This window comes from Nocardia sp. NPDC052566 (assembly GCF_044547285.1).
GTDB lineage: Bacteria > Actinomycetota > Actinomycetes > Mycobacteriales > Mycobacteriaceae > Nocardia.
The window spans coordinates 133,782-191,452 of the sequence record NZ_JBIUAF010000005.1; the positions used below are offsets into that span (position 1 = coordinate 133,782).

At 65.8% G+C, this 57,671-nt stretch carries 51 protein-coding genes, 1 tRNA gene and 1 pseudogene (2 of these 53 cut by a window edge); 33 read left to right on the top strand and 20 right to left on the bottom strand.

Annotated features, from left to right (window positions below; translation table 11 throughout):
• Positions 1–613: the 5' portion of a PucR family transcriptional regulator gene (locus ACIG5A_RS25550; protein WP_397244242.1), read on the bottom strand. The gene continues 584 nt to the left of window position 1, outside the view; the window shows 613 of its 1,197 coding nt (coding positions 1–613); it begins with the start codon at positions 611–613; its stop codon lies off the left edge, out of view.
• Between the two features lie 584 nt (positions 614–1,197).
• On the opposite strand from ACIG5A_RS25550, the gene ACIG5A_RS25555 reads away from it, so the two are divergent.
• From ACIG5A_RS25555 to ACIG5A_RS25595, 9 genes are all read left to right on the top strand, one after another.
• Positions 1,198–1,971: a TIGR03084 family metal-binding protein gene (locus tag ACIG5A_RS25555; protein ID WP_397244244.1), complete on the top strand. Its 774-nt coding sequence runs from the start codon at positions 1,198–1,200 to the stop codon at positions 1,969–1,971.
• Between the two features lie 46 nt (positions 1,972–2,017).
• The gene (locus ACIG5A_RS25560; RefSeq protein ID WP_397244246.1) at positions 2,018–2,434 is read left to right on the top strand and encodes a DoxX family protein; all 417 of its coding nucleotides are present in this window, start codon (positions 2,018–2,020) and stop codon (positions 2,432–2,434) included.
• A 272-nt stretch (positions 2,435–2,706) separates the two neighbouring features.
• The gene (locus ACIG5A_RS25565; RefSeq protein ID WP_397244248.1) at positions 2,707–3,705 is read left to right on the top strand and encodes a C-terminal binding protein; all 999 of its coding nucleotides are present in this window, start codon (positions 2,707–2,709) and stop codon (positions 3,703–3,705) included.
• Positions 3,706–3,717: 12 nt separating this feature from the next.
• Entirely contained in the window at positions 3,718–4,890 is a 1,173-nt protein-coding gene (locus tag ACIG5A_RS25570; protein ID WP_397244250.1) for a KamA family radical SAM protein, read from the top strand.
• Positions 4,891–4,902: 12 nt separating this feature from the next.
• Positions 4,903–6,027, top strand: coding sequence for an iron-containing redox enzyme family protein (locus ACIG5A_RS25575; RefSeq protein WP_397244252.1), 1,125 nt, complete (start codon positions 4,903–4,905; stop codon positions 6,025–6,027).
• Positions 6,024–7,100, top strand: coding sequence for a pyridoxal phosphate-dependent aminotransferase (locus ACIG5A_RS25580; protein ID WP_397244254.1), 1,077 nt, complete (start codon positions 6,024–6,026; stop codon positions 7,098–7,100). Before ACIG5A_RS25575 ends, ACIG5A_RS25580 begins: the two co-directional genes overlap by 4 nt.
• A complete protein-coding gene (locus tag ACIG5A_RS25585) occupies positions 7,097–7,999 on the top strand; it encodes a DMT family transporter (protein WP_397244257.1) in 903 nt (300 codons plus the stop codon). Before ACIG5A_RS25580 ends, ACIG5A_RS25585 begins: the two co-directional genes overlap by 4 nt.
• Positions 8,000–8,049: 50 nt before the next feature.
• Positions 8,050–9,279: an acyl-CoA dehydrogenase family protein gene (locus tag ACIG5A_RS25590; RefSeq protein WP_397244259.1), complete on the top strand. Its 1,230-nt coding sequence runs from the start codon at positions 8,050–8,052 to the stop codon at positions 9,277–9,279.
• Complete coding sequence (locus ACIG5A_RS25595; protein WP_397244261.1) at positions 9,276–10,337, top strand: phosphotransferase family protein; 1,062 nt, start codon at positions 9,276–9,278, stop codon at positions 10,335–10,337. Before ACIG5A_RS25590 ends, ACIG5A_RS25595 begins: the two co-directional genes overlap by 4 nt.
• Positions 10,338–10,346: 9 nt before the next feature.
• Here the strand turns inward: ACIG5A_RS25595 and ACIG5A_RS25600 are convergent, their stop codons facing one another.
• Both ACIG5A_RS25600 and ACIG5A_RS25605 read right to left on the bottom strand, forming a co-directional pair.
• Positions 10,347–10,691: an Lsr2 family protein gene (locus ACIG5A_RS25600; protein ID WP_397244263.1), complete on the bottom strand. Its 345-nt coding sequence runs from the start codon at positions 10,689–10,691 to the stop codon at positions 10,347–10,349.
• A 113-nt stretch (positions 10,692–10,804) separates the two neighbouring features.
• Positions 10,805–11,719, bottom strand: a complete 915-nt coding sequence (locus ACIG5A_RS25605; protein WP_397244265.1) for a LysR family transcriptional regulator — start codon at positions 11,717–11,719, stop codon at positions 10,805–10,807.
• 66 nt (positions 11,720–11,785) lie between these two features.
• On the opposite strand from ACIG5A_RS25605, the gene ACIG5A_RS25610 reads away from it, so the two are divergent.
• The 6 genes from ACIG5A_RS25610 to ACIG5A_RS25635 all read left to right on the top strand — a co-directional run bounded on the left by ACIG5A_RS25610 (position 11,786) and on the right by ACIG5A_RS25635 (position 18,778).
• Positions 11,786–13,411: an APC family permease gene (locus tag ACIG5A_RS25610; RefSeq protein WP_397244267.1), complete on the top strand. Its 1,626-nt coding sequence runs from the start codon at positions 11,786–11,788 to the stop codon at positions 13,409–13,411.
• Entirely contained in the window at positions 13,408–14,532 is a 1,125-nt protein-coding gene (locus ACIG5A_RS25615) for a MalY/PatB family protein (RefSeq protein WP_397244269.1), read from the top strand. Before ACIG5A_RS25610 ends, ACIG5A_RS25615 begins: the two co-directional genes overlap by 4 nt.
• An 88-nt stretch (positions 14,533–14,620) precedes the next feature.
• A complete protein-coding gene (locus tag ACIG5A_RS25620) occupies positions 14,621–16,006 on the top strand; it encodes an extracellular solute-binding protein (RefSeq protein WP_397244271.1) in 1,386 nt (461 codons plus the stop codon).
• On the top strand, positions 15,999–16,922 hold the full coding sequence (locus tag ACIG5A_RS25625) for a carbohydrate ABC transporter permease (RefSeq protein ID WP_397244273.1): 924 nt from the start codon (positions 15,999–16,001) through the stop codon (positions 16,920–16,922). The genes ACIG5A_RS25620 and ACIG5A_RS25625 overlap by 8 nt, the downstream gene beginning before the upstream one ends.
• Positions 16,919–17,743, top strand: coding sequence for a carbohydrate ABC transporter permease (locus tag ACIG5A_RS25630; protein ID WP_397244276.1), 825 nt, complete (start codon positions 16,919–16,921; stop codon positions 17,741–17,743). Before ACIG5A_RS25625 ends, ACIG5A_RS25630 begins: the two co-directional genes overlap by 4 nt.
• Positions 17,744–18,778 (top strand): ABC transporter ATP-binding protein, encoded by a 1,035-nt coding sequence (locus tag ACIG5A_RS25635; RefSeq protein WP_397244278.1) that lies wholly within the window; start codon positions 17,744–17,746, stop codon positions 18,776–18,778. It begins immediately after the preceding gene.
• A gap of 190 nt (positions 18,779–18,968) precedes the next feature.
• On the opposite strand, the gene ACIG5A_RS25640 is transcribed toward ACIG5A_RS25635, so the two are convergent.
• The 5 genes from ACIG5A_RS25640 to ACIG5A_RS25660 all read right to left on the bottom strand — a co-directional run bounded on the left by ACIG5A_RS25640 (position 18,969) and on the right by ACIG5A_RS25660 (position 23,275).
• Entirely contained in the window at positions 18,969–20,225 is a 1,257-nt protein-coding gene (locus tag ACIG5A_RS25640; protein ID WP_397244280.1) for an oxygenase MpaB family protein, read from the bottom strand.
• A gap of 183 nt (positions 20,226–20,408) precedes the next feature.
• Complete coding sequence (locus tag ACIG5A_RS25645) at positions 20,409–20,813, bottom strand: hypothetical protein (RefSeq protein ID WP_397244282.1); 405 nt, start codon at positions 20,811–20,813, stop codon at positions 20,409–20,411.
• Between the two features lie 65 nt (positions 20,814–20,878).
• Positions 20,879–21,589, bottom strand: coding sequence for a hypothetical protein (locus ACIG5A_RS25650; protein ID WP_397244284.1), 711 nt, complete (start codon positions 21,587–21,589; stop codon positions 20,879–20,881).
• 260 nt (positions 21,590–21,849) lie between these two features.
• Entirely contained in the window at positions 21,850–22,257 is a 408-nt protein-coding gene (locus ACIG5A_RS25655; protein ID WP_397244286.1) for a phenolic acid decarboxylase, read from the bottom strand.
• A gap of 19 nt (positions 22,258–22,276) precedes the next feature.
• Positions 22,277–23,275 (bottom strand): amidohydrolase family protein, encoded by a 999-nt coding sequence (locus ACIG5A_RS25660; protein WP_397244288.1) that lies wholly within the window; start codon positions 23,273–23,275, stop codon positions 22,277–22,279.
• Between the two features lie 215 nt (positions 23,276–23,490).
• Between ACIG5A_RS25660 and ACIG5A_RS25665 the strand changes: the two genes are divergently transcribed.
• Complete coding sequence (locus ACIG5A_RS25665) at positions 23,491–23,943, top strand: protease inhibitor I42 family protein (RefSeq protein ID WP_397244290.1); 453 nt, start codon at positions 23,491–23,493, stop codon at positions 23,941–23,943.
• A gap of 225 nt (positions 23,944–24,168) precedes the next feature.
• On the opposite strand, the gene ACIG5A_RS25670 is transcribed toward ACIG5A_RS25665, so the two are convergent.
• The 5 genes from ACIG5A_RS25670 to ACIG5A_RS25690 all read right to left on the bottom strand — a co-directional run bounded on the left by ACIG5A_RS25670 (position 24,169) and on the right by ACIG5A_RS25690 (position 28,972).
• Positions 24,169–25,218 carry a helix-turn-helix domain-containing protein gene (locus ACIG5A_RS25670; RefSeq protein ID WP_397244292.1) on the bottom strand — a complete coding sequence of 350 codons (1,050 nt, stop codon included), beginning with the start codon at positions 25,216–25,218 and terminating at the stop codon, positions 24,169–24,171.
• Positions 25,219–25,323: 105 nt separating this feature from the next.
• The gene (locus ACIG5A_RS25675; RefSeq protein WP_397244294.1) at positions 25,324–26,277 is read right to left on the bottom strand and encodes an LLM class flavin-dependent oxidoreductase; all 954 of its coding nucleotides are present in this window, start codon (positions 26,275–26,277) and stop codon (positions 25,324–25,326) included.
• A gap of 54 nt (positions 26,278–26,331) precedes the next feature.
• A complete protein-coding gene (locus tag ACIG5A_RS25680; RefSeq protein ID WP_397244296.1) occupies positions 26,332–26,880 on the bottom strand; it encodes a DUF1062 domain-containing protein in 549 nt (182 codons plus the stop codon).
• 294 nt (positions 26,881–27,174) lie between these two features.
• Entirely contained in the window at positions 27,175–28,014 is an 840-nt protein-coding gene (locus ACIG5A_RS25685) for a S1/P1 nuclease (RefSeq protein WP_397245892.1), read from the bottom strand.
• Positions 28,015–28,240: 226 nt separating this feature from the next.
• Entirely contained in the window at positions 28,241–28,972 is a 732-nt protein-coding gene (locus ACIG5A_RS25690) for an IclR family transcriptional regulator (RefSeq protein ID WP_397244298.1), read from the bottom strand.
• Between the two features lie 405 nt (positions 28,973–29,377).
• Here ACIG5A_RS25690 and ACIG5A_RS25695 point away from each other — a divergent pair, with 405 nt between their 5' ends.
• The gene (locus tag ACIG5A_RS25695) at positions 29,378–30,526 is read left to right on the top strand and encodes an alpha/beta hydrolase family protein (RefSeq protein ID WP_397244300.1); all 1,149 of its coding nucleotides are present in this window, start codon (positions 29,378–29,380) and stop codon (positions 30,524–30,526) included.
• A gap of 109 nt (positions 30,527–30,635) precedes the next feature.
• Here ACIG5A_RS25695 and ACIG5A_RS25700 read toward each other — a convergent pair whose 3' ends face one another.
• Together ACIG5A_RS25700 and ACIG5A_RS25705 are read right to left on the bottom strand one after the other, a co-directional pair.
• Positions 30,636–30,959 carry a hypothetical protein gene (locus ACIG5A_RS25700; protein ID WP_397244302.1) on the bottom strand — a complete coding sequence of 108 codons (324 nt, stop codon included), beginning with the start codon at positions 30,957–30,959 and terminating at the stop codon, positions 30,636–30,638.
• 55 nt (positions 30,960–31,014) lie between these two features.
• Positions 31,015–31,479: a hypothetical protein gene (locus ACIG5A_RS25705; RefSeq protein ID WP_397244305.1), complete on the bottom strand. Its 465-nt coding sequence runs from the start codon at positions 31,477–31,479 to the stop codon at positions 31,015–31,017.
• A 36-nt stretch (positions 31,480–31,515) separates the two neighbouring features.
• Between ACIG5A_RS25705 and ACIG5A_RS25710 the strand changes: the two genes are divergently transcribed.
• Together ACIG5A_RS25710 and ACIG5A_RS25715 are read left to right on the top strand one after the other, a co-directional pair.
• Positions 31,516–33,297 (top strand): ABC transporter ATP-binding protein, encoded by a 1,782-nt coding sequence (locus tag ACIG5A_RS25710; protein ID WP_397244308.1) that lies wholly within the window; start codon positions 31,516–31,518, stop codon positions 33,295–33,297.
• Between the two features lie 117 nt (positions 33,298–33,414).
• Positions 33,415–33,801: a hypothetical protein gene (locus ACIG5A_RS25715; protein ID WP_397245894.1), complete on the top strand. Its 387-nt coding sequence runs from the start codon at positions 33,415–33,417 to the stop codon at positions 33,799–33,801.
• A gap of 70 nt (positions 33,802–33,871) precedes the next feature.
• On the opposite strand, the gene ACIG5A_RS25720 is transcribed toward ACIG5A_RS25715, so the two are convergent.
• Positions 33,872–34,660 (bottom strand): hypothetical protein, encoded by a 789-nt coding sequence (locus tag ACIG5A_RS25720; RefSeq protein ID WP_397244310.1) that lies wholly within the window; start codon positions 34,658–34,660, stop codon positions 33,872–33,874.
• Between the two features lie 226 nt (positions 34,661–34,886).
• Here ACIG5A_RS25720 and ACIG5A_RS25725 point away from each other — a divergent pair, with 226 nt between their 5' ends.
• The gene (locus ACIG5A_RS25725) at positions 34,887–35,918 is read left to right on the top strand and encodes an AraC family transcriptional regulator (RefSeq protein ID WP_397244312.1); all 1,032 of its coding nucleotides are present in this window, start codon (positions 34,887–34,889) and stop codon (positions 35,916–35,918) included.
• 95 nt (positions 35,919–36,013) lie between these two features.
• A tRNA-Pro gene (locus tag ACIG5A_RS25730) sits at positions 36,014–36,087 on the top strand.
• 83 nt (positions 36,088–36,170) lie between these two features.
• On the opposite strand, the gene xerC is transcribed toward ACIG5A_RS25730, so the two are convergent.
• Entirely contained in the window at positions 36,171–37,436 is a 1,266-nt protein-coding gene (xerC, locus tag ACIG5A_RS25735; RefSeq protein WP_397244314.1) for a tyrosine recombinase XerC, read from the bottom strand.
• Positions 37,437–37,548: 112 nt separating this feature from the next.
• On the opposite strand from xerC, the gene ACIG5A_RS25740 reads away from it, so the two are divergent.
• The 3 genes and pseudogenes from ACIG5A_RS25740 to ACIG5A_RS25750 form a co-directional block, all read left to right on the top strand.
• A complete protein-coding gene (locus tag ACIG5A_RS25740; RefSeq protein WP_397244316.1) occupies positions 37,549–37,764 on the top strand; it encodes a hypothetical protein in 216 nt (71 codons plus the stop codon).
• Positions 37,765–39,025: 1,261 nt separating this feature from the next.
• Positions 39,026–41,908: a dsDNA nuclease domain-containing protein gene (locus tag ACIG5A_RS25745; protein ID WP_397244318.1), complete on the top strand. Its 2,883-nt coding sequence runs from the start codon at positions 39,026–39,028 to the stop codon at positions 41,906–41,908.
• A gap of 544 nt (positions 41,909–42,452) precedes the next feature.
• A pseudogene (locus ACIG5A_RS25750) lies at positions 42,453–42,620 on the top strand (low affinity iron permease family protein); the annotation flags it as partial.
• A 35-nt stretch (positions 42,621–42,655) separates the two neighbouring features.
• On the opposite strand, the gene ACIG5A_RS25755 reads toward ACIG5A_RS25750, so the two are convergent.
• Positions 42,656–43,303, bottom strand: a complete 648-nt coding sequence (locus tag ACIG5A_RS25755; protein ID WP_397244320.1) for a TetR/AcrR family transcriptional regulator — start codon at positions 43,301–43,303, stop codon at positions 42,656–42,658.
• Positions 43,304–43,466: 163 nt separating this feature from the next.
• Between ACIG5A_RS25755 and ACIG5A_RS25760 the strand changes: the two genes are divergently transcribed.
• Positions 43,467–45,245 (top strand): acyl-CoA dehydrogenase, encoded by a 1,779-nt coding sequence (locus ACIG5A_RS25760; RefSeq protein ID WP_397244322.1) that lies wholly within the window; start codon positions 43,467–43,469, stop codon positions 45,243–45,245.
• A 103-nt stretch (positions 45,246–45,348) separates the two neighbouring features.
• Here the strand turns inward: ACIG5A_RS25760 and ACIG5A_RS25765 are convergent, their stop codons facing one another.
• The gene (locus ACIG5A_RS25765) at positions 45,349–46,488 is read right to left on the bottom strand and encodes a helix-turn-helix domain-containing protein (RefSeq protein WP_397244324.1); all 1,140 of its coding nucleotides are present in this window, start codon (positions 46,486–46,488) and stop codon (positions 45,349–45,351) included.
• Positions 46,489–46,634: 146 nt separating this feature from the next.
• On the opposite strand from ACIG5A_RS25765, the gene ACIG5A_RS25770 reads away from it, so the two are divergent.
• The 8 genes from ACIG5A_RS25770 to ACIG5A_RS25805 all read left to right on the top strand — a co-directional run bounded on the left by ACIG5A_RS25770 (position 46,635) and on the right by ACIG5A_RS25805 (position 56,516).
• Positions 46,635–48,041, top strand: a complete 1,407-nt coding sequence (locus ACIG5A_RS25770) for an amidase (RefSeq protein WP_397244326.1) — start codon at positions 46,635–46,637, stop codon at positions 48,039–48,041.
• Positions 48,038–49,390 carry an MFS transporter gene (locus tag ACIG5A_RS25775; RefSeq protein ID WP_397244328.1) on the top strand — a complete coding sequence of 451 codons (1,353 nt, stop codon included), beginning with the start codon at positions 48,038–48,040 and terminating at the stop codon, positions 49,388–49,390. Before ACIG5A_RS25770 ends, ACIG5A_RS25775 begins: the two co-directional genes overlap by 4 nt.
• A gap of 45 nt (positions 49,391–49,435) precedes the next feature.
• Positions 49,436–50,944: a class I adenylate-forming enzyme family protein gene (locus ACIG5A_RS25780; RefSeq protein WP_397244330.1), complete on the top strand. Its 1,509-nt coding sequence runs from the start codon at positions 49,436–49,438 to the stop codon at positions 50,942–50,944.
• Positions 50,945–51,364, top strand: a complete 420-nt coding sequence (locus ACIG5A_RS25785) for a hypothetical protein (protein ID WP_397244332.1) — start codon at positions 50,945–50,947, stop codon at positions 51,362–51,364. It begins immediately after the preceding gene.
• A 125-nt stretch (positions 51,365–51,489) separates the two neighbouring features.
• On the top strand, positions 51,490–52,278 hold the full coding sequence (locus ACIG5A_RS25790) for a class II aldolase/adducin family protein (protein ID WP_397244334.1): 789 nt from the start codon (positions 51,490–51,492) through the stop codon (positions 52,276–52,278).
• Positions 52,279–52,329: 51 nt separating this feature from the next.
• Positions 52,330–53,490 carry a serine hydrolase domain-containing protein gene (locus tag ACIG5A_RS25795; protein WP_397244336.1) on the top strand — a complete coding sequence of 387 codons (1,161 nt, stop codon included), beginning with the start codon at positions 52,330–52,332 and terminating at the stop codon, positions 53,488–53,490.
• Between the two features lie 347 nt (positions 53,491–53,837).
• Positions 53,838–55,199 carry an aldehyde dehydrogenase family protein gene (locus tag ACIG5A_RS25800; RefSeq protein WP_397244338.1) on the top strand — a complete coding sequence of 454 codons (1,362 nt, stop codon included), beginning with the start codon at positions 53,838–53,840 and terminating at the stop codon, positions 55,197–55,199.
• A 3-nt stretch (positions 55,200–55,202) separates the two neighbouring features.
• Positions 55,203–56,516 carry a M20 family metallopeptidase gene (locus ACIG5A_RS25805; protein ID WP_397244340.1) on the top strand — a complete coding sequence of 438 codons (1,314 nt, stop codon included), beginning with the start codon at positions 55,203–55,205 and terminating at the stop codon, positions 56,514–56,516.
• Between the two features lie 537 nt (positions 56,517–57,053).
• Here ACIG5A_RS25805 and ACIG5A_RS25810 read toward each other — a convergent pair.
• Positions 57,054–57,671 carry the 3' portion of an amidohydrolase family protein gene (locus tag ACIG5A_RS25810; RefSeq protein WP_397244342.1) on the bottom strand. Its footprint extends 435 nt past the window's final position, so only the last 618 of its 1,053 coding nucleotides appear in the window; its start codon lies off the right edge, out of view; it ends in the stop codon at positions 57,054–57,056.

Here is a 57,671-nt window from a genome sequence, read left to right on the forward strand (position 1 = left end):
GGCGGGCCCCACGCACGGCCACCACCAGGTACGCCGCGTGCGCGGGCAGATTCAGCTCACGTGCGGCCCGCGCCGCGAAGGTCGCGTCGTGCGCGCGCCCGGCCAGCAGGTCCTCGATCAGCCCGTGCCGACGGCGCTCGTCCCGGCGCACCTGTTCCAGCTCGGTATTGCGATAGGAGGTCACCAGCGCCGAGGACATCCCGTCGATCGTCGACCAGGTGGCCGCCCCGATCTCCCGGAAATCACCGGGCGCCAGATCCCCCGCCTTGTCGACCAGCGCCTCCCACACGATCTGCCCGCCCAGCCGGAACGTCCGCAGCATCACCTCCAGCGGCACACCCTGCGCCGCCCGATCCCGCCCGATCGCCGCCGCGACATCGTCGCGATCCGGCACGCTCACGTCCCCGGCGAGCAGATCCAGCACCCGCGTCAGATAACTCCGGCACCCATTCCGCAGGTCCTCCCTGCTGACCGGCGAATAGTCCGTCCACTCCGGAATATCGGTAAAGATCGCCGCCATCAACCGCCTGGTCAGCACCGGAATCTCGGACCGGCACCCCGCCGCCAACCGCTGCGTCCCCGCAGTAGGACCGATGTGCTTGGGTGCCGCCATGGCACTAGACGCTACGCCCGGCCTGTTTGCAGAGCTGGCGCTGGTCAGACCGTTGCGCGGACACCGCTGGTCTCCATCACCGCTTGACCACACAGGTCGGGGCGACGATGCCTCGGATGCGTGGATCCCGGCGCCGCTTCTGTACCGCGCAGGCCGAGCCATCGTTCGAACCTGAGGGCGACTCCCCCGGACCGGCCTCGCCCGCGCCCACTACTCCAAGCGCCAGCGTGCAGCCGTCCATCAGACTGTGCATCGGCGACCGGGGCAATTGGGCCGGAGCCGCCGCCGACCCCGCTCCGCGGTGCCGCTCGTGGGTTTTTGGTCCCTAGAAGGGGATCCGCAGCGGGAGGTGGCGGAACGGGCGCATGCGGCGACTCGAATCGGGCCTGCCGCAGCATCTTCCGGCCGCGATTGCCTTCGAGCGCAGTCGAATGGCCGTCAATTGCGGTGTGCCGCTCGGCCATTCGACTGCGCTCGGCGGAACGGAGAGCGCAGGCTGCTCGGGTAGCCTGGCTGGGGCATAGCGAACTGACCGGTTCCGACGGGTGATCCGGTTGTCGTCGACGCGGGTGAAGGTGATGGCGATGCTGGACTACGGCCTCGACTTGTCCGGTGTGGAGCGCGAACTCGCGCTGCCCGACTTGGTGGCTGAAGGGGATGAGCTCGACGCCCTGGTTGCGGCGGAGTCCGACTGGTCCGGACCTACGCCCGCGGTGGGGTGGACGATCGCGCATCAGATCGCTCATCTCGCGGCGGCCGATGCGAATGTCGTCATCGCTGTGCGGAACCCGGACGCGTTCGACGCTGTGCTGAAGGAGGCGGAGGCCGACGGTGGTCGGCACGCTGATCTCGAGGCCGCGGCAGGTGCGGCCGAACCGCGGTCGGTGCTGCTGGAGCGGTGGCGGGCCGGTCGCGCCGAAGTGGCGGCGGCGCTGGGTGAAATGCCACTGGAACAAGGGTTTCCGTGGTTCGGTTCGGAGGTGACGGCAACGCTCATGGTGCCGCTTCGGCTGATGGAGACGTGGGCGCACGGGCAGGACATCTTCGATACGCTGGGTGTCGCGCACCGCCCGACGGGTCGGCTCCGGCATGTGGCCGCGTTGGGCGTGGTCGGACGGGAGTTGTCCTTCTACGCTGCCCAATTACCCATTCCGGCAGAGCCGTTCCGCGTCGAGCTGACCGGTCCCGCGGGTGAAACCTGGGTATGGGGTCCTGACGATGCGCGGCAACGGATTCAGGGCAGTGCCCTCGACTTCTGCCTTCGGGTCACCCACCGCAAGTCCCGTGCCGAGACCGACCTCACCGCGGTCGGCGCGGACGCGGAGAAGTGGCTCGATATCGCCCGCGTCTTCCTCTGACGAACCCGGCCTGTCACATCTCGGCCGCGCGGGCGGTCATGGCGGTATGGCAATTGCGCACACCTGGCCCGGATGGGTCGCGACCGGTTTCCTCTGGTTCCTCGCCTTCGAGTTCCTGATGGGAGCGGTGACCAAATTCTGGCCAGGGCCTACGTTCTTCGGGCCCGCCTACTCGGTCAAGTTCCCGGACTGGGGTTGGCCCGCCTGGTTCCGATTCGTCGTCGGCGCGATCGAGGGCGTGTGCGCACTCCTGCTGGCGATCCCGTACCACGAGTCCCGATTCCTCGGCGCCGCGGTCCTGGTCCTCGTGCTGACCGGCGCAGTAGTCACGCACACCATCAACCACCACAGCCTCAAGGAGAGTTTCTCGGCCCCGGTGCACCTGGTCGTCGTAGGGATCGTCGCCCTCGCCACCTGGCCGGCCGACTGGATGGACGTGATCCAGCCCGGCCGATGGTCATAGCCGACCGTCACGGAATCGGGTGATGTAGCGCTGCGCTCGCGGTCGCGGTCCGCTCATGCCAAAGGAATTGGGGGCAGGACACTACTGTATTCGTCTGGCCGACACTCGGAAATTCCTGTGCAACAGGGGGAGTCGCAAATGTGCTACGGAAGAATAGGGGTGCCCATATCCGCCATTCATGTCAACGTCGTTGATCCCCAGTTGATTTGGCGGCATGATGTGGGTCACAAATCACCGCGAATGGCGTGCCGCATGGTGGCGTAGGGGAAAGTATGGCCTCGGCTGGCGAAAAAGTATTGGTGATCGACGCGCCCGGCGGCGGTTACGTCGAAGTTCCTGATATCGAGACCGAGGTGATCGGCGCGCACGGCGAGGTACGCCTGGAGATCATTTCCGACGGTGACCTCGAGCCGCTGTATGCCGCCGAGCCGGAATTGATCATCCTGTGGCATCGCGTCGCGCTCGATGCCGCGTTCTTCGACCGCATCAAGACATGCCGGGCCGTCATCTGCGCCAGCGTCGGGTACGACCACGTGGATATCGCGGCGGCGCGCCGCAACGACGTCGCGGTGTATTACGTCCCCGACTACGGCACCGAGGAGGTCGCCGACCACACCCTCGCCCTCGGCCTGTCGCTGGCCCGCAGGCTGCCCGCGCTGGACGGTCATGTCCGCGACGGCGGATGGGATTGGCGGGCCATCGGTCCCGCACGCAGGCTGCGCGACCGGGTGTGGGGCATCGTCGGACTGGGCCGGATCGGCACCGCGGTGGCGCTGCGCGCCCGCGCGCTCGGCATGCGGGTCGCCTTCTACGACCCGTACAACCATCCGGGTATCGAGAAGGGCCTCGGCTACCGCCGCGCCCACACCCTCACGGCGCTGCTCGCCGAGGCCGATATCGTCAGCCTGCATGTTCCCTTGACCCGGGAGACCCGGCACCTACTGGGTGACAATGAACTCGCCGCGATGAAAGACGATGCGGTACTGGTCAATACGGCCCGCGGTCCGGTCATCGACCTGGACGCGTTGCGCACGGCCTTGGCCGCGAGCCGTCCCGGCTACGTCGGACTGGACGTGGTCGACGGCGAACCGCGAATTCCGCAGTGGCTGAGCGCACATCCGCGCGCCCTGCTCACCCCGCACGCCGCCTTCTATTCGGTGGAATCGCTGACCGAGCTGCGCACCCGCGCGGCGGAGGCGGCGCGGCAACTGCTCACCGGGGCACAGCTCACCTCGGCGATCCCGGTGCCGGCAACGAATTTCGACGATTGAGAGAACACCGCGATGGCAACTCCGACACTGCTCTCCGAAGTGACGGCCGAGGATTGGTCCGATTGGCGGTGGCAACAGCGAAACGCCATTCGGAGCTCCCGGCAATTCCGCGCGCGGTTCCCGAACTGTGAACCGGCACTGCTGGATCGCATCGAACAGCACACGAAGTCCCGGCGATTCCAGGTGACACCGTATTACCTCGGCTTGGTCGGCACCGATCCGCACAACGGTAATCCGGATCCCGACGATCCCCTGTGGAAGCAGGTGGTGCCGCTGGAGACGGACGAGAATGCCGACCCCTACGGCTATGACGGAAGCACCGAGAACTGGGAGCTTCCGCACGAAATGGTCACGCCCATCGCGCAATACAAATATGACAACCGCGTGATCATCCGGTTCGGAAATGTCTGTCACGCCTACTGTCAGTTCTGTTACGAGGCGCTGCGCACCCTGGACAAGAAGTCGGACAAGGCGTCCTTCGATCGCACGCACTGGCAGGCGACCCTGGACTTTCTCACCGCCAACCCGCAGGTCGAGGAGATGATCCTCAGCGGGGGTGAGCCGCTGATGCACAGTGACGATCAGATCGATCAGGTGCTGCGTGAAGCGCACGCGGCAAGGCCCGACCTGATCATCCGAATCCACACCCGCGCACTGACTTTCAACCCCTACCGGATCGACGCCGACCTCGCCGGCGTGCTCGCGCGGCATCGGGTGAACGCCATCGGCCTGCACATCACCCACCCGCGCGAGCTGAGCGCGGCCTTCGACAAGGCGCTCGAGTTGCTGCGCGGCACCGTGCCGATCCTCTTCGCGAATGTCCCGCTGCTCGCGGGGGTGAACGATGATCCTGCCACCATGCGCGACCTGTGCATGGGACTGTATCGGCGCGGTGTGCACGCCGGGTACCTCTATCACTTCATGCCGCACAGCCCGGAGGCGGCGTGCTTCCGTGTCCCGATCCGTCGCGGCGTGGAGATCGTCCGATCGCTGCGCCGCCATATCTCCAATCCCGCTGTGCCCGAATATGTTCTGCCGCACGCCACCGGGAAGTTCACCGTTCCGCTCGACCTGTCGGCCGATGAGCGTCCCCGGCACACCGCCGACCCCCGGGGTAACCGGGTGCTGGAATTCGTCAACTGGCAGGGCGAACGCGTCCGCTATCCCGATCCGCTGCCCGAATGAGGAGTGATCCCGATGATCGACGACCTTGTGCTGCAACGTATTCCGCCGCGCGATCCGGTGCTGCGCGCGCCGGGGGACGCGCCGCCCGGATCGGTGGAGGATCTGCTCGGCCGCTGCCTGCGCGGTCCGGTCGCGCCGCCCGAACGGCCGGAGCAGCACACTCTGGTCGACGCGCTCGACACAGCGCTCGACCGCGCGCTCGCCGCCGATCCGGGTTCGGACGCGGCACTTCTCGATATCCATCGCAGCGCCTACGCGATCTACGAGGCGCTGCTCGGCCATCCCCTCGGCGCGGGCGCCAGGCACGAACGCAGCGGATGGTTCAACGCGTTCCGTTCGAGCTATGAGCAGCGCACCCTGGCCGCCGACTGCGCGGAGATCGCCGACCGGCTGCCCGCCCCCGACGAGGCGACCCGCCTTGACTTCGTCCGTGACTGGTTCCTCGCGGAAGCCAAGCACCGCAACGAAGTGGACCAGCAGGTGGAGGACTTCCTGGCCGAGCGCGCCACCCTCGATCAGCTGGCCAGGTTCATCCAGGCCGACGGATATCTCAACTACCGCTTCTTCGATGCGCTGGTGCTCGCCCAGCCGCATTTCATGGAGGTCGTCAAACACGAGATCAGCAAGCACATGTGGGACGAGTGCGGTGAGGGCGACGGAATGGCCGCGCACACACTGCAATTCACCCGCAGTCTGCAACGGCTCGGACTCGAGCTGCCCGCCGTGCCGCCGTGGGAGGACTGGCGTCCGTACGCCGGGCACAACCTGTACTTCCTGCTCGCGTGCAATCGTCGGCACTATTTCAAGGCGCTGGGCAGCCTCGCCATGCCGGAACTGTTCGATGTGGACCGCGACGCGGCCGTCGTGCGTGGACTGGAGCGGCACGGGTTCGATGCCCCACGCGATTTCGAGTTCTTCTACAACCACATGGAGGGCGATGCCGAGCACGGCCCCGAATGGCTGGAGGGCGTGGTGCTGCCCATCGTGGCGGCCGAACCGGACGCGGGCCTCGAGCTGATCACGGGCGGGGCGCTGCGGATGCTGGCCATGCGGCGCTACAACGAATATCTGGCGCGCAGCATCGGGCTCACCGACGACGACACCGAGTCCGCGTCGGCGCTCGGGGCGCACAGGTGACGGGAAACCCCTTCCCTTCACTGGAGATGACCGAGCGGGCCACCGGCCTGCGCGCGCGAGAACGGTTGAGCACCAACGAGAACGAGTTCGGTCCCGCGCCCTCGGTGCTGAGCGCGATCGCGGCCGCGGCGGGCACGGTGCACCGCTACCCGGACTGCGACCACTTCGTCCTGCGGCACCGCCTGGCCGATCGGCTCGGCGTCCCGCCGGATCACGTGCACATCGGGCCCGGTATCGACGGCCTGCTCGCCGCCGTGTGCCGCGGCCATCTCCGGCCGGGGCGCACGGCGATCACCAGCGCGGCGACCTATCCGACGTTCGCGTACTTCGCCGAATCCGCGGGCGCGAACCTGTACCGGGCCGCCTACCGCGGCGTGGCGGTGGATGTCGCGGGCATCGCCGAGCACGCGCGACGGACCGCCGCAGCCGTCGTATACGTCGCCGATCCGGACAATCCGACGGGTAATTGCCTGGGGCGCAGGACATTACTGGACTTCGCGGATGCGATGCCACCGGAGACGCTGTTGGTGGTCGACGGCGCGTATGCCGAATACCAGGCGGCGCCGCGGCGATTGCGAGCGGACGATGTCATCGATCGGCACATGCTGTGGTTGCGCACCTTTTCCAAGGCGTACGCGCTCGCGGGCCTGCGCGTGGGTTACGCGATCGGCCATCCGGATCTGCTCGAAGTCCTGCGGCGCGGCGCGGAACACTATGTCGTCGGCCGTCTTTCGGAAACAGCGGCGCTGGCCGCCCTCGACGATGACGACTATCTCGCCACAACGGTCGACCGCACCGCCGAGGGCCGGGCCGACTATACGGAGCGGCTCACCGAGCTCGGCTTCGAAGTGCTCACCGGCTCAGCGAATTTCCTCACCTTCCGCTGCCCGGACCGCGTCGACGCCGCGACGCTCGCCGACTCGCTGCGCGCCACCGGCGTTTTCGTTCGCCACCTCACGATCGCCCCACTACAGGACTGTATTCGGATCACCATCGGCCCAGCGCCACAGCGACATACGGTGCTCACCCAGATCGCCGAACTCAGCACCGGTTCGATCGCACTCCGGCCGTGACCGTATCGCCGAGCCGCGTCGACGCGCAGCCGACGGCGAGCGCGCTGGGATTCGGCCTGGCCGGGGTGATCGGTTTCAGCCTGACCCTGCCGTTCACCCGGTACGCCGTGCCCGCCTTCGGGCCGGAACTCGTCGGACCCGGTCGTTCCCTGCCTGCCGCGCTGTTCGCCGTCGCGCTGCTCGCGGTAGCACGCAGGCCGCTACTTCCGCCGCCGCGCATGCTCCCGTCGGTGGTGGTGGTCACCGTTGGTGCGGTGGTCGGCTTTCCGCTGCTGATCGCACACGCCCTGCGGTCGGTATCGGCCAGTCACGCGGCGGTCGTGATCGCGCTGCTGCCCGCGGGCACCGCGATCATGGCGGTGCTGCGGGCGCGCGAGCGACCACCCATGGTCTTCTGGTTGTGGTGTGCGGCAGGCACCGCACTGGTCGCCGGATACCTCGGGTTCGCGGCCGACAGCCGGTTCGGGATCGGCGATGTGGAGCTGCTCGCGGCAGTGCTGTTGTGCGCGTTGAGCTATGCCGAAGGCGGCGTGCTGTCCAGGCGGGTTCCCGGTTGGGTGATCACCTGCTGGTCACTGCTGGCCGGGGTGCCCGCGGTGCTCGTCATCGTGGTCGTCACCGGCGTACCGAGTCGAGCCGAATTGACCTGGGGCGCAGTCGCCGCGTTCGGCTATCTCGCCCTCGGCAGTTCGCTGCTCGCCTTCTGCTGCTGGTACCGCGCGCTGGCCGACGGCGGCATCGCCAAGGTCGGCCAGGTGCAGCTGCTGCAGCCGATCCTGACGATGATCTTCGCCGCGGTCCTGCTCGGCGAACGGCTCGATCCGGCCATGATCCCGGTGGGACTCGCGGTCGGCGTCACCGTGTTCATGGCGCAGCGCGCCCGACCCGCCGAGCGGTAGTTGGCCGAAGTTCGGTACAGCGACCCCGGCGTGTCTATAACGTCTGGGGTATGGATTTCGCGGCATCGGCGCGTGCGGCCGAATATCACGGCAAGGTGGCCGACTTCATCGGCAAGGAGATCGAGCCGGTCGAAGCGGAGTATCTGCGGACGCTGCGTGGGCTGGACGACCCGTGGGTGGTGCTGCCGATCGTCGAGGAGCTCAAGGCCAAGGCGCGGGCGCAGGGGCTGTGGAACTTCTTCCTGCCCAAGGCGTATTCCGAGGCGAGCGGGCACGGCGCGGGGCTCAGCAACGTGGAGTACGCGCCGCTGGCCGAGCTGATGGGACGCCACGCCATCGCACCGGAGGTGTTCAACTGCAATGCGCCCGATACCGGCAATGCCGAGGTGCTGGTGCACTACGGCAGCGAGGCCCAGCAGCGGCAGTGGCTGGATCCGTTGCTGGCGGGGGAGATTCGGTCCGCGTTCTGTATGACCGAGCCGGAGGTCGCCTCCTCCGACGCCACCAATATGGCCGCAACGGCCATCCCGGACGGCGATGACATCATCATCAACGGGCACAAGTGGTTCTCGACCGGTATCGGCCACCCGAACTGCCGGTTCGTCATCTTCATGGGCCTGTCCGATCCTGAGGCGCACCGGCATGCCAGGCATTCGATGGTCATCGTTCCGGTCGGCACGCCGGGCATGAAGGTCGAGCGGATGCTCGAGGTGTTCGGCTATCACGACGAGCCGTATGGGCACGGCGAGGTCACCTTCGACAATGTGCGGGTGCCGAGGGAGAACGTGATCGCCGGTCTCGGTAGGGGTTTCGAGATCGCGCAGGGCCGTCTCGGCCCCGGTCGCATCCACCACTGCATGCGCACCATCGGGCTCGCCGAACGGGCGCTGGAGATCGGTATCCGGCGGGCGATGGACCGCACCGCCTTCGGCAAGCCGCTGATCAATCTCGGCGGCAACCGGGAGCGTATCGCCCGCGCGCGCATCGCGATCAATCAGGCGCGGCTGCAGGTGCTCCAGACCGCATGGCTGCTCGACACCAAGGGCGCTCTCGGTGCGCTGTCGGAACTTTCGCAGATCAAGGCGTCGGTGCCGAGCATGGCCTACGAGGTGATCGACATGGCGATCCAGTTGCACGGCGCGGGCGGGCTGACCAACGACTTCCCGCTTGCCGGCGCGCTCGCCGGCGCACGGTCGCTGCGGTTCGCGGACGGTCCGGACGAGGTGCATCTCGGCGTCGTCTCGCGGATCGAACTCGCGCGATACCGGGTGGATTCGTGAAACCGGAGCTGATCGATACGCCGGGCGCGACACGCGACGAGGACGCCTTCGATGTCGCGGCCGTGCACGAATGGCTGTCCGGGCGGCTCGATGGGCTCGACGGTAAGCCGACGGTGCGCCAATTCGCCGGCGGCGCGTCCAATCTCACCTATCAGCTGTCCTATCCCGACCGAGAGCTCATCCTGCGCAGGCCGCCCGGCGGGCATCGCGCGGCCTCCGCGCACGATATGGGCCGCGAATACCGGGTGCAGAGCGCCCTGCGGCCGCTGTTCCCCTATGTGCCCGCGATGTCGGCGTTCTGCGACGACGAATCGGTAATCGGTGCGCCGTTCTACGTGATGGAGAAACTCGAGGGACTCATCCTGCGCCGCGATATCCCCGCGGAACTCGACCTCGACCCGATCGCGGTGCGCGCGTTGTGCATCGACGTGATCGACAAGCTGATCGAGCTGCATCGGGTCGATGTCGAGGCGGCCGGGCTGGCCGATCTCGGCAAGGGATCCGGGTATGTGCGCAGGCAGATCGACGGCTGGTCGGATCGATACCGCAAGGCGCGCACCGAGAATGTGCCCGATTTCGAAGGGGTGATGGGCTGGCTCGCGGCCAATCGCCCCGAGGATGCCGGAATCTGCCTGATCCACAACGACTATCGGTTCGACAATATCGTCCTCGGTGACGGCATGGCGGTGCTCGGCATCCTGGATTGGGAAATGGCCACCCTCGGTGATCCGCTGATGGAGTTGGGCGCCACGCTGACCTACTGGATACAGGCGGATGACGACGAGTTCATCCAGCAACTGCGCCGTCAACCGACCCATGTGCCCGGCATGCTCACCCGGGCCGAAATCATCGACTACTACTCGCGCGCAACGGGTTCGGCGGTGGACAACTGGACCTTCTACGAGGTGTACGGCATGTTCCGGCTGGCCGGAATAATCCAACAGCTGTACCGGCGGTTTCACGACGGCGGCACCCACAACCCGGTCTTCGCGGACTATTGGATGTTCGTCGGATATCTGGAAGAGCGATGCAAGCGGGCCATGCGCGGAGCCCGCTGATCGGGTCCGCTATTTCTTCGCCGAGTTGTACGCGGCGAGGACATCGGCGGAGATCCGGCCGCGCGCGGAGACCTTGTGGCCGTGCTTGCGTGCCCACTCGCGTATGGCGGTCGATTGCTCACGGTCAACTGTGGCGTGGAAGTTCTTGGTCCCGCTCTTGGGGCGGGACTTGATACGCCCCGTTTTCCGGGCGCTTTTCGTCCACGGCTCCAATGTGGCACGAAGCTTGCCGGCGTTCTTGGTCGACAGATCGATCTCGTAGGCCACGCCGTCGATGGAAAAAGTGACGGACTCGTCCGCTTTCGACGTCCCATCGAAATCATCGACCATGGTGACGGTTACTTTCTTGGCCATGATGAGTCCTTTGCCGCTGGAGTATTTTCTCGAATGCTAATGCCAGCGGCGGTCAGATTCAAATCTCACACCCGGGACGTCGATTTAGTCAGGCGAATGATATTTCATCATGGTCAACTTTTCAGGGCCCGGCTGATGTCGTCGAGCCGGGAAAGCAGGGCGGCGACACCCGTGCGGTGCATGGTGGCGGAGGAATAGAAGAATCGGATATCCATACGCCAGCTGGGCATTTGATACGGGAGGATGTGCAGTCGGCCCGCATCGACCGCGCGGCGCGCGCTGAACGCGGGCACGACGGCGATGTAGCCGCCGGTGGCGGCCAATTCGACCGCGGTCTCCGGCAATCCGATCGAGAGCACCGGCGCGCCGGGCCGACGTCCGGGATGATCGAACAGCTCGACCAGCGGTTGCGCCGCCGCACCCCACCGATAGACCACGACCGGCAGTTCGGCGAAGTCGGTGCGGGTGATCTTCGGCGCTCCGGCCAGTGGATGGTCCGGCGCGCAGACCGCGACGAGCTTCGACTGGCCGACACGGCGCGAGCGTACGCCCGCCGTAGACCCTTTCGGGAACGCGAATCCGGCGTGCACGGTGCCGTCGCGCAGCCGCGCGATCACCTCACCGCTGTGCGCGATCCGGCAGTGCACATGAACGCCGACGTCGGCGAGCGCCGCGAGCGCGGGCACGAAGACGGCGGTGCCCAAACTGGCGGGCGCGGCGATCACGAGCCGCTCGACATCGTTGTCGGTGACGACCAGGCCTGCCTCGTCCAGGAGCTCGAGGCACCGGTCCGCATAGGTGGCGAATCGCTCGCCCGCTGGTGTCAGCGTGGTGCCGCGCGCGCCTCGGACCAGCAGTTTCGCGCCGAGGCGGCGTTCGAGCGCCACCATCCTCGCGCTGACCGACGGTGTCGCGATGGCCAATTCGGCGGCCGCCTGGCCGAAACTGCCCAACCGGGCGACAGCGCTGAAAACCAGCAAATCCATCGTCTCGACGCGGCTGCCGACCGAACTGGGAGTGTTAGGCATGGGCTAATACCTCCGATAGGTGAAACGCGGCTACCGGTGTACTGGCGCGACCACGATAGTTCAGGAATGCAAAATACCTCCGCGGGCGGCGACAGTGCGGTCGCCGCCGTCGATCCGGAATCCGATCGGCGGTTGCACAGCGGTCTCGGGACCGTCTCGCTGGCCCTGATCACCTTTTCCAGCGTCATCGGGTCGGGCTGGCTGCTCGCTCCCTACAATGCCGCCAAGACAGCCGGGCCGGCGGCGCTGCTTTCCTGGGTCATCGCCGGTGTCGCCACCCTGTTGGTCTCGCTCGCATTCATCGACCTCGCCTTTCGATACCCGCTGACCGGCGGCAACGTGCGCTGGCCGAAACGGGCGAACGGCCCCCTGGTCGGCGCGATCGTCGGCTGGGCGGTTTTCCTGCAGGCCGTGTTCGCCGGTCCGAGCGAATCCGCGGCCGTCGTCCAATACGCGGGAAAGTGGTTGCCCGGTGTGGTGTCCGACCATCAATTGACGCTGGTCGGGCGGCTGCTCGGGGTGGCGCTGCTGTTCTTCTTCTGTACGTTGAACCTGTTCGGCGTGCGGTTGCTGGCCTCGATCAACAATGTGGTGACCGTCGTCAAATGCGTCATCCCGGCGCTGACCGTCATCCTGTTGCTGGCGAGCGGGTTCGACAGCACGAATTACCGCGTGGGCGGCGGCTTCGCGCCCTATGGGATCTCGGCGGCGCTGAGCGCCGTGGTCGGCGGTGGACTGGTGTACTCGTTCACCGGAATCAACGCCGCCGCGGTGCTTTCCGGTGAGGCGCGGAATCCGCGGCGGACCGTGCCCCGTGCGACGTTGATCGTGGCGGGCGGGTCGTTCCTGCTGTATCTGGGGCTGCAGGCCGCGGTGCTGTTCTCCACTCCGCAAGGCTTGTTGGGGACCGGCTGGCACGGGGTGAACCTCACCTCGCCGCTGGCCGATATCGCCGCACTGCTCGGCATGGGCTGGCTGTCGGTCACGCTGCTCGCCGACGCGGTGTTCTCGCCGTCGGGCAGCCTGCTCGTCGGCATCGGGGTGAAGGGACGCTACACCTACGGCGCCGCGCAAAACGGCCTGCTGCCGCGCTACTTCACCGCCGTCCATCAGCGCACCGGGATCCCTTACCGCGCACTGCTGTTGAACGTCAGCATCGGATCGGTCATCCTGCTGCTGCTCGGCAGCTGGAAGACCATCGCCAGCTCACTGAGCTTCTACTACGGGCTCTCCTACGCCGCGGTGTCGGTGGCGGTGACCGTGCTCGCCGCGCGCGATCCGTCGGCCGGCTGGCTCGGGAAGTGGTCGCTGCCGGTGGGATTGAGCTCCTTCGTGCTGTCCGGCCTGATTCTGTACTGGTCGGGGTGGGGCAAGATCCGGGTGGCGATGCCGCTGCTGCTGATCGGTGTGGTGGCGTATCTGGTGCAGCGACGGCTGCGCGCCGAGAACGCACCCGGGCGAACCTGGCTGGGCAGTTGGCTGGTGGGATTCATGGTGATGCTCGGCGTCGTCTCCTACCTCGGTTCGTTCCGCGGGCTGAATGTGCTTGCCGCCCCCTTCGATTCCTTACTGGTCGCCGCGGCCAGCGGGCTCACCTGGTGGGCCGCGCACCGGTCGGGCCTGCGCTTCCAGGCCGATCTCTCCGACAGTGAACCGCAACCATCGATGCAGAAAGTCAGCCAGCAAGCATGAACTTCTCTTGGACTCTCGAACAGGCACGGGCCCGCGGCAACAAGCGCTGGAACACCTATCGGGACGGGATCCTCGACCTGACCGTCGCGGAGATGGACCTGCCGACACCGCCGCCGGTACTCGCGGCCGTGCGGGACTCGGTCGACCGTCAGTCGTTCGGCTATCCGGTGGCGGACGAGGACAGCGGCATACCGGAAGTGGTCAGCGACTATCTGCTCGCCGAACACGGACTCGCGGTCACCCCCGGCGATGTCCGGTTGCTGCCCGAACTGATGCGCGGTATCAGCCAGGCGATCGTCCACCTCACCCCCGCGGGGACGCCGGTGGTGGTGCCGACACCGACCTACGGCCGCTTCTTCGACGCGATCGCGGTCGCCGGGCGCGCCGCCGTCGAGGTGCCGATGCAGGCTTGCGACGACGGCTACCGGCTCGACCTGGACCGGATCGATGCCGAACTGGCCGCGGGCGCACGCTGTGTGCTGCTGTGCCATCCGGGAAATCCGACCGGCCGCGTGTTCGGCGCGGCCGAGCTGGCCGCGCTCGCCGAGATCGCCGTCCGCTGGGGCGCCAGGGTCATCAGCGACGAGATCCACGCGCCGATCCGCTACGACGGCGTCGAATTCCGTTCGTACGCCTCGGTGAGCGAGAGCGCGCGCGAAACCGGCATCACTCTGTTCAGCGCGACCAAGGCATGGAACTTCCCCGGATTGCGTTGCGGGCTGGTCGCATTCACCAACGAGGCCGACCGCAAGATCTGGTCCGGCCTGCCGCGCGCGGCGGTCGGCGGTATGAGCCCGCTCGGCATGCGCGCCACCGTCGCCGCGCTGACCGCGGGCGGGCCATGGCTGACGAGCACGCTCGGTTTCCTCGACCGCAACCGTCAGACGCTGGCGCGGGAGCTGCCCCGCGAGATCTACCGGCCGTCGGAGGCGACCTACCTGGCCTGGGTGGATCTGCGTGGGGTTACGCAAGATCCGGTGCGACGCCTGGCCGAGCTGGGTGTCGCGGTGAGCGACGGCGCCGACCACGGCCGCGGCGGCGCCGGATTCGTCCGGCTGAATTTCGCCACGCAGCCCGGCGTACTCGCGGAGGCTTTGCACCGCATGGCCCAGGTTTGGTGAGTACCAAGGCAATTGGCCGGAAGTAGGTGCCGGGGGAGGCCTCGTGTGACACCGTCGGGAGGAGCACGATTTTCCTTCGGGAGGAACCATGGCACCGAACAGGCGGATGTTCGCGGCAATGGTCGGCGTCGCCCTCCTCGTGGCGGCGGCCCCGGCCTGCGGGTCCGACGGCGGCGCGAACTCGCTGGTGATCACGGCGAACGCGATCAACTCGGCGGGCGGTAAGAATGCCGCCGAGGCGAAGTGGATCGAAGACTGGGTGATCCCGAAGTTCGTGGAGCAGCAGCGGGCCAAGGGCGTCACCGTGCAGGTGAAGTTCCAGGCGACCGGGGTCGCGGACGAGGACTACAAGAGCCGGATCGCCAAGGACCTGAAGACCGGGACCGGCGCCGATGTGGTGTCGCTGGACGGCATCTGGGTCGGCGAGTTCGCCGAGGGGCGGCAGATCAAGCCCCTGGACGAACTCGTCGGGGCGGACAAGGCGAAGGCGTGGGACGGGTGGCGCCACATTCCGGAGCCGGTGCAGCGGTTGATGTCCTACGACGGCAAGCTGTACGGAGTACCGCAGGAGACCGACGGGCGGGTGCTGTTCTTCAACCGAAAGCTGTTCGCCCAGGCCGGATTACCGGCCGATTGGCAGCCGACCGGCTGGGACGGGCTGCTGGCGGCCGCGCGGAAGCTGAAGGCACTGCCGGGAGTGATTCCGGTGCAACTCAATGCGGGCACGAGCTTCGGGGAAGCCACGACCATGCAGGGGATTCTGCCGCTGCTGGTCGGGACCGGTAGCCCGATGTACCAGGGTGACAAGTGGATCGGGAACACCGCGAACTTCCGCAGGGTGCTGGAGTTCTACCGAACCCTGTACGGCGAGCAGCTCGGTGACGCGGAGTTGCAGCAAGACGCGAAGGGCAGGGAGAAGAGCCTGGAGAAGTTCGCCAAGGGGCAGGTGGGGATTCTGCTGGAGAGCGACTACCTGTGGCGCGGCGTGCTGAATCCCACGGGCGGCAGCTTCCCGATGGCCGAGCGCGACACCACGGTGGGGTGGGCCAAGATTCCGGCGGCCACACCCGGCGCGGGCGTGAACCGGCAGGACTTCGTGAGCATGTCCGGTGGCGGCGGGCGGGTGATCAACCCGAAGAGCAAGAACGTCGAACTAGCTTGGGAACTCTTGCAATTCATGAACTCCACGGAGGCGTTCAAGGAATTGTTCGCCGGTGGCGGGCCGCGGATCGCCGCGCGGCAGGACGTGAATGCCGAAGTGCTCGGCGGTGATCCGATGCTGACCTTCGTATCCGAGCAGATACTACCGATCACAGCGCTGCGGCCTGCGGAGTCGGAGTACACCATGGTGTCCAAGGCGATGCAGCAGGCGACGCTGGACGTGGTCACCGGCACCAGTCCGGCCGACGCCGCCGCGGCATACGGCAAGGCGGTGGAACAGGCGGTCGGCAAGGACCAGGTGGTCAATGACTGACCCGGCGACTCCTGTCATCGGTGCGGCGCGACCGGCCGGATCCGATTCCGGCACAGCGGGGTTGCGGCGCGGGACGGCGAGCGCGTTCGTCGCGCCCGCACTGCTGCTGATCGCGGTATTCCTGGTATTTCCGGCACTGTGGCTGCTGTGGATCGGGCTGACCGACCTCACCGTCTCCGGGCGCACCTCGGTGGATGTTTCCGTGGTGGGACTGGACAACTACGCCAAGGCGCTGGACGACCCGTTGTTCGGCAACAGCCTGTGGATCACGCTGCTGTTCGTCTTCGGCTCGGCGGTCATCGGGCAGAACTGCCTCGGCTTCGCGCTGGCGTGGACGCTGCGCGCCGCCGGTCGCCGAGTACGCACCCTGGTGGAAAGTGCGGTGCTGCTGGCCTGGATCCTGCCCTCCAGCGTGGTCGCGGTGCTGTGGATCGCGATGCTCGACCGCGACGAGGGCACCGTCAACCGGCTGCTGGACACCCCCGGTTACGCCTGGATGATCCGGTATCCGCTGGCCGTGCTCATCGTGTTCAACATCTGGCGCGGCACCGCCTTCTCGATGCTGCTGTACTCGGCGGCGGTGTCCACCGTGCCGCCCTCGCAGCTGGAGTCCGCGCGACTGGCCGGAGCGTCGGGACCACAAACGTTGCGCGACGTGGTTTTTCCACATCTGCGCGGGCATGTCCTGACCAATACCCTGCTGATCAGCCTGTGGACCTTCAACGACTTCACGCCCTACCTGCTGACCCGCGGTGAGCCGAACCATCGCAGCGAAACACTGCCGATCTTCCTGTACCGGCAGGGAATCGATGAGGGAGCGCTCGGATACGGCGCCGCCGCATCGGTGTTGATGCTGTTGATCAATCTGGTGCTCGCACTGTTCTACCTGCGGCTGCTGCGACGGAGGACCGCATGAGCCCTCGGCAGATCCTCGCCAGGATCGGTTTCTACACCTTCATCGCCGTGGTGACCGGATTCTTCGTGCTGCCGATGCTGTGGCTGGCGTCCGCCCCGTTCGACGCCCATCCCGGATATGCGCCGCGGGTACCGGAAAAGCCCACCCTGAAACACTTTTCAGCGCTGTTCGGCAACGACATGACGATGGGCTCGCTGTGGAACTCGGCGGTCCTGTCGGTGTCCTGCATGGTGCTGGTGGTCAGCGGCGCCGCGCTGGCGGCGTACGCGCTGTCGCGCGTGCGTATTCCGGGCCGGAATGCGTTGCTGTATCTGCTTCTACTGCTGTCGAGCGTGGTCACCGGTACCGCGGCGATGGTGCCGATCTTCCTCATGGTCTGGAAGATGGGACTGCTGGACCGGCAGCTCGGTGTGGTGCTCGTGCTGTCCGGCGGGTTGCTGCCCGCGGCCATCTTCATTCTGAAGGACTTCATGGATACGGTGCCGCGGTCCTATGAGGAATCGGCGCGGGTGTTCGGGGCCGGACCGCTGCGGATCCTGCGCGACATCGTGGTGCCGGTGGCCAGGCCCGGGTTGGCCACCGTCGCGGTGTGGACCGTGGTGAACGTGTGGGGCACCTATCTCGTGCCGTTCCTGCTCCTGCGCGATCAGGACAAGCAACCGGCCGCGGTGGTCGTGCGCACCTTCTACGACGAGGGCGGCGGGGCCATGCTCGGCCCGATCTCGGCATTCTCGCTGCTGTACTCGATACCGGTGGTGCTGATGTATCTGTTTGTCAACCGGCGCTACGGTTTCCGGTTCCACGGAGGGATCAAATCCTAGATGGCACAGGTCGAGTTGGTGGAGCTGACGAAGGTCTATCCCGGCGAGGTGAAAGCCTTGGACGCCTTGACCTTCACCATCCCGGACGGCGAATTCTTCGCGCTGCTAGGACCATCCGGCTGCGGTAAGACCACGTTGCTGCGCACCATCGCCGGGCTGGAGAGCCCGACCAGCGGACAGGTGCGGATCGGGGAGCAGGACGTCACGCGGCAGTCCCCGGGACGACGCGACGTGGCCATGGTGTTCCAGGACTACGCGCTGTTCCCGCATATGACGGTGGTGGACAACATCGCCTACCCGCTGAAGGTCCGCGGCGCCGACCGGCGCACCCGCGCGGCGAAGGCCGCCGAGACCGGCGAGCAGCTGTCGCTGCGCGGGCTGATGGCGCGGCGACCGGCCGAACTGTCCGGCGGACAGCAGCAGCGCGTGGCGCTCGCCCGGGCAATCGTCTGCCGCCCCAAGGTATTCCTGTTCGACGAGCCGCTGTCGAACCTCGACGCCCGGCTGCGACTGGAAGCACGCACCTTCCTGAAGAAGCTGCAGCACGAGCTCGGCGTGACAACGGTTTTCGTCACCCACGACCAGGCCGAGGCGCTGGCACTGGCCGACCGGATCGCGGTGATGTGGGACGGCCGGATCCGCCAACTCGGCACCGCCCGTGAGGTATTCCGCCGCCCAGCGGACACCGTCGTCGCCAACTTCATCGGTTCCACACCGATGAACCTCGTCCCCGGCAAGTTGCTCGGCCTCGATCCCTCGGTGATCTGGGGCGCCCGCCCCGAGTATTTGGGCTTCTCCGCGGCGGCCGTGGATGGCGCGTTGCGCGGCGTGGTGTCGACAGTGGAGCACCTCGGCGCGACGTCACTCGTCACGCTGGACATGGACGGCTTCGCCGTCGGCGTCGTGGTGCCGGAAATGGATGAACCCAGGGTCGGCACCGACGGCTGGGTGATCCAGCAACCCGGCCGAGTCCTCCTGTACGACGCCGAATCAGGACAACTGCTCCCCGAAGACATCCGAGACTTCCCGAAGTAGTTCAGGATCTGTGGGCCGCGTTGTAAAGGTGTTGTGGGCCAGGCTTTCAGATTTCTCCACGATGGTGTCGAGCTGATCGGCGTTCGCTGTCGCCGAGGAGTCGGCGTCGATGCCATTGCTCGGTTTTCGCAATTGTCCAGCGCCGTTCTGTGACGGCATGGACGGCGGGTACCTGAATGCTTGTGCCGTGTCAGGCGACATGGCGGAGGTACTTCGCCGAACTGCCGATCGCGCCGTTGGCCTTCGGGCCGATAAGGGTGGTCATGAAGTCCTGCTGGGCGCGGTATCCCATGCGCGCCTGACGTTCACGCAGTCCGGGGACGATCAGCGCCGCGCCGGTGCGCGCCACATTGATCGGGAACCGGAGGGCCGGATACCACGGCGGCATGGTGGCGGGCAGTCCGAGCTGGCGCATGCGACCGCGACCGAGGAACGCGGTGCTGATCGAAAGATGCTGTGCCCGGGCGATCTTCCGGCGGATCGGCGCGAATGTCGAATAGTGCCAGGTGAGTGGGTCCTCGGCCATGGGGCGGGCCAGCTGCGCGCTGGTCTCGTCGGGCACGGCGAGCGCGGCCAGGTAGTGGTAGAGCCTCTTGGTCGCGTCGAGGAAGCTGTTGGGCAGGTACTGCTCCTCGATGCCCATGAGCCAGCCGGTGTAGCGGGTCAGGTGCGCGATGGCGTCGAGTTCCCTGGGGGTGAAGACGATGCCCATCATCATGCCGGTCACCGCGGGGGCGAACAGGGCGCCGAGCATGGTCACGGCCATATCGGTCTGGTTGACCGGCACGCCCCACTCCTGCGCGCTCCACTCCGGTAGGTTGCCGACGTGCCTGCGCACGAAGGTGTGGATCAGGCGCACATGCAGGGTGGAGCGAAATCCCTTGCCGCCGGGACGCATTCCGTCCTCGGACATGACGTCGAGGGCCCATTGCAGTGTTTCGGCGAAGCGCTGTCCGCCGCCGGTCGCACCGCTCTTGCCGGTGTTGGTGAGCATCAGCGTGCGATTGATGCCCGAGGCCACGAAGCCACCGAGGAAGGGCACATCGCGTGCCATGTAGACGCCGTCGAGGCCGGTGCGCTGAAAGATCTGCTCGCCCAGGGTGATCCGATTCCAGTCGACCCACGACGGCGGGTTCTCGACCATGCGGAAGTAGTCACGCAGGGGTTGCGGTGCGTCCGGCATGCTGTCGATGCCGTGCGCGAGCGCCTGGTCGAACAGCGGCCGGACCTTGCCCATGCCCGCGCTGTACATCCATTCGATCAGCGCGTCCATCGGCGGATCACCGACGGTGAGCGCCATACCGATGTCCTGCCACTCCTGATCGGTCGGTGGCTTGATCCCGAGCAGCCTGATGACGGGTCCGAGGACCGGGATATCCGCCCGATCGACGGGGTGGCGAGCGGGAATGGCCGGACGGGCAGGATCCATGGACCGAGAGCGCGTCATCGAGCTTCTCCTTCGCAAGTTCGGCGAACGATGTTCACCGGATTGTGAGAGGAATCATCGCCCACTCTATCAAATCTGGCAAGACCCTCCACCAGATTCACGTCCGGGGCGACCAGTGGGCGCTGAGCTCGGCGATTACTCCTTACAGCTGCGGCGCCGTCGCCCTACTGCGGGCGTCGACGTCTATCGTCGCGCCAGAACGCCCTCCACGAAGTCGCGTGGCGGTAGGTAGTTGTGTTCGTGTGTGTAGTGGACGATCAGGGTGGGGGCCGCGTAGAGCGAACCGGATGGTCCGGTGACGCGGATCTCGCCGTTTCCGATCATCGTGCCGGTCAGTGCGGTCCACCGGACGCGATGCTCGTCCCGATCCGCCGGCGGGCACACGGTGCAGACGTGGAAGCCGCGGGTCAGGTTGCATGGCCTGCGGCACAGCTCGAGGAGTCTTTCGCCGAGCTTCAACGGAAGTGTGCCGGTGCGGAACGGATGTGCCCCATCGAGCCAGCCGACGTTCAGTGCCTGCTCGCCGCGGTTGCCGCCCGAGACTCGGGTCCAGTAGGAGTACTCGGTCAGGTCGTCGTAGTAGGTCATCGACAGATAGTTTCGTGAATCGTCGCGCCGCCGCCAGCGGTACGAGCCGCTGTCCGATTCTGGGGTCAGAAATAGATGTCTGGGACGCAATAGCCGGTGACGAGCTGGCGGTCTCCGTAGCGGATGGCGGCTGGATTCCATTGTGCGCCTACGGCTTGAATGAAGGTTTGTGCCGTGTCGAGGTCGTTTCGGTCGGCGATCAGGATGAGGGTGTCGTCGGCCGTGAGTGCGCCGCCGCCGAGGTGATCCCGCGCCAATGGGTCGGCTATCAGTGCGTCGCGTAAGCGATTTCGGTCGGTGTTGGGGACGGAAACGAGGAATCCGTCGGCGCGTTCATCGTCGGCGGGCAGGAATTCGATGCCGAGAACGGCGGGTTGGTGGTAGCGGATTCGCAGGTCGTCGGCGATCCAGCACAGATTGTCGCGGCCGGTGCAGGCCAGTTCGAAGCGGCGGGCAGGGGCGTAGGTGACCTGTTGTGACTGCTCGGACCAGTGGACCTCGACAGTGTGTTCGGAGTGGACCGTGAGACCGAGTTCCATTGCCGCGGTGAGATTCACTTCGAGCTCGAACTGGGTGAGCGGGTCGGTGAGGCGGGGGTCGGCGGGGTCGGTGATGGTTGCCGTGTTCCAGGTGCCGAACAGCTCCGCGGTGGGCCGCGACGGATTCTCGGGTGCGCACGACCATGGGCCGTAGGCGTCGGCAGTGCCGGAGCCCGCCGTGAGCAGGGCGCAGGTGAGCGCGACGACGGTGGCGAAGGCGACTCCAGGAGACATCATTTCGGTCGCTTCCTCGCTCGAGAGGGTCGGAACTCGACACATGCTGCAACGATGGTCCCGCCGTCATCGGGGGTTGCGCAAGCGTGCTCAGCCGCCGAGGGTGATCGATGATCCGGCGAGCCACCTGTGGGTTGTTCAGGCCCATCAGCCGGGGATCGGCGCCGCAGGGCGTGTGCTGTTCGGCGTCGGGAACCGAGATTGTCTGTGCGCCAGTCGATTGCGCCGCCTGCCTGGTAGCGGACCGGAGAACGCTGACGGGCCTACAGCAGTTCGAAGTACCCGTCGTCGTCGCCGACGTGGCGCGGCCAGTCCTGTTGCTCGGTGCGGAGTTTCGCCATCTTGTCCAGGAATGCGGGATCCTGGTTGTCGCCGATGTAGACGGAGAAGTCCTTGGCGAGCCAGGCAGGCGCGGCCCAGAAGCGGTGTGAGGTCTGGGAATCCAGGTACCAGGTGATGTGAACGAGCGCGCCGCTCTCCTCGTACCACGCGGTGGTTTCGATGTCGGGGGCGACGCGGTTGTAGAAGAAATGCTGGATGGCGTGGCGGCCGGTGTGCGGTCCGGCGGTGAGGGTGTATTCGATCGTGTCGGCGCCGACGATGACGGGTTCGAATGTCCAGCCGTTGGCTTCGTGCCAGCGGAAACGCGCGCCGAGGATGCTGGTCAACATGTGCGACAACTCCTTCGGTTCAGGGGGTCGGAATGCGTAGTAGGCGTTCGGCATTGCGGTGTGCGATCTTGTTCACGTCGTCGGGGCTCAGCGGCAGGGAATCGAGAAATGCCCGGCCCTGGGCGGGGTCGCTGTAGGGATAGTCGACCGAGAACATCACCCGGTCGGCGCCGAGGGTGTGCAGGGCGGCGGCCAGGGGCGCATAGTCGAAAATGCCCGCGAAGGTCACCGAGAAGTGGCTGGTGTAGGTATCCCGGATGGAGTTTTTCAGCGTGACCAGGTGGTGCATGCGTTCATCGACCCGCCAGATCATGCTCGGCAGCGTCTCGCCCATATGTCCCTGGATGATCTGCAGAGTCGGCAGCTCGTCGAAGAGTCCGGACAGGATCAAGCGCAGCGCGTGCACGCCCGCGTCGGCGTGCCAGCCGTAGGCCGCCGCGGCGAACATCTCGGTGATCACCGGATCGAAGCCGGAGAACTGGGCGTCCACCACCGCTTGCGGCGGCCGGGTGGGGTGCAGGTAGATCGGCACGTCCAATTCGGCGGCCTTCTCGAAGATCGGCCGATACTTCGGCGCGTCCAGGTACTCCCCGCGGACATGGCCGTTGATCATCGCGCCGACGAATCCGAGCTGGGTGACCGCGCGATCGAACTCCGCGGCGGCCGCCACCGGATCGGTCACCGGTAGGCAGGCGAACGCCGAGAAGCGGCCGGGATGGTTCTCGATCGCCGCCCGCATGGCGTCGTTGGCCTCGGCGGCGAGCCGGACCGCCTGCTCCTGCGGCACCGCCTCGGCGCCCGGCGCGGTCTGGGACAGGATCTGCATATCGATCCCGGCGCGGTCCATCACCGCGATCCGCCCCGCGCCGATATCGGTGATCCCGGGCGGTACGTCACCGTCCGCCGACCACATCCCGGCCTGGGCCAGCAGGGTGTACATCGTGAGCAGCGGGCTGTCCGCCGCCGCGGCATGGATGGCCGGGGTGGTGAAGTGCTCCTCCAGTGCGATGATCCGCATACCCATCCCTTCCTTGCCTCTGCCCAACCCTGACACGTTTGCTGGATTAACGCTGCAATTCACGCCAGATCCCATGTCGAGGTCGATATTGCTGGTGAATTTCGCGTGTACCGGATCGGAAGAGCTGCGCCATGGCATTAACTATCATGTTGCCATAGTGAGTATTCTTGTGCGGACCTAAGCCAGCCCTGCTCCACTCGGTTCGGGAGGACGATGTGCGCAGTTTCCTGCTGATTCCTGTGCTCGGCATCTTGCTCGTCGCCTGCGGTAACGGTGATTCCGGCGGTTCGACGGCAACCTCGACGAGTGTCGCGACTGAAAGCGCCTCCGCGCCAGTGACTGTCGGCGCCGACTCCGACGGACAGCCGATCGGGCTATCGGTAGGACGGCAATTGGTGGTGGTACTCGCGGGCAACATCACCACCGGATACTCCTGGCAGCGGCAGGAACTCGATCAGAACATCGTCGAGCAGGACGGCGACCCGATCTACACCGGATACCCCATCCCGCCGAGCTCGCAACCGATCGTCGGCGTTGGCGGCACCTCGACCTGGCGTTTCACCGCGGTCACCCCCGGCGTCACCACCCTCGTACTCGCAGAGCTGCCGGCGGGCAGGCCGGGCGAACCAGCGAAACGATTCACGCTGCCCCTGACCGTCTATCGCTGAGCGCGGCGCGTGATCGACCCGGGTGGCGACCGCGCGTTCCACGTCTACGTCGGTACCGCGAACTGATCACGGCTGCTGCGGCGGCACTGCCGCAGCAGCCGTCCCCCTCTTTCATCCGATGGAACCCATACCCGCGAGGTATGGGTTCCATCACGAAAAGGCTATTCAGCGTGGCTGATTCGGTGGAACCGGTTTTGCGTAGACGTTTTTGCGCATCGGGTGCCGCTAGCGGGACTTTCGATCCTTCGGTTGGGACGGTGGTTGGTTCGTCGAGCGGGCCCGGAGTTTCAGCTCGCCGGGTTGGATGGCGAACCGGGCCGTGAACGAGGCTCTGAATCCACTCGGGGAGCTGTAGCCCGATGACGTCGCGACGTCGACGATGGCCTGAGTGTTGTTCGGGTCGGCGAGACGTTCGTACGCTCGCCGCAATCGGGTTTCGCGCAGCTGGTCGCCGGGCGTCTTTCCGGTGGCGGTCTTCATCGCTATTTCCAGCTGGCGTCGTGAGCATCCCAGGCTGTCCGCCAGGGTCTGCACTGACAGGCGGAAATCGTCGCTGTAGAGCTCGATGCGCCGGCGAGCGTCCGCGGAGATTCTGGCGTAGACGTCCAACTGCGGGGCACGCACGTCGTCGAGTGTTCCCGCGACGAGATCGATGAGTGATCGGCTGATCGCGATGAACTCGGTCTCGGTCAACTCCAGGCGCTCGGCGGCGAGGTTGTCGGCGAGCAGCCGCACGGTTCTCAGGATGGCGTTCTGCGGCCGAATACCCAACGGCCCGCGGGGTTCACGGGTCGGTGGTAGCGCGTAGCCGGGGATGGTGATGAGGTAGCCACGAAAACCGTCGTCGTGTGACATGATCATGCCCTGATCGCAGCGGATGACCCCCATCTGGCCGGGTGTCAATTCCACCGCGTGGTCGGACTGGAGCAGATTTATCCGCCCATCGAGTGCGATGTACAGCCTGGCGCTGTCGTCGTCGTCCGACTTCGCGGCTTTATCGTTCCGGTCGTATGAGACGGCGCCTGTGGCGAATTCGATGAGCTGGAGCTGATCGGGGTCCTTGATCCGTTTGGCCAGCGCCCGTTGCGTCCAGGTCTTGGCCCAGAAATCCTTGGGCGAGCCGAAGCGGGTGATGGCCGTGCCCTGATTGCCGTCGACGTAATCGCGCCAGATATCGGTGCGGTCGACCGCGGAGAACTCGGCGCCGAGGGAAGATTGGCAGATATCGTAAGGCAAGCCGGATTCCGAGTCCTTCGCCCATGACACCACCGCCATCGCGACCACCCCTCGCTCTCTGCGCGGAACCGGCTTCGTACCGCTCGCGCCACCTGTTGATCGTAAGCGGCACAGAAGATCTCATGCACGGAGTTTCCCGGGCGGCTACGAGGACAGCGTGGCCAGTACCTCGAGAACGGCGGCTTCTTCGCGGGCGGGATCGGCCAGCGGCTGGATGCTGGCCGCGATTTCGTCGGCGCCTGCCTCGTGCAGGCCGAGCAGGCGCCGGTGAATCGAGTCCTGGTCGCCATAGACGAAGATTTCGTGAATGAGTTCATCGCCCAGTCGGCCCTGCGCGTTCAAGGGAAAGCCTGCCTCCTGAAACATCTTGCCGTAGGTGGGAAGTGCGGCGTATCTGGCGAACCTGGCCTGCGCGGCCTGGCGCACAACAGCGAAATCGCTGGTGGGCAAGACGGTTACGCCGGCGATCAGCGGTGGCCGTGGACGCTGAGCAAGTTGCGCCCCTTCCTCCAGCGCGGGCAGCGCGATCGAGCGAATATAGGTTGGCCCAGCGGAAGTGAGCATCGCCCCGTCGGAAACCTCGCCCGCCAAGCGCAACATATTCTTTCGCAGCGCGGCCAGCACGATCGGCGGCCGCGGCGGCGTGACCGTCGGCGGCAGTTCCGCGTGCACTTGGTAGTACTCCCCGTCCAGGTCGATCCGTCCGTCCCAGAGCATCCCCCGGAGTACAGCGACGTATTCGCGCAGGTGGGCCAGTGGCTTGCCGAATCGAAGGCCATACTGCCCTTCGATCCGCACCTTGTGACTTGCCCCGATGCCGAGCCGAAATCGTCCCGGCGCCAGCTCGGCCGCGACCAGTGCCTCGTTCGCCCGTGCCAAGGGGTGGCTGGGATAGGTGATCGCGATGCCGCTGGCGAGCCCGATGCTGCTGGTGCTCGCCGCTGCCGCCGTGACGATGCTCAGCCCATCGGGCCCGACCGGCCACGACGGCACCCAGGCCATCCCGATACCCGCCCGCTCGGCACGCGTAATCGCTTCCAGGACAGGGCGAACCGGCGGTGGGAAGATCACGACGCCGGTGGGAATGGTTGCGGCCATGGGAGATTCGCCTTTCGATCGCGACTCGGCTCCGACAATAGCGGCCGTCCGGGCTCAGCGTTTGAGCACGAAGGTGAAGTCGCCGGCGAGCTTGCCGGTCAGCCGGACCGCCGACACCAACCTCCCTTCGGTGATCAGCCTTTCGACCTCGGCCCGCGATAGATCACAGCCTTCGGCGATGACTCGCACCGGCCGGACGGGGATCCGCGCCGCGAAGCGGACCGAGACGTCGATCGCCTCGCGATCCAGGTGATTCGATCCGCCGGTGTCGAGGCGCCAGGCACCGTCCCAGTCGAGAGCGATGCGATTGCGGCGCCGCACGGCCGGGTCCTGGAGCAACTCGGCCGCCAGGCTCGGATCGTTGTCGTGCAGCCGGTCCAGCAGCTCGGATCGGATGGCGCGCACATTCATCCGCTCCATGACCGTGAGCTTGGTGGTCTCCCCGCAACCGACACAGCGCGCGAGGAGCCAGACGTCGATCAGCTTGTGGTTCGCGTTGACGCGAAATTTACCGCTTGTCCGGAAGCCGCCGGACGCGCACACGTGGCAACGGCGACGAACAAGGGGTAGACAGACGGGTTCGATAACCCAGTTTTCGAGCACAGAAGTACACCTGTTCCAGTGAGAATTCCGCAGCAGAAAGAAGCGCGACGCGGATACGCGACGCGCGACGAATTAGCGCTCGGGAGGTCTCACTAGATGTACAACGGCATGTCCTCGACTAGACAATGTGGCTCGGCAGCATGGTAGTGACACAAACCGGTACCGCTCCACTGCTTTTCGACCGGTCGCGGATTCGCGGGTCAGGGGAGCGGACCGACGCGCTGGGCGGTTCAGGGATGCGGCACGCTGGATGGATCCGGCCGTCACCCGTTCGTGAGAGACGGCCGGATCCGATCAACGGGCGGCGGACCCGGAATTCGGTAGCGGTGCGGGACCTTTGGGGTCGAGGGCGGTGTTGACGAGTTGGCCGAGGCGTTCGCCGGACAGGCGTAGCTGGTTTTCCGCGATCGGCAGGAACTGGCGGGTGTAGTCCGCGCCGATGGTCGTCGAGGCCGGGTAGACACCGGGGGTGGTGGCGATGCGGCAGCTGGCCTCCGCCCAGTGCGCGGGGTCGGTGTCGCTGATATCGGGTGCGGGGAGGGCGAGCAGGCGTTGCAGTTCGTCGGCGTCGCTGGAGTTGCGGGTGTCGAGCATTCTGCTGTCCCACACCGAGTGCAGGTTGGTGCGGCGACCGAGGTAGTCGACGGTGATTTCGTTGCCGCCGCGGTCGCGCGCGTAGCCCGCGTGCATGGGCTGGCCGATGTCACCGGCGAAATGGACGATGAATTTCAGCGCTTGGCGGCGATCGGTATCCGAGCGCGTACGGTCTGCCAGGATCGCCGACTGGGCGCGCAGCGCCTCGATGACGTTCTGGCCGTCGTTTCCGTTCACGGCGGGGTCGTAGGCGCAGCCGTTCTCGGCGATATTGACGTAATGCCATGGCGCGGAAAGCTTGCCGAGTTCGGGGTCGTTGGCGCGCACCTCATCGGCCCAGTTGGCGACTCCCGACAGCGTGGGCGTCGCCTCACCGGCCAATAGCCGGGCCACCTCACTGCGGGCGGTCGCGGTCAACCGCAGGTCGGCGATGGCGCCAGAAGTGTTGTGGCCCTGTTTACCCCACGCATGGGCGGGCGGCGCCGCCAGCAGTGTCACGGCCAGCGCAGACACACTCGCCGCCGTCAGCACACGAAGCATCTTGATCATGGTCGGCGATTATGGTCATCGGTCCTGAAACGTTGGCCAACACCCCATGGCGTTTAGGCGAACGCTGTCATCGACTGCCTGCGGCGCCGGGTTCGCCAGTCAGCTCGCGCTCCCGACCGGACGGGCAGGCCGGGGCGGCCACGGACTCCGTTCCATGTGTACGTCGGTACTGCCAGTCGTAGCCGGAGGTCGCTGACCGCCGTTCTCGATCGCCACCTCAGAACGAATCGAGGTGGTTCGACCGGATCAGGCGCGCCACATTGGTCGTGATCAGCCCTGCCGATCGGCGCACGGCATCGACGAGCGCGGGTATCTGCTCCGGATCGGTGGTCGTTGCCGCCAGCGCCGCAACGACTTTCCGGTCGAGATCGCGTATCGGCGCCGCGACGCAAGAAAGACCGAGCCGCGTATCGAGGTGGTCGGCGAGGTCGCGATCTCGGGCGGTGTCGACCAGCCGTTGCCATTGTCGTGACGAATAGCCTTCGGGTGGAACCAGTTTCGGATCCGAGACGGCCAGGATCTGCTGGGCGGCACTGCCCGGCGGCAACAATACGCCTGCGCGGAGCGGGAACACCTCGTCGATCTCGCGTCCGATCGCAGCAACCAGCATCGGTCGCCCCCGCTCCGGCACCGTCACGCTGAAGCCTCCTCTATCCGTCGTCGCGGCGAGTTGCCCGAGCGGTCTGGTGGCCGCTGCTCGCAGTAAACCGGCCGGTTGCCAGGTCTGTCCCAGTTGGAACACCCGAGGTCCGAGTCGATAACGTCCGGTCCGCCGTTGCACGGCTCCCTCCGAGACGAGCTGACCGAGTAACCGATGCGCGGTCGTTTTCGGCAATCCGGTCGCGGCTGCCAGCTGCGCCAGCCCCATTTCGTCGCGTTCGGTGAGCGCATCCAGCAGGGTGAATGCGCTTTCCAGCACGCCGCGGCCGGCCATTGTCGATTCGTTCACTCAGTCCTCCCATAGTGTTTCAGCGGGGCGGATCGACCCATCGTCTGATCGTCGCCGGCTCGGTGATCGGAACGGGCATCCCGATGGCACGTATGGCTGCTTTCGTTGGTTGGTGGTCCGGATCCAAGATGGGGTCCGTCGCACCGAGCGATCCGCGGTAGCAGGTCTTACGAAAGCAGTCTTCGGCCAGCGCCCGTCAGACGCGTTTCACGGGCGTATCAATCGGAATAGAGGAGCAATTCATGTCCGCATCGAACGAAGCCGAGCAGCGGGAACTGCTGGAAAAGACCCGCGACATCTGGATCCAGCTGCGTGGCCCGGGTGATGGACCGAATCCCCGGGGGCCCGTCGTTCGGGCTCAGCGTTTGAGCAGCGCGAGACCAGACCAGCCGGTACCGTTGCGCCATGTTCGAATTGCGGTCTTTGCGGCGTGCGACGGTGCTCGCCGCGGTCGGCTTATGTGTGTCGGTCGGCTTCACGATTCCGCCGGTAACGGCGCAGGCGGAGCCCGGGCGGGCGGAGCGGATCGGGCTACTCGATCCCGCGTGGTCGTTCGGTAAAGCCGCGGCGGCTTTCGACATCGTCTACACGACACGTGACCAGCGTGACGCGCCCGCACAGGCCTCCGCGGGACTGTATGTCCCGCAGGGGATTCCACCGCAGGGCGGTTGGCCGCTGGTCGTGTGGGCGCACGGCACGGTAGGTATCGCCGATACCTGCGCGCCGTCGCGCCGACCGCAATCGGAGCGCAACACCACCTATTTCAACGAACTACTTGCCCGCGGTTACGCTGTGCTCGCACCCGACTACCAAGGTTTGGGCACTCCAGGCCAATTCAGCTACTACAGCTCGAATGTCGAAGGCATGTCCATCATCGATGCCGTCGCCGCCGTGCGCACGACACCGGTTCCCTTGTCGCGCAAGTGGGTTGCCATCGGCCAATCGGAAGGGGCGCACGCCGTGATGAGCGCGGCCGGGCGCTACGCCGACCATGCCGACGGTCCCGCGGCCGGGCTCAGCGGTGTGATCGCCACCGGTCTGCGTGCGAACACCGGACCGAGCCTGCGGGAAATGTTCCAGCGCACCGCCACCGGTTCTGCCAATCAGGTCGGCTACGCCGCTTACTTCCTGGCTTCGCTGCTGGAACTGTATCCCGACCGAGTGGCACCGTATCTGTCCGATTTCGGCCGTGAGTACATCGCGAAGGCCGCGACCGAATGCCTTTCGGACCTGGTCGCTCGCGCCGACAAGCGCAGGCCGTCGGCGCTGGTCGCCGATCCGGGCACGGTGACTCCGACCTTCGAATCCGATATCGCCGCACTGGCGGGCTATCGCGAGGACCGCTTCACCACCGACATCCTGATCGGTTACGGCACCGCCGATATTGATGTGGCGCCCACCTACACCGACGGCTATGCCCGCGCACTCCAGGAACAGAACCCGGGCGTGCGTATCCAGGTCGAGAGCTATCAAGACAAGGACCACAGCGGCGCCTTCCTCGCGTCGCTACCGGACGCACTGGCGTTCTTGGCATCGCACTTGCGCAACGCGTGATCGACGCGCTGGCCGCGGATGCGAAGGCGCGCAGCGCATTCGCGGCCAGCGCGGAACGTCGAGAACGTTTATTACACGCCGGCGTTCGTGCGCAGGTCGTGAATGGCGGCTAGACGTACGCTTGGATAACCTCGACCTGCACCAGCGCATTCAGCGAATCACAACTGGCCCAGGACTGGTTCTGCCCATACTGAATCGGGCCGTATTTCCAGTAGGTGAATGGGATGGGCCAGGCGACGCAGGTGAGTTTCACCTGGTGCCAGGTCGGCAGCTCACAATTGGACATCCCGCCGGTATTGAAAATGTTGTACACGTGACAGTTGGCCTGCCATACCGGGACGTCGGCCTGGGCAACGCCACCACCAGCGAGAACGCCGGTCGCAGCTGCGGCGGCAACGACGGCGCCGGCAGCAAGACGCTTCGCAGATATCATTCCGCACCTCCTGAATGAGTGTTGTCTGGGAAACATCGCGTACGGATCGGGTCCGTTACTCGAAACCGTTTCGCGATGTGCAATGGCGCCCCGGAGAACAAGCGGTCAGGATGCGACTATTTTCGCGATGGGGGCCCACAAGTAGGGGCCGGTCGAGCATGTCCGGCGTGAATGACATTCCTGTGATTTTTGCCGCCAGGGCGAAGGCTCTCGGCACCGCGGTGAACCGGTCGGGGTGGCAACCGTGGCGGCCGTGGGGCTGCCGCAATCGGTAGCCGGTGACAATCGGGCCGTCGATCGCGTAGTCGAGGGTGTGGTCGGCGGCGTAGTCGTGCCGGGTGATTGCCAGCAGCCCGCAGCCTCGCGACGGTTCGCCCAGCTCCGGGTGCAACGTCGACGTCCACCCGTACGGCTCGATGGGGCCAGCGGATCTGTGGTCGTCATGCGGATCACGGTGGCAGGCCCGGCGAGTCGAATATTCGCTGGCTGTAAGTCGCCTGGACGCGGGATGATTGCTCACCTGCATCGCTCGTTTATTCGAGACGAGAAGGGGAGCATGAGTTCACGCGCCACGGCGGTCAAGCTCGTACTGCGGTTCTACGGACGGGAAATGGCCTCGCGCAAGGCCGCGGCGATTCCGGCGTTGCTGGCGCCGGCACTCGGCAATACGTGCAACCTGTATATCGCACCGCTGATCGTCGCCATGATGGTCGGCCGGATCGCGGCGACGGGGGATACCGGTTTCTCGGCGCTCGCGCCGTACGTCCTCGCCTTCGGCGGCGTCATGTTGCTGTCGGAACTGTTGTGGCGCATAGGGATTCACTGCCTGAACCGGGTCGACGCCTACGGCATCGAGCACCTGTACGTGGTTGCCATGGACGAACTGCTCGCGAAAGACGCGGCGTTCTTCCACAACAACTTCGCCGGTTCGCTGACGAAGCGTTCACTCAGCTTCGCGGCGAGGTTCGAACAGTTCGTCGACACCCTCGCCTTCGAAATCCTTTCAGCGGTGGTGCCGCTGGTGTTCGCATCGATTGTGTTGTGGCGCTACAACCCTGTGCTCGTCGTGGTGCTGATGGGGATGATCGTGGTGACCGCGCTGGCCATCCTGCCCCTGATCCGGCGCCGCCAGAAGCTGGTGGACGACAGGGAGGCCGCCATCGCGCAGGTCGCCGGGCATGTGGCCGACAGCCTGGCCAATATGCAGGTGGTGCGCGCCTTCGCCGCCGAACCGCAAGAGGCGGCCGAACATCGGCGCCGCGTCGCCTCGGCGCGGCGGAAGTCGGTGCGCTCCTGGGACTACGCGAACTTGCGGATCGATACGCTGGTCGCGCCACTTGTGGTGTGCACCAACGTGATCGGCTTGCTGATCGCGCTGGGTCTCAGCGGCGGGAACACGGGGGTGGAAGCCGTCGTCGTGGCATTCACCTACTACTTCAACGCCACCGGGATCATGTTCCGGTTCAACCAGATCTACCGCCGGTTGGAGACCGTGCTCACCGAGGCCGCACAATTCACCGAGCTGCTGTTGAACGAACCGCGGGTGCTCGATCCAGCGCATCCGGAACCCTTGCGGCCCAACGGCTTCGATGTGCGCTTCGAGGCGGTGGACTTCACCCACGACGGTGCGCGCCAGCTGTTCCGTGGATTGGATCTGCACGTGCCGAGCGGCACCAGAGTGGGCCTGGTCGGACGCTCCGGTGGTGGCAAGACCACCATCACCCAGCTGCTGCTGCGGCTGATGGACATCCAATCCGGCACCATCCGCATCGGCGGGCAGGATATCGCCCGGCTGCGGCAGGCGGATCTGCGCAGTCTGATCGCCTACGTGCCACAGGATCCGGCGATGTTCCACCGGACGCTGAGCGAGAACATCCGGTTCGCCCGCCCGGATGCCACGGACGAGGAGATACTGCGGGCCGCCAAGGCCGCACACGTCACCGAGTTCGCCGACGCGCTGCCGCAGGGCATGGACACGCTCATCGGGGAGCGCGGCGTGAAACTGTCAGGCGGACAACGCCAACGAGTCGCCTTGGCCAGGGCGATCCTGCGCGACGCCCCCATCCTGCTACTGGACGAGGCCACCAGCGCCCTCGACTCGGAAAGCGAACTGCTTGTGCAACAAGCACTCTGGGAGCTGATGGAAGGCCGCACCGCGCTGGTGGTCGCGCACCGCCTGAGCACCGTGGCCGGAATGGACCATCTCGTCGTGCTCGATCACGGGCGAGTCGTCGAAGCGGGCACCCACGAGGACCTGCTCGCCACGGACGGAACATACGCGCAGCTGTGGCGGCACCAGTCGGGGGGATTCCTGGGTGAGGACGCGGTCGCCCGCTGATCGGGCCGGTCCGCGCGCTGAGCGCCCCGCGGCAGTCGACGAGGATCTCCGGCCGGTCGCGTCGGTAGGGTCCGGGGCGTGGATACCGTCGCACAACATCTCCTGTGGTTTCTGCCGATGCTGTGGCTGGGCATGGTGCTGGCCATCTCGTTCCTGGAAGCCCCGTTGAAGTTCCGGGCGCCGGGCGTCACCCTGCCGCTCGGCCTCGGCATCGGACGGCTCGTCTTTCGTGCACTGAACCGCGCCGAGGCCGTGCTCGCGGCCTTGCTGATCGCGGCGGGCGTGGTCATCGCTCCGGGCGGCGGAACCTGGGCCTGGCTCGCTTGCGCCGCCGCGATCCTCTGCGTGCAAATCCTCCTGGTGCGCCCGCCGCTGACCCGCCGCTCCGATCGCGTACTCGCCGGCGAGGAGCTACCGCGCTCACGAGCACACTTCTGGTACATCGGATTGGAGTCGGCAAAGGTCGTAGCCCTGATCGGACTCGCGATCACCGCCGCACCATAGCGCCGACGCCGGCGGGACCTACGCCGGAGGGCCCGCCGCCGAGGAAATCGGAGGCGGGCCGCCGGGCCGGTCAGCGGGGGAGGAGCCCGCTCAGTTGATCCACCACACCCTGCACGCTCGGGATCAGTTGTGGGGCAATGTTGTTCACTGCGGTCTCGACCGTGTCGATGACCTCGACGGCGCCGGGCAACGCGGCGACATCGGTGCGGAGCTGATCCACGGCGGCACCGAATTGCGGGTTGTCGTCGACGACGGCCGCGGCGTCGTGGATCTGTTCAGGCGGCATGGCCTGCTGCGGGCGGAGGAAGCCGAGGCCGTCGCCGTTCGGGTTGACCAGGGCCAGCGTCAGCGCGGTGCCCGCGGCAGCGCCGATGGCCGTACCCGCCACGGCGCCGACCACGCCACCGACCGTGCCGCCCAGTGCCGCACCGATCGGTACGCCGACAGCGCAGCCGACGATGATGAACGGAAGTCCGACCAGGCATCCGAGCGCCGCACCCGCGAGCACGCCCGCCGCACCGCCGAGGCCGATACCGCCTGCGATACCGAGGGTGGCGCCGAGTGCCGTGAGCGGCACCGCGGAGGCGAACAACTGGGCCGCTTTATCCTCTTCGGGGGTCAGGAACGGGTATGGATCGTGCGGCGCGCCCTGGGCGGCGAGGACGGCGTAGGAGTCCGCGGTTTCGCGCAGTGCCGTGCTCGGCGCCGGAAGCTCGATCGTGGCGCTCGGCGGCGCGGCGATACTCACCCGTCCGGGGACCGGGGTGCCGTGCGCCATCGGCGCCGATACCGCACCGATCATCACTGGAATCGAAACTGCTGCAGCGAGAATCGCGGTCGCGGTGGATTTCGCATTCATCGTGGCCAACTCCTTTTCGTCGAACAGTGGGAGTTGGAATTGAACGGGATCCGGGTGCGTTCCTACGCGGGTCGCGCAGGACATCGTGGGGGCAAACTCGGCCACGTTCGCCACCAATTCGCTATCGCACACATTTCGGGTGTGACATCGGGGGTCGCTGCGGATCGGATCGCTAGCACCGTGACTAATATGACGACGGACCCACGTAAATTGCCGGGAGTTGTCTATGGCCGAGACGGACCCGCGCTTGAGCGCGGCGACCATCGTGCCCACCGTGCTCGCCAGACTGGTTGCGGTGGCCGAGGACCGTGGCTATCCCACCGCGCCCTGGTTCGCCGGGACCGGAATCACCGCACGCCACCTCACCTCGCCGGGCTTTCTGATGTCATTTCGGCAGGTCGCGGCGATCTTGCGCCGCGCGCTGCGGGCACTGCCCGCCGCCGCGCCGTGGGGCATGATGACCGGCGCGCGCGACCTCGACGTGGCGTTCGGACTGGTCGGGTTGGCCATGAAATCCTGCCGGACCTTCGGTGACGCGGTCATGCTCGGACTCGAACTACATCAGGTCGGCGGCAGCATGCTCGACTACACCGTCGAATACTTCGACGAACGCGTCGGCGTCCGCTTCTACGAGCGCACGCCCGATCCGGAATTGCTGTGTTTTCTCTGCGAAGAGGCACTGACCATCGCCGTCATGTTCTGCCGCGCGATGGCCAGGCTCGACGAATCCCCCACCGAAATCCAGGTGCGATATCCAGCACCGCCCTACGCCGACGAATATCGCCGTCTCTTCCGCTGCCCGATCCGCTTCGAATCCGACGTCACCCGAATTATTTTCGCCGCCCACCTGCTCGACCACCCCCTTTCGACCCATAACGAAGCCAGCCTCGCCGCAACCCTCGACGCCTGCCACCGACTCCTCAACGGCCGCGACACCGCGCCCCGCGACATCGTCGCCGTCGTCGAAACCCTGCTCACCGAGAACCTGCGTCACCCGCTCACGATGTCCCAGGTCGCCACCCGCCTCTCTCTGACCGAGCGCACCCTGCGCAGGCAACTCGCCGACGCGGGCGCCCGATTCAACGACCTGCGCGACACCGTCCGCCGCCGCCGGGCCGCCCACCTCATCCTCGAAACCCAGATGACCATCGCCGACATCGCCACCGAACTCGGCTTCACCGACCAACGCGAGTTCCGCCGCGCCTACCTCCGCTGGCACGGCGAGCCACCCACCACGACCCGCCGCAACCGCCACTGACCCAGCCCACATCCCGCGAAATGCCGTCCAGCCAGGCGATTAGTCGTCTCGCCACTCCCTGAGGTAATCTCTTCGAGCGCCCACAAAGGCGCAAACGGGCTGTGGCGCAGCTTGGTAGCGCACCTGACTGGGGGTCAGGTGGTCGCAGGTTCAAATCCTGTCAGCCCGACAGAAAACCCCTCCCGACCTCGGTCGGGAGGGGTTTTTGTTACCTGCCCCGGTGACCGGATTCGAGGCTGCTCCACAGAAACGTCACACTTTGCCTCCTCCGCCGCCGGTAGCCCACCGCTCGAGCACCTCACGGTTGTCGGGCACCGTCTCGGGGATATCGATGTAGTGCTGTTTGGCCACCTCCTTGGTGTTGCCGAGCTGGCGGGCGGCCCGCTCCGGGTCGTCGTAGAAGTTGTCGACCTCGGTGCCCACGCCTCGGCGGAAGGTTCGCGGTGTCACCCAATCGAACTCGCTGCCACGGGCAGCGCGCCATGGCCTGCCGAAGTTGGTCGGGCTTCGTGGCGTGCCGTTGCGCGAGGGATACAGGAGCCGGTCCGGGTTGGGCCTGCCGGAGGATTTCAGATCGGCGATGGTGTGATGGATCGCGTCGATCGAATGTGGGGGCAGCAGGAACCGACGCCAACTGTTATCGGTTTTCGGAAACGGTTTCCGCACCCATCTGCCGCGCCCTTTCCCGCGCACCTCGATCAGCGTCCCTGTGACGTCGAGGTACGGGTCCGGGCACTCGATGTCGATCTCGTCCAGTAGGACCGCGAACGCCTCGTGTGGGCGCATACCGGTGCCGGTGATGACGTCGATGACCCACACCAGCGTCCAATCCCGCCTCGGCCCCGACCGATACGCCGGAGTGCCTGGGATCGCCTCGCCCCGAGCCCAGGTACGCACCTGTGCCCGGAACGCGGGCAGCGCCCGCTGGTCCTTGACTTTCCCGCGAGCGCGGTTCTTACGCCTGGTGAATGCGGCTACTCCGTCGATCGGGTTGATGTCGATTGCGCCGTGCCGCACTGCGATGGCCATCATCGCTTTCAGGATGATCTTGTGCTGCTTGGCTTTCCGCCGCAGCCCCAGCGAGACCAGCCGCTTGAGATGGCGGTCCAGCTCGCCAGCCGTGGCTTGCCAGACCTGGAGATGGCCCACTGAGTTCTCGATTTTGACCGTGCCAGGTTTCGCTCGTTTATCGTCGGAGACGTAGATCTCGCGGCGGTAGTCCTCGATGTTCCCCTCGGTGTACGAGTCGTCGCCCCGAAGTTCGGTGAGAAGCTCGGCGGCCAGGTCGATCAGTTTGGTATTACGAGTAATTCGCGAAATACCATGAACTTCTTGATAGTCACGCATCGCCTCGGCGAGCTTGTTACGAGCGTCGTCGGCGCTTTCACCGAATCGCGCGATCTGTTTCGAACCAGTCGAGCCGTAGTAGCGCACCGTGGTTCGGAACGAACCGTTCTTCTGCTTCCTGGGTTCAGTGGGTTTCCCGAACGTGCCGATCGGCTTGGGTAGCCTGCTCATCGGTCAGAGCCTTTATTCCCAGGCCGCAGGACATTCAGGGCATGATTGTGACGCATCGTTTTGTACTCCCGTAGATATGCATCCGGTGCTTCGAATACTTAGCCCTGACGGAATGTCGGCGACGTCCGGCAGATTATTGGAACTTCTCACGGATATTGTCTGGACAACTCACAACCTTGCCATCTCTCATATCCGCGAAGCCGCCGGCATAGGCAAGGACGAAGACCCCAAGAAGATGTACAGCCGGTGGGAAGATTTATGGCGACAAGCAAGGCAGCTTGAATCCACGCTGATCCAGCAGACACGAGCAGAGCTCAATCTCCTCTAGCCATGCTGCTTTGACGGCAGCCGTGACGAATCGAGCGAAGTCAACAAGACCGGTGGCGAGATCGTTCTACGATCAAGGTATGTCAGTTACTGGAATCGAAAGCGCACGCCATAAGCTCGATCGCGCGGCTTACCACCTGGCTGACCTGGCTGCGCGTGTGGAGGTGTTCACCGAGGAACACCCGATTGAGGTCCACGCCCTGTGGCAGCCCAGCACCACTCACCCCGGGGAGGTGGACTGCCAAGCGATCGCTGTTACCGAGCCATCCGACGTGCCGGAGGTCTGGTCGCTGATTACCGGCGATGCCTTGACTTGCATCCGGGCCGCATTAGATCACGCGGTTTACCCACACGCCTGGCAGTTCCAAATCTTGCTTAGCGCTGTGGATCAGAAAGGTAATCCCGTTGCACCAAAGCCTGTTCACTCGCCTGCGGTTACAGCCGTCATTGAACAGTGCCAGCCGTATCATTGGCCGTCCGCACACCACCAACCCCTCGGCGTACTAACGGAGCTGGTGAACGAAGATAAGCACCGTCAGCTGCTAGTTACAAACGGATTCTCCGCGCAGATCCAAATTGTCGCACCGGACGGGATACGTCATAACACACGAGGATCCTCAGAGCGGCGCAAATCTCGAAAAAGGCAGTGTGATAACGCGGTTCAGGCTGGCGCAGACCGGAGTCGGACCCTTCGAGTTTCAATACCAGAAGCACTTGCGCGTAACACCTGTTATCGATATCCCGAAGACAACGGACTACCGCGAGTTGATACCTGAACTACAGACTATCCACCGCTACGTCACAGACATTATCGACCAGCTCGAGGCGGCTGGCCTTTCGTAGCTCTCGCTGATGCGCGCATATAGGCAACTATGTTCCCACGCACGATCACGTACCCCCATCTTGTCGGTAGCTGCGACGGTCGTGGTGTTACCGGTGCCGATGCTGGGCTCTACCGGCTCCGGCTCACCCGGGGCAATCAACGCCCCACCGCGGCGTTGATTACCACGGTCAGGGTCGAATATGCCCCCTTCGACATTCCGCTGGGGAAGGTGCGTCTGCTGGATGCCTTGAAAGCAGCGGACACGCTGACCGATGACGCCAGGTTGGCACCGTGTCGGAGGATCTCATGGAAGCTCGTGGGCGCCACATCAACGATTGCAGCGTGCCGCGCCGATGCGCAGTTACGCTTCCTGCGTGGTCATGTGGCGTGGCATCAGGCTCGGTCTCGCTGAACTAGCCACCGAGGACAAGGAGGTCGGGTGGACGTCGGGCAGGATCCTCGCCACATTCCAGCGCCGGACAACACTGGGACCGAGACGGAGAAGCGGTTTGCGTTTCAGGCGCAAGTGGCCGTGCGGTATGCCATAGAAATGTTGGGTGGCTACCCCATCGATAATGTGACGTGCGAACACATCGAAGACGTCGTGGTGGCCCGCACGTTGGGCACGCACCATGGCGGCGACACGACTTTGTGGGATTTTCAGCAGGTCAAATCCCGTGAGCCCAACGAGCCTTGGACGCTGCTGCGGATAGGTGACTCCAAGGCTCTGCACAGCCTCCTTCGAACAGATCGTGTTCTCCGACAGGCCAATTCGGAAGGCTCGGTTTTAACTTATCGTCTCACTGTGGCGATCGAAGGGAAACTCGCTGCCAGGGAACCTTCGTTTCGTGACGTCGCGCGCAGTGACGGCAAGCGAGAATCCAGCATCCGCGCCAGGCTCGGATCGAAACTCAAGGATCTCGACGCCGATCCCGAGGAGCTGAGCGACTTTCTTTCCCGTATCTACATCGTCGAGCTCCCGCTGCGTGGTGAGCTCGAGCGAGACAATCGAGACGCGCTGGGGGGACTGGCCGAGCATCTGACCATCGCCGAGGTATGGCAATTTCACCAGACCCTGTCCGACCTGGTGCGCTCGGCCATGGTGGAGCGCCTGGGCCCGCGGTGGCAACTGTTCGTTACCCGGCCAGACCCTGCGGAGGTGATCCTTCGAAAACGGCTGACCCGGCAGACACTTGCCGCCATAGCAGTTCGGTTGCTGCCTCCTGAGCTGTTGGATTTTCTCCAGGCCAGCCAGAGTGCGGACTATCAGCATCCCTACGGTCTGATGGAGACGAGCTGTCCAACTCGACTGTCGGATGTTCGAGTCCCGCAAAGGATCTCGATCGTCGCGAGCAGTGAAACACTGCCCGAAACCTGCCTTGGGCAGGACGCGCTGTGCATGCTGACTGCCGGACCAGGTGGCGGTAAGACGAGCCTCCTGCGCGCGATTCAGGCACGCTCGGCAGCGCAATGGCTGGCGGGAGTTGAAACGCAGCCGCTGGCTCTCACGGTCAACGCCACGGCGCTGACTCCGCTTCGACCCCTCGGCGCCGCTCTCGCCTCGGCGGCAAACGAATCCCTGTCGCGGCTCGGACTCGGGCGCACGCTTGGTGAGGGGTTCTTCCGAACAGCGCCGCGGCCCGGCACCAGATGGCTCGTCCTAGTCGACGGAATCGACGAGATTACCGACCCCGAACTCCGCAGGGAAGTCCTCCAGTGGATCGTGCAATGCACTGATCGCCAACCTGCCGTTCACTCCTTCGTCGTGGCCGGACGACCGATATCCGATGCCGAGCGCAAGCTCCTGGGTACCGTTCCCGAATATCGACTCGACCAGTTCTCCACCGACGATTTACGCAGCGCAGTGCAGGGATGGTTTCGCCAACTCGGAATCCCTCGCCCCGACACCTCGGCGGACGCGTTCATTGCAGCGCTGAGCTCTGTCGGGATGTCCAAACTGGCGCGAACACCACTGATGACCTCCCTTCTGTGCCAGGTTTATTCGATGAATCCGGACGGTGTGATACCCGACAGCAGAAATGCACTTTATTCGAGCTTCGTGGACCTCCTGCACGAACGAATGCACAGTCGAGGGCCATCCGGATTCCGCACGCAGAGCGAGTACCTGACGCAGCGATTCGGCCCGACCGTGTCGAAACATGTCGAATCGCTCATGAGTGGACTGCTCGATCTCATCGGACAAATGGCCGCAGAAGACGAATCGCGACCGGTCGATCCACTGATATATATCCGCCCTGCGAGGCCCGAATACCTCCCCGACCACAGTGTCGAGGCGTGGATCACGCTGATATCGCGGAGCCCGGCAGGCGAACGTCCACCTGCCATCACACGCAAAATGTGGACGGACTTCATTGTTTCCGCGTTGACCAGATGCGGCCTCCTCGTCCGCGAAGGCGACCGACTCGAGTTCGCACACAAGACAATGCAGGAATACTGCGCCGCACGGTGGGCCATGCGCACGCCACAGGCCTACGAGCAGGAACTGGACAGGACCCTCCATCGATGGATTCACAACGGAGGATCGAATCCCTGGGGGGCACCATTGGAGACGGTGTCCTACATCAGCTTCCTGATAGAAGCCGACCAATCGCCCCTACACGACATTGCTCACCGGAAGCTGTACGACAACGTCACCCGCGAAAGTCTGCATTGCTGTCTACTCGTCGCAATGATCAACCGCTTCGGATCCCTCGAACCCGAAAGTTGGCAACCTCTCATCGAGAAAGCGATCCACTCGACGAGGGCCGTCGTCGAGCTCGAGGAAGAAGATCCAACAACGCGAGTCTGGGCGGCCGAGATTCTTGCCGAGCTCGACGAAGACCCCGGACTTGCCGCGCTGGAATCACTCGCGAAAGAACCAACCCTGGATCGCGAATTCAACGAAGATCCGCACACGCCGGATTTCAGCGTTCGGCTCCAGGCTGCCTTAGCACTGATGCAGTTCGATACTCGCCGCGGAGCCGACGCCTTGATGCAACTCGTGCTTGACGACGAGGACCTCGACCAGTTGGTACGGGTAAGAGCTGCGGAAATCCTGTTCGAAAACTCCGACGAGCATGCCGGAGCAGCGCTGAGCATGCTTGCGAAAGAGAGCTCCTGGTACTACTCGCGTTTCGAGGTCATCACGCTGTACTCGAAAATCGACCGCCACGCGGCCGCAGAGTGTTTGAACGACTTGATAGAGGAGTGGTGCGACCTCATCCCCGAAGAGTGTCAGGACTACGCTCACCTCCTCGCGCAGTGGGGTGACCCCCGTCAACTGCACTTGGTCGAGGACTCACGAAACGAGGACGATATCTGACTGCGGATTGCATGCGGGCCCCAAATCTGGGACCAAGTTGGGACCACACACACTGCACGGCGATACACGCCCCCAGGTCATGCGATCGGCGGACGCGCATGCCCACCGTGCGCGGCGTGCGGAAACTCCCGAATTCGAGTCCTGGGGGTCAGGTGGTCGCAGGTTCAAATCCTGTCAGCCCGACCAGGTCGGGGGCGGTTTCCGCCTCCGACCTGTGCCATTTTGTGGACTAAATGTGGACCACGGGGTGGGTGCCGGGTGTGGCGGGCACAGGGGAAGTCAGCGGGTTCTCCGCGCAGGTCGAGTGGTTTTCGGGGTTCGTCCTATGCGCGCGTGGCGGTCTTGGTGCGCGGCATCGGCCGCTGGTCCCCGCGAGGGTGCTGGACGGTTGCTTGTCGCCGCGTGCGGGGCTTACCCTTCTAGGGCACCCGTTTTGTCGGGGTTTCCCGGTAACCGCAGTGGCGGAGCCGGAGGTAGCGCCAGCTTGTAGACATTCGAGCGCGTCCGTCCTTATTGTGGTCGATTCTCCGTGGTGTTGCCCGGCATCGACACCTGGCAGCTGGTCATCAACACGGCCACCACGATCGTCACCTTCCTGCTCGTGCTGCAGAACACCCAATCTCGATCCGATGAAGCGTCGCAACAGAAACTCGACCGGCATCGAAGGGAACTGGCCGAGGCCGTCGGCGTCGAAACTCGAGAATCTGCCTGAACCACCGGGATCGTGGACCGCCCTCGGGCCGAGGTTCAACCGCCCTCTGCCGCTGAGAATCGAGGCAGCCGGGGGCGGGGTTGAGCACCGACCATGCGCAGGCACAGGTCGGTGTACTTTGCTGCCAGCGCCTGCGGGTCGCGGTGACCGCGGGCCGGAAACCAGCGGCTCACGTCGATGCCGAGTGAGGTGATGGCGAGGACCGCCGCGTCGACGTCGGGGGCGTCGAAATCGCCAGCCTCGCAACCGGTTTTCACGATATCGAGGAAGATCTTCGACGTCGCTCGGCGGATCGCCGCGATCTGCTTGAACGACTCTTCCGACAGCGAGCGCAGCTCATACTGCACCACCCGCGCCTGGGCGTGATTGTCCGCGTGGAACCGGACGAAGGCAGCGAAGGTCGCGGCCAGTCTCTGCCCAGGTGTCGCCTGCGGCGAATCGGCCTCGGCCAGTACCGAAAGCACGGCCCGGTGCCCTTCCAGGGCGATGGCGAACAGCAGAGATTCCTTCGTCTTGTAGTGCGGATACACCGCTCCCGGGCTGAGCCCAAGGCGCGCCGCGATGTCGCGCATGGATGTCTCGCCATAGCCGCGGGCCGCGAACATCTCGGTTGCCGCCGCCCGGATCCGCGCGGCGGCACGGGATGTCCCGACCGCGTCGTCGGCTCGCGTTCGGGTGCTCATCGCGTTCGCCTTCCTACCTCATGCGCCGGGACCTCGGTTGACAAGCCGTCGGCGTCACGCACATCATATGCGATCGTATAGAAAATATGCGATCGTATAGTTGTCGCCGAAGAAGCCGGTCGGCTTGTCGGTGTGAACTGTTCTCCTCCAAAGGATTACGCCTATGCCTGAACTACTGGCTCGTCGCGACGTCGATTTCTTGCTGTACGAATGGCTCGACGTCACCGCGCTGACCGCCCGCTCCCGGTTCGCCGAGCACTCCAAAGAGACCTTCGACGCCGTGCTGGACCTCAGCGCGGATCTCGCCGAGAAGTATTTCGCCCCGCACAACAAGCTCTCCGACGCGAACGAACCGACGATGCGGCCCGACGGCACCGTGCAGATCATCGGGGAGGTGCGGACCGCGCTGCAGGCTTTCACCGAAGCCGGAATGATGGCAGGCGAATTCGATGAACGCCTCGGCGGCATGCAGTTGCCCAGTACCGTCGCCAGGGCGGCCATGGCGTGGTTCCACGCCGCGAACATCGCAACGGCCGGCTACCCCTTCCTGACCATCGCGAACGCGAATCTCCTCGCCCACCACGGGTCCGAGCAGCAGGTGAACGATTACGTGCGCCCCATGCTCGAAGGCCGCTACTTCGGGACGATGTGCCTGTCGGAGCCACAGGCCGGATCCTCGCTGGCCGACATCACCACGCGCGCGGTCCCGCAGGCCGACGGCACCTACCGGCTGTTCGGCACCAAGATGTGGATCTCCGGCGGCGATCACGAACTCAGCGAGAACATCGTGCATCTGGTGCTGGCGAAGGCGCCGGGCGGCGGTGCCGGCGTCAAAGGGATCTCACTGTTCATCGTGCCCAAATATCTTCCGGGACAAGGCGAACGCAACGACGTCGCACTGATGGGCCTCAACCACAAAATGGGGTGCCGAGGCACCACCAACACCATGTTGGCCTTCGGCGACGGCACCTACACACCGCAGGGCAGCGCGGGCGCGATCGGTTTCCTCGTCGGCGAAGAACACCGCGGGCTGTCCTACATGTTTCACATGATGAACGAGGCCCGCATCGGTGTCGGGTTCGCCGCCACCGCCCTCGGCTACGTCGCGTATCTGAAGTCGTTGGAGTACGCGAAGGTTCGCACGCAGGGCCGCCCGGCGGGCGCCAAGGACGCGGTGGCACCGGTTCCGATCGTCGAGCATGCCGACGTCCGGCGAATGCTGTTGGCGCAGAAGTCCTATGTCGAGGGTGCGCTGGCGTTGGTGCTGTATTGCGCCCGATTGGTGGATGAGCAGACCACGGCCGAGTCTGACGCGGCGCGCGAGGCGGCGCTGCTGCTCGACGTGCTGACGCCGGTCACCAAGAGTTGGCCGTCCGAATGGTGCTTGCGCGCCAACGATCTCGCGATCCAAGTGCACGGGGGTTACGGCTACACCCGTGACTACGATGTCGAACAGCACTACCGAGACAACCGGCTCAACCCGATCCACGAGGGCACCACCGGCGTGCAGGGCCTGGACCTGTTGGGCCGCAAGGTCACCATGGCCGACGGCGCGGGTCTGCGGCTACTCGGGACCAGGATCGCGGCAACGGTCGAGCGGGCTGTGCGTTGCGGCGGGGACATCGAACTGCACGCGCGGCATCTGGCAGCGGTCTGGTCCGCGCTCGTCGCTGTCACCGACCGGCTGACCAGCGTCGGCGAACCCGCGGTCGGGCTGGCGAATTCCACGCCCTACCTGCAGGCCTTCGGCCACACGGTGCTCGCGTGGCTGTGGCTGGAACAATTGCTCGCCGTCGGCACCAAACAAGGCGCCTTCTACGACGGGAAGCGCCAAGCCGCCCGCTATTTCTTCGTGTACGAACTCCCTAGCGTGACAACGACGTTGAACATATTGTCGATGCTCGATACCACGGTCCTCGACACCGACCCCGCCTGGCTCTGAGGCAAAGGGACATCATGAGCGTTCTCAATCTGTTCGCCGCATTGGTCGCCTGCGGGTGGCTATGTGACCGGACAGACGATCGTCGTCGACGGCGGCCTGACCATCACATAGCCGACGGCTGAGTGAGCCAGTGCCGCAACGCCCACCACTGATGCGTGGTCTCGACGACACCGGCATTCTCGGCGCCGGTCAAGACATGGCCGGTGAGTTCGCCGAAGCGCCGCAACCGGTATTTGACGGTGTTGGTGTGAATGTGCAGCGTGGCCGCGGTCGGTTCGATGCGGCGCCGATGATCGAGGTAGGCCAGCGCGGTCTCGGCGAGGTCGCGATGGAACTGGTCTTCGAGGTCGAGGTCGGCCAGCAGCCCTGCCGTCAGGATCTGCCCGAGTTCCGGCTGGGCATGGATCGCGGTGAGCAGCGCCAGGCCGGGCAGTTCGCGAAGTCCCGCCAGCCCGGCCGCACGCCCCGCGGGTAGCGCCTGCCGGGCGAGCCGATAGAGCGGGCCCACCTGTGCGGGACGCACCGCGGGGGTGCTCACGAGCAGCGGGCACTCGTCGTCCAGTGTCGGCAACTGGACGACGAGTGCCGCGAGCCGTCCGTCGACCAGGCCGCACAACCCCGGCCCCGCCGAGGTCAGCGTGATCGCCAACTGCTGTGCGTGGGCCGGATCGCTGATATCGCTGACCACGCAGTGGTAGGCGCTCGACGCGACCAACGGGGCACACGACACGACCGGCTCGCCGTGCAGAAGCTGTCGCAGAGTTTGGGTTTCGCGCTCGGTCCGGGTGCGCGCCAGCTCGAGCTCGGTCTCGCGGTGGGCATGCAGAATGCGCTGCACCACCGCGGTACTGACGTCGTCGAGTCCGAGGACGACATCGATCAGCACCCGCGACGGCACCCCCAGGGAGTCGCCGTGATCCAACAACAGCCGCATCAAACAGGACCGACTCGCCTGCACCCCGTCCAGCACGGCCGCCGCCGTCACCCCCTGCCGAGCCCGCTCCGAGCCCAAGCGCTCCGCCGCCGCCAGCACCTCCGCCCCGGGCCGGTCACCGTCGGTGATGATGCCGCCGACCAACACCTCGCTGTGCCGCCGCGTCTCCTCCTCCGGCAACGTGGCCACCTGCGGCGACGCCGCCCGCGCGACCCGCACGACCGTCCCTATCATCTCCCCGAACACGGCAGGCTCCCTGACCCGTTCGATCAACCGCGCCCTGGCCTGCTCGGCATTCAGCTCTTCCACGATCACTCCATCTCACCCGAGCAGCCGCTGTCGGTTTCGGACAATCGCCGCCATCGCCACTGTCCGCGACAGCCTAGAGGGCCGTCCACCTCGACTGCTGTAGTTGAACACCCATCACCAGTCGACGCTGACAGCGAAGGAAACGAGTGGCCGAGAACGACATTGTGGCCGCCGGGATCGTCCGGCAGCGCACCGCACTGGCGGCGGGGGACCTGACCTCGACCGAGCTGATCGCCGCCACCATGGACGCCATCGATCGAGCTTCCGGCTTGGCGGCATTCACCACGGTGCTGCGGGACGCCGCGCTGGGCGAGGCCGCCGCGCGGGACCGGCAGCGTAGCGCGGGTGCGCCGCTCGGGCCCTTGCACGGCATCCCGGTCGCGATCAAGGACGAGCTCGACGTAGCCGGTGCGGTGACAACATTCGGCACCCGCGCCAATCGCACACCTGCGCGGGCCGACGCCGAGGTGGTACGCCGATTGCGGAATGCCGGGGCGGTGATCGTGGGCAAGACCGCCATGAGCGAGTTCGGGCAATGGCCGTATACCGAATCGAGCACCTTCGGCCTCACCCGCAATCCCTGGGACCCGACGCGGACGCCGGGCGGGTCGAGTGGCGGTTCGGCGGCGGCGGTGGCGGCCGGTCTGGTGCCCGTGGCGATCGGAGGGGACGGCGGTGGATCCATTCGGATCCCCGCCGCCTGCTGCGGGCTGTTCGGACTGAAACCGCAACGAGGCAGGGTCACCGCGGCGCCGATGGAGTCGCTGTGGTGTGCCCTGGGTACAACTGGACCGCTCACCCACACCGTGCTCGACAGCGCCATCGTCTACGACGTGATCCGCGGCGCCACACCCGGCGACCGCTTCCGCGCTCCGGACCCGGAGATCTCGTTCACCGACGCCGCGCGAAAGACGCCGCGCCCGTTACGAATCGGGTATTCCGCGAAGACGACCACGCCCCTGGTCACCTCAGACCCCGAGCATGTGCGGGCGCTGGAGAACACCGCCGTATTGCTTGCCGACCTCGGGCACCAGGTCGAGGAATTCTCACCGCGTTACCCCGACACGACTGCCGTGCTACTGGCCCAGGCGTTTGCGGGAGTTCGGGCCGAGGCGAACGCCATGGAGCATCCCGAACTGCTCGAACGGCGTACCCGCCACTGCCTGCGGCTCGGCATCTGGGCGCGCAAACCGGTCGCGGAGTGGGCGATCCGAACCGGAGAGGCGTTGGCGCACAAGCTCAATCGGGTGTTCGAGCGCTACGACCTGCTGCTGACACCGACGATCGCCCATCGCCCGCCACCGGTCGGCGTGCTGGACGGTAAGGGCAGCGTAGCCGCGATCATCGCGGGCTTTCCGATGATCACCTATGCCGCGATCTGGAACGTCGCAGGCAACCCGGCCGCCTCCGTTCCGGTAGGGATCGCCGGCGATGGTCTGCCGCTTGCCGTGCAACTGGTCGGGCCGCCCGGTGGTGAGACGCTCATCCTGCCGGTGGCGGCGCAAATCGAAAGCGCCAACCCCTTCTCGAAACCACTCTGGAGACACCCATGACGCCGCAGCCGCCACCCGCTGGATCAGAACAGCGAAAACTCCGTCAGCTCATGGCCGCCGCGCTGGTCGGGAGTTCGATCGAGGCCTATGACTTCCTGATCTACGGCACCGCCGCCGCGCTGGTCTTCGGCGAGGTGTTCTTCCCGAACTCCTCGTCGCTGATGGGAACATTGCTGTCGTTCAGCACATTCTGGGTCGGCTTCCTCGCCAGGCCCTTGGGCGGGTTGATCTTCGGACACGTGGGCGACACCTTCGGCCGCAAACCCGCACTCGTCGCCTGCCTGGCGCTGATCGCGGTCGCCACCTGCGCCATCGGCCTGCTGCCGACCGCGGCCACGATCGGTGTGGCCGCGCCGATCCTGTTGCTGGTCTTGCGTTTTCTGCAAGGCCTCGCGGCGGGCGGCCATTGGGGCGGGGTCACCCTGCTGCTCACCGAGACCACCCGCCCGGATCGCAAAGGACGCGCGGGCACCTTCTCCCAATTGGGCACACCCTTCGGCCTGCTCCTCGGCACCGGCGCCTTCCTGCTGGTGGGCGGGCTCGTCCGCGGCCAGGACTTCCTGGCCTGGGGATGGCGAATTCCGTTCCTGGCCAGCGCCTTGCTGATACCGGTTGTGCTGTTCATCCAACTGCGCATCGAGGACTCCCCCGAGTTCCGCCGCCTGCAGAAGCGCGCCGCCGACCCGGCCACCGCCCGCGCCAAGGCGCCCATTCTCGAAGTGGTACGCAAACATCCGCGCCGGGTGCTGCTCGGCGCCGGCCTGCTGTGCGGCGGCAACGCCACCTTCTACACCAGCGTCGCCGCCGTCCTCGACTACGGCGTGCGTGAGCTCGGACTGACCCGCAACGAACTGCTGATGGTGTCATTGGCGGTCTCGGCCGCGGCCATTCCGGTCATCCACATCGCGGGATCGCTGTCGGACCGGTACGGTCGCCGTCCGATCATGCTGGCAGGCGCGGTGATCATGACCGTCTGGGCGTTCCCGTATTTCTGGCTGGTCGACACCGGCTCGATCGTCTCGATTCTGATCGCGGGCCTGGTCGGCACCAGCCTCGGCGCCGCCATGGTGTTCGGGCCGCTGGCGGCGTATCTGACCGAACTGTTCGAACCCCGGATCCGGTATTCCGGTATCACCCTGGCCTATCAGCTGGCCTCGATCGTGGTCAGTGGCGGCACGCCATTCCTGATGACCGCGCTGCCGGCTGCCACCGGCGGTACAGCGGCCCTCTCCGGATTCCTCATGCTCATGGCGGTGTGCACGCTGGGCTGTGCGTGGGCGCTTCCGGAAACCGTGCCACGCCGACTTGCCGCAGCCGAAGACGCCGCCGCAGTTCCGGTCCAGCTCTGACCATCCGGACACCGTCACCCACCCCTCGTCAACCCGGGAGACCCTATGCCCAATGTGGCCGATTCCCTGTGGCAGCACGCCGCCGAACGCCCCGACGCCGTCGCGTTGCGCACCAGGGATAGACAGCTCACCTATCGCGAATTGGCCCGCCGCTGCGCCACTTTCGGTGGCACGCTCGCCGACGCCGGTGTTACCGCGGGCGATCGGGTCCTGCTCGTGGCACCCACGGTCCCGGAATTCGCCGTCGCCTATCTGGGGACGCAGCTCATCGGGGCGATCGCCATCACCATGAACACCATGGCCACCGTGCCCGAAATCGGTTATGTGCTAGATGATTCCGGCGCACAGGTAGCCATCGCGTGGCACGACGCGCAGGTGGCGACCCGGCGGGCCGCCACCGAACGACAGCTGACCTTCCGGTCGCTGGCGCCCGGCGAGAGTCCCGAAACCGCGAAACCGGTGAGCGCGCCGACGCCTCGGCATCGCGCGGATACCGCCGCACTGCTCTACACCTCCGGCACCACCGGCCAACCCAAAGGTGTCGAGCTGACCGTCGGCAATCTGATCGACGCCGCACGGATTTTCGCCGAGCAGTTCGCCCTCGGTCCCGGCGAGCGATTCGGCACCGGGCTGCCGTTGTTCCACATCTTCGGACAAGCGGTCTGTCTGCTGCCGTCCCTGCACGCCGGGGGCTCGCTGTCGATGCTCGCGCCGTTCGCACCGCGGGCCATGATCGATCTGATCCGCTACCACCGGCTCACCGTCGTCGCCGGCGTGCCGACGATGTGGAATGCCATGCTGCACAACAACGATGGCTACGGGCCGGAACACTTCGACAGCCTTCGACTCGCAGCATCCGGCGGCGCCGCACTGCCCAGTGACGTACTCCACGCCTTCTCGCGGCGTTTCGGCTGCACCATCCTCGAGGGCTACGGACTCACTGAAACCACCGCCGTTGGCACGTTCAACTCCGCGCGTGAACAACGAACGGGATCAGTGGGCACCGTCCTGCCGGGGGTGTCGCTCGAGATCCGCGACCTCGACGGCCACGCACTACCAGCCGACACGGTCGGCGAGATCTTCCTGCACGGCCCCAACATCATGAAGGGCTACTGGCACCGACCCGACGCGACCACCGACACACTCGCCGACGGCTGGTTGAAAACCGGCGACCTCGGCCGCACCGACGCCGACGGCTATCTCTACATCGTCGACCGCGCAAAGGATCTCATCATCCGCGGCGGTTACAACGTCTACCCCGCCGAGGTCGAGAACGTCCTCTACCAGCATCCCGACATCATCGAAGTCGCGGTGATCGGCGTGCCCGACGATCACTACGGTGAGGAGGTCGCTGCGGTCGTCGCGACCACCCCCGGCGTCTACCTGGAGCCGACCCAGCTGCGGGCATGGGCCAAGCAACGACTGTCGGCCTACAAGGTGCCGCACCGATTCGCCTTCGTAGACCACCTCCCCAAAGGCGCCACCGGCAAGATCCTCAAACGCGCCCTCGACTGGGACAGCCTGAATCATGCATCGGGCCACGAGGTTCGGTAGATGACCCATGCGGCGCGGGCGGACAACCGATCACCACGGCGTCGGTGGGGCCGCCCGCTGCTCGCCGGCGTGGTCGTTCTCTGGGCGGTGATCGTCGTGCTGGTCGTGGCGATCGTCCTGTCGCCCACGCTGCCGACCACCTGGGCCTGGGCGGTGTCACTGCTCGCGACCTCCTACTCGCTGTACATGACCGCGACGGAGGTCTTCGCCACCGTGGACGGACAGCCGCTGCGGCTGGATGTCCGCCGCCCCGAGCGACCCAGAGCCGGTGGGCCCGCGATCGTGTACGTACACGGCGGTGGCTGGACCATGGGCGGGCGCAACGAAGTGACCCAACGACTGCAGTGGTTCGTCGACAGCTGGACCGCCCAGGTCGGCTACGGCGTGCTCGACCAGTTCCTGAGCACCTACACCCGATAGCCGGTTGTCGGATATCGACAAACGCCGACGCCACAACTGGCCTCGATCGTCCTAGAGAACAGCATCGGCCCTCCGGTTCAGTGGATCACCGATAAGAACAGCCGCAACAGATCACGGAGGTTGTCATGACAGACACCGACACGTTCTTCGAGGCAGCCATCGCGGGCCTACCGCAGCCGCCGACGTTCGCCACCCTCGACGACGAACGCCTGCACCGCAAGCGACGACTGGCCGCCGCGCTGCGGTTGTTCGGCAAGTTCGGCTTCGAAGAGGGCGTGGCCGGGCACATCACCGCACGCGACCCGGAGCTCACCGACCACTTCTGGGTCAACCCGTTCGGCATGTCGTTCAAGCACATTCGCGTGCGGGATCTGGTCCTGGTCAACCATCACGGCACAGTCGTCGAGGGCGGGCTTGCGGTGAACGAGGCCGCGTTCGCGATCCATTCCCAGGTGCACCTGGCCCGTCCGGACGTGGTCGCCGCCTGCCACAGCCACTCCATTCATGGCCGCGCGCTCTCGGCGCTCGGCGACATGCTAGAGCCGATCACCCAGGACGCCTGCGCCTTCTACAAAGACCACGGCCTGTTCGACGACTACACCGGCGTGGTCACCGATCTGGAAGAAGGCAAGCGCATCGCAGTCGCCCTCGGCGCCGCGAAGGCCGTCATCCTGCGCAATCACGGCCTGCTGACGGTAGGCGACACTGTCGACGCCGCTGCCTGGTGGTTCATCACCATGGAACGCTCCTGCCAGGTCCAACTCCTGGCCAAGGCGGCAGGCGAGCCCGTACTGATCGACCCCGACAGCGCCGCGCTGACCCACCAGCAGGTCGGAGGCAGTCTCGCCGGGTGGATCCAATTCCAGCCGCTCTACGAGCAGATCACCCGCGAACAACCCGACCTGCTCGACTGACACCGCCGCAAACATCGCTACCAGAACATATTCCAACGAAAGGACAACGACGTGACCACGATCGAAGGCGAGTGTGACGAGCGATTCGCCGCGGTACGGAATGCTTTCGAGGCGTCGTTGAGGGAGGGGGAGGGCGGCGCCTCGGCGGCGGTGTTCCTCGACGGCGAACCGGTGGTGGACCTGTGGGGTGGGTACGTCGATCAAGCACGCACGCGCCGCTGGGAACACGACACCCTGGTCAACGTCTTTTCGACATCCAAGACCATGACCAACCTGTGCGCGCTCCTCCTCGCCGACCGCGGCGAGATCGACCTGTACGCACCGGTGGCACGGTACTGGCCGGAGTTCGCCGCCGCAGGCAAAGGCGACGTGCAGGTGCGGCATCTGCTGTCGCACACCTCCGGCCTGGCAGGCTGGGATCAGCCGCTGCTGGCGCCCGAGCAGCTCTACGACTGGGAGTTGTGTACCGGCAGCCTGGCCAGGCAGGCCCCGTGGTGGGAGCCGGGCACCACATCGGGTTACCACGTACTCTCCCAAGGCTTTCTGGTCGGAGAGGTAATCCGGCGCGTCACCGGGCACAGCGTCGGAGCGTTCTTCGCCGACCAGGTGGCCGGACCACTCGGCGCAGACTTCCACCTCGGCCTGCCTGCCGAACACGACCACCGCGTCGCCATCCCGTTCCGCACCACGCCGCTGTCCCTCACCCCGGAACAACAACGCCAGAGCGGGAAACTCGTCGGGGAACCCAACATCCTCGCCCAGCCCGACATGGTGAGCACCCGTGCGTGGCGAGCCGCCGACATCCCGGCAGGCAACGGTCACGGCAACGCCCGCTCGGTCGCCGCCGTCCAATCGGTGCTGGCCTGCGGTGGCCAGGTCCGTGGTGTGCGGCTGCTGTCCGAACGTGGCTGCCAGGCGGTGTTCGACCAGCAGTCCAACGGCCGTGACCTGGTACTGGACCGGCAGCTCCGATTCGGCATGGGATACGCCCTCGCCGAGGGCGAACTCCCGGCGGCGGGCCCGCGCTCCTGCTATTGGGGCGGCGCGGGCGGCTCCCTGGTCTTCCTCGATCTCGACGCCCGGATGGTCGTCGCCTACGTGATGAACCACATGATCTCCACCGGCGGCCTCAACACCACCGGCGACAATCGCGCGACCAGCCTGGTGGTCGCCGCCTATGACGCCATCGGCGTCCGGTCCTCGACGAAATGAGCAATCATGAGTCCCAAACGCAGTGCGCTTGCCGCGACCGGGGTGATCGTCCTGTTATCGGGGGCCGTTGCCTGTTCGAAGGATGACGAGCCACCGCCTGATCCACGCGGTGAGGTGGTGGCGCATCCATCGATATGCTCCGTGCGGCCCGCGCCGTCACCCGGAGCAAGCAGCGTGAGTTGGACCCCGCCGTTGAGGCGTTCCAGCAGCCCTACGCCGCCACCGTCGAGGGTCTATTCGACGGACAGGAGCGCGGCTCAACTCGGTTCTGCCAGTGATGGATTTACCAAGATCGTCAACCGCGCCTCGACCGAGGCGGCACAGCACTGCCGAAAGGAAATGACCACATGACATCCGCCCCGGTGATCAACCCGGCGACCGAACAGGTGATCACGACGGTCGAGATGGCCGATTTGGCCACCACCGACGCGGTGATCGAGCGTGCGCACCGGGCGTGGGCGGACTGGCGCGCGGTCGCGCCGGGCGACCGGGCTCGTCTGCTGCGTCGTTTCGCCGAGGCGGTCGACGCCGAGCGGGAGCATCTCGCCGAGCTGGAGGTCGCCAACGCAGGCCACCCGATCGGGATCGCACGTTTGGAGGCCGCGCATGTCCCCGACGTGCTGCAGTTCGCCGCAGGCATGCCTGAACGTCTACTAGGCCAACAGATTCCGGTCGACGGTGGCATCGACATCACCTTTCACGAACCGCTCGGCGTGGTCGGGGTGATCACGGCGTGGAACTTCCCGATGCCGATCGCGGTGTGGGCGTTCGCGCCCGCACTCGCCGCGGGCAACACGGTCGTGCTCAAACCGGCTGAGCTGACTCCGCTCACGTCGATTCGCTTGGGCGAACTCGCGGTGGAGGCGGGCCTGCCCGAGGGTGTTTTCCAGGTCCTGCCCGGTACCGGCCCGGTGGTGGGGCAACGGTTCGTCACCCACCCCTTGGTGCGCAAGGTCGTCTTCACCGGCTCTACCGCGGTCGGCAAGCAGATCATGGCGGGCTGCGCCGAACAGGTGAAGCGCGTAACCCTCGAATTGGGCGGTAAGAGCGCCAATATCGTCTTCGAGGACGCGGATGTGGCACGGGCAGCCGCCGTCGCACCGTACGGCATTTTCGTGAACTCGGGCCAGGACTGCTGCGCACGATCGCGAATCCTGGTGCAGCGCAGCATCTTCGATCGCTTTCTGGAACTGCTGGAGCCAGCCGTGCAGGGATTCCGGGTCGGCGATCCGACCGATGAAGCTACCGAGATGGGCCCGCTGATCTCGGCCGCGCACCGCGCCCGAGTAGCCGGATTCCTCGAACCGTCCACCAAGGTCGCCTGCACCGGCGACAGCCCCGACGGACCCGGATTCTGGTACCCGCCAACGGTTGTACTTCCGTCCGGACCCACCGACCGGGTGGTCACCGAGGAGATCTTCGGGCCCGTCGCCGCAGTGCTGCCGTTCGACGACGAAGCCGACGCCATCCGCATCGCCAACGACACCGAATACGGCCTGTCCGGCACGGTATGGACCAGCGACGTCGGCCGGGCACTGCGGGTATCGCGCGCCGTCGAGACCGGCACCATATCGGTGAATTCGCGCCACCAGACCCGGTATTGGGCTCCGTTCGGGGGATTCAAACAATCCGGCCTCGGCCGCGAACTCGGTCCGGATGCCGCGCTGGCGTTCACCGAAACCAAAAACGTCTTCATCGCGACCGACTAGACCATGACCTTGTCCCGAGAAATGCCCGAGTCCCTCTATCGAGACCTGGACCGGCTCACCGAAAAGATCGAACCGCAGGCCATCGCCTGGCGACACCACCTGCATCAGCACCCGGAACTGCCGAACCGGGAGAAGAACACCGCGGCGTTCATCGCCGAACAACTGAACACGCTGGGGCTGGACGAGATTCGGTCCGGCATCGCCGGTCATGGCGTGGTCGGTGTGCTGCGCGGCGGCCTACCGGGCGAGCGGGTGATGGCCCTGCGCGCCGATATCGACGCGCTGCCGGTCCGGGAAACCGCCGAGGTTCCCTTCGCCTCCACCGTCGTCGACACCAACTATCCCGGCGGACCATTCCCCGTGGCACACGCCTGCGGACACGACTGCCACACCGCCATGCTGTTGGGTGCCGCGAGTGTTCTTGCCCAAGTACGGGAACAGCTTTCGGGTACGGTGTTGTTCGTTTTCCAGCCGGCCGAGGAGGGGCCGCCGGTCGGCGAGACCGGCGGTGCGGCGCAGATGCTCGCCGAGAACGCGCTCACCGATCCGGCCCCGACCATGGTCTACGGCCATCACGTGTCGCCGTATCCCCTCAGTTACGTGGGATACCGCGCGGGCAATCAGTTCGGTGCCTCGTGCATGGTCAAGATCGTGGTGTCCGGTAAACAGGTCCACGGCTCCACCCCATGGCAAGGCATCGATCCGATGCCCGCGGCGGCGGACATCATCTCCGCGACCGGTCAGCTCTATCGGCAGATCGACGCGTTCGCACCGGTCACCGTCTCCATCGGCCACGTCGAAGATGCGGGGCGGTTCAACATCATCGGCGAAACGGTCACCCTGTGGGGCACCGTCCGCAGCCTCGCTCAGCCGACCATGCACCAGACCAGGCAGCTGCTCGAACGTACCGCCGCCCACATCGCCCCCGCCTACGGCTGCACCGCCGAAACCAGCTTCCTGCAACCAGTTCCGGCGGTACACAATCAACCGCAGTGGATCGAGGCGGCCTTGCCGACCCTCGGCCGAGTCGCGCACCGACTGGTAGAGGTCCCTCCGACACTCGGCTACGACGACGTATCCCATTTCCTCGACGCCTACGGCGGGCTGTACGTGCTCCTCGGCGCACAGGACACACGCCTGGTCGACGGCCACCCCCAACCGATTCCTGGCGGACGCGGCCTCGCCTACAACCACAACCCCGCCTTCTACGCCGACGACGCGGTCCTGGCCACCGGAATACGACTGCACACCCACGTCACGGTCGACCACCTCACCGGAAAGATCACCGCGCACCGTGCGGACGCACGGAGGACCTGAGCGGCCAGGTCTGCGATCGGCAGCGCCGGACCATCCCAGTGGTGGTCCGGCGCTACGACATCGGATCCGTTGTCAGGTCCGGGTGGAGGTCCTCGGTGGCAGTCCGAGGTCGTGGCGGGGGTTGCCGACCACGATGCCGCCGATCCCGAAGCGGATGTCAGTTCCGAGGATTACAGCCGATTCGAATACCACGATTCCGTCGTGCCGGTGGTGTCGTAATGACGAAGGCGTGACCAGTTGTGGAGTACATGAGTGCGCATGGATGCCGAAATGGCTGGTTCGGATTTGACGACGAGCACCGCCCGATGCCCTGGCTGACTTGTCGACCAAATCTGGCGAAAACCGCACAGGTCTACGACTGTCGGCTGCCAGAGGGAAGGGCTCTGGCGCACTTTGGTGATGCGCCGTACTCGGATGGCGTACCTCGGGTGCCGAATTGGTGCAGCGGACCAGCGGGTTGAGTGCGATCGCCGCAACCCGCACCGGCAAATCACGAGAACAGCTGTGACACAGAGCATCCCGCGGGCAGCGACGCTCCTACTGCCGAGCGCACACCCGCGGAGCGGACTCGTTACTACCCAGCAGCCGGAAATAGTTCTGCCCCAAGGCGATATCGCGGAACGCCTCGTCTCCCAGCTCCTTGTTGATGCGGCTGGTGACGTTGAGCTCCTCTTCGTAGACCGCGTAGTCTTTGTTGTCCGACGCGACGAAGTCCGTTCCCGGGATCGCGCGCGTCGGGTGGCGGTCCAGGAAGGCCGCATACTTCGCCCGCGCTCCGGGCTTGCTGAAGTACTCGTCTTCGAGCACACGCCAACTCAAATCCACTGTGAGGTTGGGGTGTTGGTCGAGCATCCGCTCGACGGTGCCGATATGGGCGTCGGGATCCACGGTCGTCAGTTCCTTGGACAGGCCCATGTGCGCCCAGACGATCTTGTTGTTCGGGTAGAGGCTCAGGATCTCCTCCATCAGGTGGAGGTATCTCGTCGGTTCGGCGTTTTCTCCGAGATCCGAGTGGAGGGTGATCGGAATGTCACGGTCCTGCAGCACCTTCATGAACGGCGCCCAGAGCACGACATTGACGGGATTCACAGGCTCGCCATGGTTGGGGAACAGCGCCTGTTTGACGACGTTCACCTCGCCCGCCCACTGGAACAT

Coding starts and splice junctions, on each gene's coding strand:
- ACIG5A_RS25555 (WP_397244244.1), top strand. CDS start 1,198: ATGCTGGACTACGGCCTCGACTTGTCCGGTGTGGAGCGCGAACTCGCG.
- ACIG5A_RS25560 (WP_397244246.1), top strand. CDS start 2,018: ATGGCAATTGCGCACACCTGGCCCGGATGGGTCGCGACCGGTTTCCTC.
- ACIG5A_RS25565 (WP_397244248.1), top strand. CDS start 2,707: ATGGCCTCGGCTGGCGAAAAAGTATTGGTGATCGACGCGCCCGGCGGC.
- ACIG5A_RS25570 (WP_397244250.1), top strand. CDS start 3,718: ATGGCAACTCCGACACTGCTCTCCGAAGTGACGGCCGAGGATTGGTCC.
- ACIG5A_RS25575 (WP_397244252.1), top strand. CDS start 4,903: ATGATCGACGACCTTGTGCTGCAACGTATTCCGCCGCGCGATCCGGTG.
- ACIG5A_RS25590 (WP_397244259.1), top strand. CDS start 8,050: ATGGATTTCGCGGCATCGGCGCGTGCGGCCGAATATCACGGCAAGGTG.
- ACIG5A_RS25600 (WP_397244263.1), bottom strand. CDS start 10,691: ATGGCCAAGAAAGTAACCGTCACCATGGTCGATGATTTCGATGGGACG.
- ACIG5A_RS25605 (WP_397244265.1), bottom strand. CDS start 11,719: ATGCCTAACACTCCCAGTTCGGTCGGCAGCCGCGTCGAGACGATGGAT.
- ACIG5A_RS25610 (WP_397244267.1), top strand. CDS start 11,786: ATGCAAAATACCTCCGCGGGCGGCGACAGTGCGGTCGCCGCCGTCGAT.
- ACIG5A_RS25615 (WP_397244269.1), top strand. CDS start 13,408: ATGAACTTCTCTTGGACTCTCGAACAGGCACGGGCCCGCGGCAACAAG.
- ACIG5A_RS25620 (WP_397244271.1), top strand. CDS start 14,621: ATGGCACCGAACAGGCGGATGTTCGCGGCAATGGTCGGCGTCGCCCTC.
- ACIG5A_RS25625 (WP_397244273.1), top strand. CDS start 15,999: ATGACTGACCCGGCGACTCCTGTCATCGGTGCGGCGCGACCGGCCGGA.
- ACIG5A_RS25630 (WP_397244276.1), top strand. CDS start 16,919: ATGAGCCCTCGGCAGATCCTCGCCAGGATCGGTTTCTACACCTTCATC.
- ACIG5A_RS25635 (WP_397244278.1), top strand. CDS start 17,744: ATGGCACAGGTCGAGTTGGTGGAGCTGACGAAGGTCTATCCCGGCGAG.
- ACIG5A_RS25640 (WP_397244280.1), bottom strand. CDS start 20,225: ATGACGCGCTCTCGGTCCATGGATCCTGCCCGTCCGGCCATTCCCGCT.
- ACIG5A_RS25645 (WP_397244282.1), bottom strand. CDS start 20,813: ATGACCTACTACGACGACCTGACCGAGTACTCCTACTGGACCCGAGTC.
- ACIG5A_RS25650 (WP_397244284.1), bottom strand. CDS start 21,589: ATGATGTCTCCTGGAGTCGCCTTCGCCACCGTCGTCGCGCTCACCTGC.
- ACIG5A_RS25655 (WP_397244286.1), bottom strand. CDS start 22,257: ATGTTGACCAGCATCCTCGGCGCGCGTTTCCGCTGGCACGAAGCCAAC.
- ACIG5A_RS25660 (WP_397244288.1), bottom strand. CDS start 23,275: ATGCGGATCATCGCACTGGAGGAGCACTTCACCACCCCGGCCATCCAT.
- ACIG5A_RS25670 (WP_397244292.1), bottom strand. CDS start 25,218: ATGGCGGTGGTGTCATGGGCGAAGGACTCGGAATCCGGCTTGCCTTAC.
- ACIG5A_RS25675 (WP_397244294.1), bottom strand. CDS start 26,277: ATGGCCGCAACCATTCCCACCGGCGTCGTGATCTTCCCACCGCCGGTT.
- ACIG5A_RS25685 (WP_397245892.1), bottom strand. CDS start 28,014: ATGCTTCGTGTGCTGACGGCGGCGAGTGTGTCTGCGCTGGCCGTGACA.
- ACIG5A_RS25695 (WP_397244300.1), top strand. CDS start 29,378: ATGTTCGAATTGCGGTCTTTGCGGCGTGCGACGGTGCTCGCCGCGGTC.
- ACIG5A_RS25700 (WP_397244302.1), bottom strand. CDS start 30,959: ATGATATCTGCGAAGCGTCTTGCTGCCGGCGCCGTCGTTGCCGCCGCA.
- ACIG5A_RS25710 (WP_397244308.1), top strand. CDS start 31,516: ATGAGTTCACGCGCCACGGCGGTCAAGCTCGTACTGCGGTTCTACGGA.
- ACIG5A_RS25715 (WP_397245894.1), top strand. CDS start 33,415: ATGCTGTGGCTGGGCATGGTGCTGGCCATCTCGTTCCTGGAAGCCCCG.
- ACIG5A_RS25720 (WP_397244310.1), bottom strand. CDS start 34,660: ATGAATGCGAAATCCACCGCGACCGCGATTCTCGCTGCAGCAGTTTCG.
- ACIG5A_RS25725 (WP_397244312.1), top strand. CDS start 34,887: ATGGCCGAGACGGACCCGCGCTTGAGCGCGGCGACCATCGTGCCCACC.
- xerC (WP_397244314.1), bottom strand. CDS start 37,436: ATGAGCAGGCTACCCAAGCCGATCGGCACGTTCGGGAAACCCACTGAA.
- ACIG5A_RS25740 (WP_397244316.1), top strand. CDS start 37,549: ATGTCGGCGACGTCCGGCAGATTATTGGAACTTCTCACGGATATTGTC.
- ACIG5A_RS25755 (WP_397244320.1), bottom strand. CDS start 43,303: ATGAGCACCCGAACGCGAGCCGACGACGCGGTCGGGACATCCCGTGCC.
- ACIG5A_RS25760 (WP_397244322.1), top strand. CDS start 43,467: ATGCCTGAACTACTGGCTCGTCGCGACGTCGATTTCTTGCTGTACGAA.
- ACIG5A_RS25775 (WP_397244328.1), top strand. CDS start 48,038: ATGACGCCGCAGCCGCCACCCGCTGGATCAGAACAGCGAAAACTCCGT.
- ACIG5A_RS25780 (WP_397244330.1), top strand. CDS start 49,436: ATGCCCAATGTGGCCGATTCCCTGTGGCAGCACGCCGCCGAACGCCCC.
- ACIG5A_RS25785 (WP_397244332.1), top strand. CDS start 50,945: ATGACCCATGCGGCGCGGGCGGACAACCGATCACCACGGCGTCGGTGG.
- ACIG5A_RS25790 (WP_397244334.1), top strand. CDS start 51,490: ATGACAGACACCGACACGTTCTTCGAGGCAGCCATCGCGGGCCTACCG.
- ACIG5A_RS25800 (WP_397244338.1), top strand. CDS start 53,838: ATGACATCCGCCCCGGTGATCAACCCGGCGACCGAACAGGTGATCACG.
- ACIG5A_RS25805 (WP_397244340.1), top strand. CDS start 55,203: ATGACCTTGTCCCGAGAAATGCCCGAGTCCCTCTATCGAGACCTGGAC.